Origin of the sequence: Pseudoalteromonas sp. NSLLW218, from assembly GCF_015864775.1 — a bacterium.
In the GTDB taxonomy this organism is placed as follows: domain Bacteria; phylum Pseudomonadota; class Gammaproteobacteria; order Enterobacterales; family Alteromonadaceae; genus Pseudoalteromonas.
Window position 1 is genome coordinate 173,015 of record NZ_JADYWO010000004.1, and the last position, 57,671, is coordinate 230,685.

At 39.3% G+C, this 57,671-nt stretch carries 49 protein-coding genes (2 of these 49 running past the window's edge); 25 read left to right on the forward strand and 24 right to left on the reverse strand.

Translation table 11 applies throughout. The features are described 5' to 3' along the window. On the forward strand, window positions 1–875 hold the final stretch of the coding sequence (locus tag I6E80_RS07645) for a TonB-dependent hemoglobin/transferrin/lactoferrin family receptor (RefSeq protein ID WP_197185241.1). Its footprint begins 1,207 nt before the window's first position; the window shows 875 of its 2,082 coding nt (coding positions 1,208–2,082); the start codon falls outside the window, past its left edge; its stop codon occupies window positions 873–875. Window positions 876–1,054: 179 nt separating this feature from the next. On the opposite strand, the gene I6E80_RS07650 is transcribed toward I6E80_RS07645, so the two are convergent. Next, window positions 1,055–1,735 carry a hypothetical protein gene (locus I6E80_RS07650; RefSeq protein ID WP_197185242.1) on the reverse strand — a complete coding sequence of 227 codons (681 nt, stop codon included), beginning with the start codon at window positions 1,733–1,735 and terminating at the stop codon, window positions 1,055–1,057. Window positions 1,736–1,841: 106 nt separating this feature from the next. Between I6E80_RS07650 and I6E80_RS07655 the strand changes: the two genes are divergently transcribed. Further along, window positions 1,842–2,717, forward strand: coding sequence for a LysR family transcriptional regulator (locus I6E80_RS07655; protein ID WP_197185243.1), 876 nt, complete (start codon window positions 1,842–1,844; stop codon window positions 2,715–2,717). 41 nt (window positions 2,718–2,758) lie between these two features. Here the strand turns inward: I6E80_RS07655 and I6E80_RS07660 are convergent, their stop codons facing one another. Continuing rightward, window positions 2,759–4,282: a sensor domain-containing diguanylate cyclase gene (locus tag I6E80_RS07660; RefSeq protein WP_024600368.1), complete on the reverse strand. Its 1,524-nt coding sequence runs from the start codon at window positions 4,280–4,282 to the stop codon at window positions 2,759–2,761. A gap of 505 nt (window positions 4,283–4,787) precedes the next feature. Next, window positions 4,788–8,642, reverse strand: coding sequence for a S8 family serine peptidase (locus tag I6E80_RS07665; protein WP_197185244.1), 3,855 nt, complete (start codon window positions 8,640–8,642; stop codon window positions 4,788–4,790). A 919-nt stretch (window positions 8,643–9,561) separates the two neighbouring features. Here I6E80_RS07665 and I6E80_RS07670 point away from each other — a divergent pair. The 3 genes from I6E80_RS07670 to I6E80_RS07680 all read left to right on the forward strand — a co-directional run bounded on the left by I6E80_RS07670 (window position 9,562) and on the right by I6E80_RS07680 (window position 14,280). Beyond that, window positions 9,562–11,373, forward strand: coding sequence for a glycoside hydrolase family 3 protein (locus tag I6E80_RS07670; RefSeq protein WP_197185245.1), 1,812 nt, complete (start codon window positions 9,562–9,564; stop codon window positions 11,371–11,373). 1 nt (window position 11,374) lies between these two features. Further along, on the forward strand, window positions 11,375–12,100 hold the full coding sequence (locus tag I6E80_RS07675) for a 5-oxoprolinase subunit PxpA (protein ID WP_197185246.1): 726 nt from the start codon (window positions 11,375–11,377) through the stop codon (window positions 12,098–12,100). Between the two features lie 161 nt (window positions 12,101–12,261). Beyond that, entirely contained in the window at window positions 12,262–14,280 is a 2,019-nt protein-coding gene (locus I6E80_RS07680) for a S9 family peptidase (RefSeq protein WP_197185247.1), read from the forward strand. A gap of 526 nt (window positions 14,281–14,806) precedes the next feature. On the opposite strand, the gene I6E80_RS07685 is transcribed toward I6E80_RS07680, so the two are convergent. Next, on the reverse strand, window positions 14,807–16,408 hold the full coding sequence (locus tag I6E80_RS07685; RefSeq protein ID WP_197185248.1) for an isocitrate lyase: 1,602 nt from the start codon (window positions 16,406–16,408) through the stop codon (window positions 14,807–14,809). Window positions 16,409–16,647: 239 nt separating this feature from the next. On the opposite strand from I6E80_RS07685, the gene I6E80_RS07690 reads away from it, so the two are divergent. Further along, a complete protein-coding gene (locus I6E80_RS07690; RefSeq protein ID WP_197185249.1) occupies window positions 16,648–18,837 on the forward strand; it encodes a malate synthase G in 2,190 nt (729 codons plus the stop codon). Between the two features lie 209 nt (window positions 18,838–19,046). On the opposite strand, the gene I6E80_RS07695 is transcribed toward I6E80_RS07690, so the two are convergent. The 4 genes from I6E80_RS07695 to I6E80_RS07710 form a co-directional block, all read right to left on the reverse strand. Continuing rightward, complete coding sequence (locus I6E80_RS07695; protein ID WP_010552883.1) at window positions 19,047–19,772, reverse strand: YebC/PmpR family DNA-binding transcriptional regulator; 726 nt, start codon at window positions 19,770–19,772, stop codon at window positions 19,047–19,049. 133 nt (window positions 19,773–19,905) lie between these two features. Then, the gene (locus I6E80_RS07700; RefSeq protein ID WP_024600376.1) at window positions 19,906–20,523 is read right to left on the reverse strand and encodes an HAD family hydrolase; all 618 of its coding nucleotides are present in this window, start codon (window positions 20,521–20,523) and stop codon (window positions 19,906–19,908) included. A gap of 318 nt (window positions 20,524–20,841) precedes the next feature. Further along, window positions 20,842–21,336, reverse strand: a complete 495-nt coding sequence (locus tag I6E80_RS07705) for a DUF6702 family protein (RefSeq protein WP_076924897.1) — start codon at window positions 21,334–21,336, stop codon at window positions 20,842–20,844. Further along, entirely contained in the window at window positions 21,336–23,783 is a 2,448-nt protein-coding gene (locus tag I6E80_RS07710; protein ID WP_197185250.1) for a M1 family metallopeptidase, read from the reverse strand. Before I6E80_RS07710 ends, I6E80_RS07705 begins: the two co-directional genes overlap by 1 nt. A gap of 578 nt (window positions 23,784–24,361) precedes the next feature. Between I6E80_RS07710 and I6E80_RS07715 the strand changes: the two genes are divergently transcribed. The 4 genes from I6E80_RS07715 (at window position 24,362) to I6E80_RS07730 (ending at window position 30,256) form a co-directional block, all read left to right on the forward strand. Further along, complete coding sequence (locus tag I6E80_RS07715; RefSeq protein ID WP_024600378.1) at window positions 24,362–24,598, forward strand: hypothetical protein; 237 nt, start codon at window positions 24,362–24,364, stop codon at window positions 24,596–24,598. A gap of 78 nt (window positions 24,599–24,676) precedes the next feature. Next, a complete protein-coding gene (locus tag I6E80_RS07720; protein ID WP_197185251.1) occupies window positions 24,677–25,924 on the forward strand; it encodes an exonuclease SbcCD subunit D C-terminal domain-containing protein in 1,248 nt (415 codons plus the stop codon). Continuing rightward, the gene (locus I6E80_RS07725) at window positions 25,921–29,571 is read left to right on the forward strand and encodes an AAA family ATPase (RefSeq protein WP_197185252.1); all 3,651 of its coding nucleotides are present in this window, start codon (window positions 25,921–25,923) and stop codon (window positions 29,569–29,571) included. Before I6E80_RS07720 ends, I6E80_RS07725 begins: the two co-directional genes overlap by 4 nt. 28 nt (window positions 29,572–29,599) lie before the next feature. Further along, entirely contained in the window at window positions 29,600–30,256 is a 657-nt protein-coding gene (locus I6E80_RS07730) for a class I SAM-dependent methyltransferase (RefSeq protein WP_197185253.1), read from the forward strand. Between the two features lie 172 nt (window positions 30,257–30,428). On the opposite strand, the gene I6E80_RS07735 is transcribed toward I6E80_RS07730, so the two are convergent. The 4 genes from I6E80_RS07735 to I6E80_RS07750 form a co-directional block, all read right to left on the reverse strand. Then, window positions 30,429–31,259, reverse strand: a complete 831-nt coding sequence (locus I6E80_RS07735) for a TIR domain-containing protein (RefSeq protein WP_197185254.1) — start codon at window positions 31,257–31,259, stop codon at window positions 30,429–30,431. A 122-nt stretch (window positions 31,260–31,381) separates the two neighbouring features. Next, complete coding sequence (locus I6E80_RS07740) at window positions 31,382–31,774, reverse strand: ACT domain-containing protein (protein WP_197185255.1); 393 nt, start codon at window positions 31,772–31,774, stop codon at window positions 31,382–31,384. Between the two features lie 19 nt (window positions 31,775–31,793). Beyond that, on the reverse strand, window positions 31,794–32,357 hold the full coding sequence (locus tag I6E80_RS07745; protein WP_197185256.1) for a hypothetical protein: 564 nt from the start codon (window positions 32,355–32,357) through the stop codon (window positions 31,794–31,796). Between the two features lies 1 nt (window position 32,358). Further along, window positions 32,359–32,814 carry a YaiI/YqxD family protein gene (locus I6E80_RS07750; protein WP_197185257.1) on the reverse strand — a complete coding sequence of 152 codons (456 nt, stop codon included), beginning with the start codon at window positions 32,812–32,814 and terminating at the stop codon, window positions 32,359–32,361. Window positions 32,815–32,911: 97 nt separating this feature from the next. Here I6E80_RS07750 and I6E80_RS07755 point away from each other — a divergent pair, with 97 nt between their 5' ends. Beyond that, the gene (locus tag I6E80_RS07755) at window positions 32,912–33,433 is read left to right on the forward strand and encodes a lipocalin family protein (RefSeq protein WP_197185258.1); all 522 of its coding nucleotides are present in this window, start codon (window positions 32,912–32,914) and stop codon (window positions 33,431–33,433) included. Between the two features lie 208 nt (window positions 33,434–33,641). Here the strand turns inward: I6E80_RS07755 and I6E80_RS07760 are convergent, their stop codons facing one another. From I6E80_RS07760 to I6E80_RS07770, 3 genes are read right to left on the reverse strand one after another with little or no spacing between them, the layout of a single operon-like run. Beyond that, entirely contained in the window at window positions 33,642–33,977 is a 336-nt protein-coding gene (locus I6E80_RS07760; protein ID WP_197185259.1) for a DUF3325 domain-containing protein, read from the reverse strand. Further along, window positions 33,974–35,575, reverse strand: a complete 1,602-nt coding sequence (locus I6E80_RS07765; protein ID WP_197185260.1) for a PepSY domain-containing protein — start codon at window positions 35,573–35,575, stop codon at window positions 33,974–33,976. Before I6E80_RS07765 ends, I6E80_RS07760 begins: the two co-directional genes overlap by 4 nt. Beyond that, complete coding sequence (locus I6E80_RS07770) at window positions 35,572–35,913, reverse strand: hypothetical protein (protein ID WP_076924907.1); 342 nt, start codon at window positions 35,911–35,913, stop codon at window positions 35,572–35,574. Before I6E80_RS07770 ends, I6E80_RS07765 begins: the two co-directional genes overlap by 4 nt. A gap of 224 nt (window positions 35,914–36,137) precedes the next feature. Here I6E80_RS07770 and I6E80_RS07775 point away from each other — a divergent pair, with 224 nt between their 5' ends. The 3 genes from I6E80_RS07775 (at window position 36,138) to I6E80_RS07785 (ending at window position 38,195) form a co-directional block, all read left to right on the forward strand. Continuing rightward, window positions 36,138–36,494 (forward strand): VOC family protein, encoded by a 357-nt coding sequence (locus I6E80_RS07775; RefSeq protein ID WP_197185261.1) that lies wholly within the window; start codon window positions 36,138–36,140, stop codon window positions 36,492–36,494. A gap of 150 nt (window positions 36,495–36,644) precedes the next feature. Further along, the gene (locus I6E80_RS07780; protein ID WP_197185262.1) at window positions 36,645–37,226 is read left to right on the forward strand and encodes a uracil-DNA glycosylase family protein; all 582 of its coding nucleotides are present in this window, start codon (window positions 36,645–36,647) and stop codon (window positions 37,224–37,226) included. Window positions 37,227–37,316: 90 nt separating this feature from the next. Further along, window positions 37,317–38,195 (forward strand): bile acid:sodium symporter family protein, encoded by an 879-nt coding sequence (locus I6E80_RS07785; protein WP_197185263.1) that lies wholly within the window; start codon window positions 37,317–37,319, stop codon window positions 38,193–38,195. A gap of 318 nt (window positions 38,196–38,513) precedes the next feature. Here I6E80_RS07785 and I6E80_RS07790 read toward each other — a convergent pair whose 3' ends face one another. Beyond that, window positions 38,514–40,196, reverse strand: a complete 1,683-nt coding sequence (locus I6E80_RS07790) for a cell surface protein (RefSeq protein WP_197185264.1) — start codon at window positions 40,194–40,196, stop codon at window positions 38,514–38,516. 83 nt (window positions 40,197–40,279) lie between these two features. Continuing rightward, entirely contained in the window at window positions 40,280–41,746 is a 1,467-nt protein-coding gene (gene dgt, locus I6E80_RS07795; protein WP_197185265.1) for a dGTPase, read from the reverse strand. Between the two features lie 162 nt (window positions 41,747–41,908). Between dgt and I6E80_RS07800 the strand changes: the two genes are divergently transcribed. Continuing rightward, window positions 41,909–43,129, forward strand: coding sequence for an alkaline phosphatase family protein (locus tag I6E80_RS07800; RefSeq protein ID WP_024599443.1), 1,221 nt, complete (start codon window positions 41,909–41,911; stop codon window positions 43,127–43,129). A 92-nt stretch (window positions 43,130–43,221) separates the two neighbouring features. Here I6E80_RS07800 and I6E80_RS07805 read toward each other — a convergent pair whose 3' ends face one another. Next, entirely contained in the window at window positions 43,222–43,965 is a 744-nt protein-coding gene (locus I6E80_RS07805; protein WP_076924912.1) for a zinc-dependent metalloprotease family protein, read from the reverse strand. A 120-nt stretch (window positions 43,966–44,085) separates the two neighbouring features. Continuing rightward, the gene (locus tag I6E80_RS07810; protein ID WP_024599441.1) at window positions 44,086–44,790 is read right to left on the reverse strand and encodes a hypothetical protein; all 705 of its coding nucleotides are present in this window, start codon (window positions 44,788–44,790) and stop codon (window positions 44,086–44,088) included. Window positions 44,791–45,169: 379 nt separating this feature from the next. Here I6E80_RS07810 and I6E80_RS07815 point away from each other — a divergent pair, with 379 nt between their 5' ends. After that, the gene (locus tag I6E80_RS07815; RefSeq protein ID WP_197185266.1) at window positions 45,170–46,327 is read left to right on the forward strand and encodes a benzoate/H(+) symporter BenE family transporter; all 1,158 of its coding nucleotides are present in this window, start codon (window positions 45,170–45,172) and stop codon (window positions 46,325–46,327) included. A gap of 137 nt (window positions 46,328–46,464) precedes the next feature. Here I6E80_RS07815 and I6E80_RS07820 read toward each other — a convergent pair whose 3' ends face one another. The 5 genes from I6E80_RS07820 to I6E80_RS07840 form a co-directional block, all read right to left on the reverse strand. Next, window positions 46,465–47,514 carry a DUF2955 domain-containing protein gene (locus I6E80_RS07820; protein WP_197185267.1) on the reverse strand — a complete coding sequence of 350 codons (1,050 nt, stop codon included), beginning with the start codon at window positions 47,512–47,514 and terminating at the stop codon, window positions 46,465–46,467. Window positions 47,515–47,524: 10 nt separating this feature from the next. After that, window positions 47,525–48,589: an HlyD family secretion protein gene (locus I6E80_RS07825; protein ID WP_024591513.1), complete on the reverse strand. Its 1,065-nt coding sequence runs from the start codon at window positions 48,587–48,589 to the stop codon at window positions 47,525–47,527. 8 nt (window positions 48,590–48,597) lie between these two features. Next, window positions 48,598–49,065, reverse strand: coding sequence for a MarR family transcriptional regulator (locus I6E80_RS07830; protein WP_024599440.1), 468 nt, complete (start codon window positions 49,063–49,065; stop codon window positions 48,598–48,600). A gap of 133 nt (window positions 49,066–49,198) precedes the next feature. Further along, entirely contained in the window at window positions 49,199–50,083 is an 885-nt protein-coding gene (locus I6E80_RS07835; protein WP_197185268.1) for a spermidine synthase, read from the reverse strand. After that, on the reverse strand, window positions 50,076–50,699 hold the full coding sequence (locus I6E80_RS07840; RefSeq protein WP_197185269.1) for a fused MFS/spermidine synthase: 624 nt from the start codon (window positions 50,697–50,699) through the stop codon (window positions 50,076–50,078). The genes I6E80_RS07835 and I6E80_RS07840 overlap by 8 nt, the downstream gene beginning before the upstream one ends. Before the next feature lie 267 nt (window positions 50,700–50,966). On the opposite strand from I6E80_RS07840, the gene I6E80_RS07845 reads away from it, so the two are divergent. The 9 genes in view from I6E80_RS07845 to I6E80_RS07885 are tightly spaced (at most 26 nt apart) and all read left to right on the forward strand, a layout consistent with a single transcriptional unit that may run on beyond the window. Continuing rightward, window positions 50,967–51,620 (forward strand): thermostable hemolysin, encoded by a 654-nt coding sequence (locus I6E80_RS07845; RefSeq protein ID WP_197185270.1) that lies wholly within the window; start codon window positions 50,967–50,969, stop codon window positions 51,618–51,620. Further along, on the forward strand, window positions 51,617–53,086 hold the full coding sequence (locus I6E80_RS07850) for an AMP-binding protein (protein ID WP_197185271.1): 1,470 nt from the start codon (window positions 51,617–51,619) through the stop codon (window positions 53,084–53,086). Before I6E80_RS07845 ends, I6E80_RS07850 begins: the two co-directional genes overlap by 4 nt. Then, complete coding sequence (locus I6E80_RS07855; protein WP_197185272.1) at window positions 53,079–53,768, forward strand: TenA family transcriptional regulator; 690 nt, start codon at window positions 53,079–53,081, stop codon at window positions 53,766–53,768. Before I6E80_RS07850 ends, I6E80_RS07855 begins: the two co-directional genes overlap by 8 nt. Next, window positions 53,765–54,535, forward strand: coding sequence for an SDR family oxidoreductase (locus I6E80_RS07860; RefSeq protein ID WP_197185273.1), 771 nt, complete (start codon window positions 53,765–53,767; stop codon window positions 54,533–54,535). The genes I6E80_RS07855 and I6E80_RS07860 overlap by 4 nt, the downstream gene beginning before the upstream one ends. 21 nt (window positions 54,536–54,556) lie before the next feature. Further along, window positions 54,557–55,213: a hypothetical protein gene (locus I6E80_RS07865; RefSeq protein WP_197185274.1), complete on the forward strand. Its 657-nt coding sequence runs from the start codon at window positions 54,557–54,559 to the stop codon at window positions 55,211–55,213. Beyond that, complete coding sequence (locus I6E80_RS07870) at window positions 55,213–55,872, forward strand: response regulator transcription factor (RefSeq protein WP_024599432.1); 660 nt, start codon at window positions 55,213–55,215, stop codon at window positions 55,870–55,872. Before I6E80_RS07865 ends, I6E80_RS07870 begins: the two co-directional genes overlap by 1 nt. A 26-nt stretch (window positions 55,873–55,898) precedes the next feature. Then, the gene (locus I6E80_RS07875; RefSeq protein WP_197185275.1) at window positions 55,899–57,212 is read left to right on the forward strand and encodes an ATP-binding protein; all 1,314 of its coding nucleotides are present in this window, start codon (window positions 55,899–55,901) and stop codon (window positions 57,210–57,212) included. Beyond that, window positions 57,205–57,558, forward strand: coding sequence for a cupredoxin domain-containing protein (locus tag I6E80_RS07880; protein WP_024599430.1), 354 nt, complete (start codon window positions 57,205–57,207; stop codon window positions 57,556–57,558). The genes I6E80_RS07875 and I6E80_RS07880 overlap by 8 nt, the downstream gene beginning before the upstream one ends. Then, window positions 57,545–57,671, forward strand: partial view of an iron transporter gene (locus I6E80_RS07885; protein ID WP_197185276.1) — the 5' portion only. Its footprint extends 614 nt past the window's final position; the window shows 127 of its 741 coding nt (coding positions 1–127); it begins with the start codon at window positions 57,545–57,547; its stop codon lies beyond the right edge, outside the window. Before I6E80_RS07880 ends, I6E80_RS07885 begins: the two co-directional genes overlap by 14 nt.

Consider the following 57,671-nt stretch of genomic DNA (forward strand, 5'->3'; position numbering starts at 1 on the left):
TTGCAGGCGTGCGATATGATTACTACATCCTAGAAGCTAAAAGTGATGAGCTTTACGCTGATGCGCAGCTTGATGATATTACCGAATCTGCTTTCTCGCCTAAGCTAGGTGTTATATACCAAGTGGATGATAACTTATCGTTGTACGGGCAATACGTACGAGGCTTTAAAATACCACCACACGACCAAGCCTATCAAAGCCACGGCGTTGAGCCGTTTTATCAAATATTACCAAACGCCGATTTAGACCCAGAAAGCAGTGACTCGTTTGAGCTTGGACTAAGATACGCCAGCAGCGATATTAGCGTAAACTTAAGTGCTTTTTATGCAGCATTCGATGATTTTATTGAAACCGCCGTAGTGGGTGTTGAGCCAACGTACATTCCTGGCGTAAACAAAACTTTGTATCAATATCAAAATATTAGCGAAACACAAATAAGCGGTGTAGAAGCCGGAATTGCCATGTATGTCGCTGAAAATATACTACTTGAGGCAAACGTAGCCTACGTTGATGGTGAAAACAAAGAAACTGATCAGCCACTTACCAGCATTAGCCCGTTAAATGGCTCAATATTGTTAAGTACAGAGCTGGGTAATATTAACTGGACCGCTGCGTTGCGTTTAGCTAAATCGCAATCGGATGTAGTACTTGATGCAAACGATGATAAAACTACGCAAGGGCATGGTTACGGCGTTGTTGATTTATACGCAAACTACGAATGGCAAGCGTGGCAGCTAAATGTAGGTGTACTTAACTTGCTCGATAAAGAATATGTACCTTTTGAGTTGATTGCAGGTCAATCGCAAAGTGCTGATTTTAGCCAATACACCCAACCTGGGCGTAACTTTTCAGCAAGGGTAAGCTATCAGTTTTAATTAGGGCTAAACAAATGGCAGTAAACGCTGCATGGGTATGCAGCGTTTACCTGCCACATATTTACTCAAGTCAAATTACTTAATGGTGAGTATATTCAGGTACACCTCTACATACTCAATGCCCATTAACACTTTATATAAACAGCACTTTTAAGGCTTAAATCGCCGTTATTTATAAATTAATTAATCGCAAAATCTTGGGTTTCTAAATAGCTGGGGGCGTTTTTAAAGCATGCCGTTAGCTTACTTGCAAGCGTTGTATTTATTGCGCTGTCGCACTCTAATTCCCCGTTATACTTCCCCCTAGTAAGCGGCACTAAGCTTAACGAGTCATAGCTTGGTTTACTTTGTATTTTATGAATTACCACCCCCTGCCCTGCTGATACCTTTATTAAATCAAACTCTGCTTTTACGGGTTGTGTTATAGCGAGTTTTTTTACATATAACGGGTTTTTAAAAGTTAGCTTTGTCGAAAAAATGGCCGTACCTCCGCGTTCAAAATGACCATTAAACACAGTGGTATTTAAAGTGGGTGTCTTCTTATTTATTAATAAGTTTAGGTCAAAATTACTTGGTAAAATAGAGATCTGGCTTTGCTCGTTTGCTGCTTTTCTTAAAGCATCTTTGATTATTTTTAAGTGGGTATCACTTGTAGTTACTTCATACACTATTTGGTAGTCGTGGGGAGTAGTGTATAAAGGCATGTGACTGGCAAGCACTTTATCGTTTGCTAATATAAGCGCCATGCCATGAAACCCTACATAGCTGTGGCTCTTATGCGTATTTTGTGAATTGTGTAGGGGAGTGTTTGCTAAAACTGTTGTTGAAAACAAAATAAAAAATAACAGTATGTGTTTCATGTTTATGCTCCAAATTAATATAGCGCTACTATAAGCTGATTTTTATGTATAAATAATCGATAATAAGTTGTTAGTTGTTTCCTTTTAATCAATACGGTTTGGCGCTATGCATTTAGATGACATTGAAAAAGTAATTCACGTGGCGGGTTCGCAAAACCTGCACACAACCGCTAAGCATTTTAATGTTACCGCTGGTGCGCTTTCTAAAACCCTAAAAAAAGTTGAGGCAAGCTTAGCCACTAAACTATTCAATCGTGTGGGTAAAACCTTAGTACTTAATGATAAAGGCAAAGAGTTTGTTAAGCACAGTAGCGATTTAGTTCATAACTACCAACAGCTCACTAGCCGCTTTAAAAGCGATAATCATAAATTTAATGCAGTAATTGCAGGCCCTGCTATTTTACTTAAAAGTGGTTTAAAGAGGCTGCTTACACCACTTAGCCACCTGCCCTGCTCGGTACGAATAAATAATGTGTTTGAGGGCGAAGCCATAAGCCAAGTGGCGTCGGGAGCTGCGCATATTGCGCTGGTTACTCGCGAGGCATTAAATAACAGCCAGCATACTAACTTAGTGGCAGTTGACGTATTTAATACAGGGTTTAGTGTAGCAGCGGTACGCACTCATAATTTAGTACAAAAAAAGTTATTAGCTCTTAGTAAAAGCGAGTTTGCGCAATCAGCTTTTGCTTGTCCGCTGTTTTCACCCCTGTGCGGTTTAGAGCAAGGTATTGGTTCTGATGGTTGGCAAGATGAAATGGCTGAACGTAATATTGTCTTCAGGTGTAGCGACTACAGTGCTCTCATTGAGGTAGTACAAAGTGGTTTAGCACTTGCGTATTTACCAGACTTTGTGATTGATGATTTAGCACTTACAAAAATAACTGTAAAGGGGGTTAACAGTCACTATAGCGAAGGCATAGTAGTGATTTACAAACCATCAGCAGCAGATGGCTGGCTTAATAAACTGATGCACTCTCTGTAAAGTATTTATCAATTTGAGTTCAATGCAAAGTTAAGCTGCGCTTAGCTAATATCAGCCACTACACATTGGTTACGACCATGCTCTTTAGCATGGTAAAGCGCTTTATCGGCACATTTATATACTTGGGCAATATCAGTACTATGCACGGGCCAGGTCGCAATGCCTATAGAAATAGTGATGTTACCTATAGTGTCCATCTCCGTCGATTCTACTGTTTTACGTAAGCGCTCAGCAATTTTAAAGGCGCTTTGGCTATTTTCATTAGGTAGTACAAGGACAAACTCTTCACCGCCGATTCTCGATACTATATCGTCTCTTCTTGATAGTTTTTTAATTATATTTGTTAGCGAAACTAAAGTTTCGTCACCTTTGTCATGTCCAAAAGTATCGTTAACGCGTTTAAAAAAATCGATATCAATTTCTAATATAGCGAATGGGGTTTGCTTTAGTGTTAGTTGGTTAAGTAGGCCGTTTAAGCTTCTTCTGTTATGCGTATCTGTTAAAGGGTCTGTTTGTGAGTCATGGCGCAGCACACCTATTTGGGCTTGTAATAATGCAACTTCTCTTAACATAGCTAACTTCAGTTTCTGACTTTCAAAATACCACGACTTCACATTTTTAAGTTTTTCTAAGCTTGAAGGATCATCGAGTGTATTTGCGTTATCGGCTAAGCGTTTTAGTGGCCTCGCTATGAAATGTGCAAATAAGCCAATAAAAATAAACGTGACTAATGCCATCGGTATTGTTTGCTTAACCACTTCAATGGTTAATGTATCAAGGGAGGAGAGTGTTGATTTTAAAGGTCTCTGTGCCACTATTCCCCAATTAGATAAAGTAACAGGTGCATAGCCTGCGAGCATTGGCTTGCTTAAGCTATTAATAACTGTTGAAGTGCCCATTTCGCCACTTACAACAGCGTCAATCACAGAGTTGTTAGCAATAACGTTGCCGATTCTGGCAGGTTCTGGGTGATATAAAATGCGCTTATTTGAGCTAACAACATAAAGATATGAGCCACCTTTGTAGTAATGTTGTTCTAAAAGCTCATTTAAAATGTTTTTCTCTTTTAAATAAAGAGAGCCACCAATATAACCTAAATACTTACCTTCAAAATCAAACAAAGGGTGCGATATAAAAACAATTAAATTATTAGCTGCTGACAAATAAGGCTCACTAATTAATGGACGTTTTTCTTTTAGGGCTTCTATTGCACCAGGGGATTGTATTTGTTGACCTATTATACTTTCTAAACGAGGTGATGTAGCTGCAATAACGCCGTGTACATTTATCACAACAGAGTTAAAACTATCAGTTTGCTGATTTAAGCGAATGGCTTCATCGTTTAATAATTTGGAGTTATTTGGTGATTGCTCAATAATTTTAGCCGAGTATTCAAGCTGTTGAAGCGCAGATTTTAAAAAGTTATCGGTTGTGGAGGCTAGTTTTTGAGCATAGGCTAAATTACTTTTTAGTGTATATGATGTTAACTGCTCTTTTTGAACCTGATAGGTAGAATAAAAACTCCCTACCAATGTGCTCAATGCTGCAGATAATGCGAGTAGCAATATAAGCAATCTTAAGTTTAAAGCGGGTAGTAATTTATATAGCAAAGCAGCATCCCAAAGCACTAAAATTCAGCGCGTATTATACGAAGTTAAGTATTATACCCGTTTAAGTGTTTTTAATTAAGTTGGTTTGTTTAATTTAATAAACGTGTTGCTTTCTCTTACTTATTGCATGCTTTAGTGTATTTGTTACTAATAACAATGCGGCTGAGTTGAGTACTTCATAGTGCACGATTTCTTAATTGAAAAGTCAATTATTGAGGATAAATTGAAGTAGGTACCTAGTATAATGCAGAGACTACACCGCTTCAGCATCATCTTTTATAAGTAAAACTATTAAGCCCATTAAGCGGGTGAACCAGAGTTATGCTCTGGAAAACTGAGTGTGCTTTAATCTGAATGCCCGGTAAGGCTAGGAAATAAAAAGACCCCCAATAGTGGGTATGTCCAACTATTGGGGGTCACTTCAGCTTAATAGCTTTTTATTAATAGTAAGCTTTTAATCCTACGAATTATTCTTTCTGCGTCGTACAAACAATAATGGTGTAAACAATGCCATTAACCAACCAAATGAACCACTATCACCTTTGTTTTTTGTGATATTTGCGGTTGCTACTGTAATGTCTGAGTTTCCGTTTCCATCACTAACTTCTAATTGGAAAGAAATTACTTCATCAGTAGACACTTTTGGTGCTTCAAAGCTGATTGATGAACCAGTAGCCGTTAAGCTAACAATGCTTCCTGATAACTGTTTCCAAGAGTAAGTTAATTCATCATTATTAGCATCGCTAGAGCTAGAAGCATCCATAGTTACAGTCGTACCTTCTCGTGCACTTGATACATCTGGTACAGAAGCTATAGGAGCAACTTGAATAACACCAAAGCTATAAGTCGATTCAACTGTACTACCGTCAATCGCATTAGTTAATACTAGCTCTTTATCAGTTCCTGATTGTCTAGGAATTAAATCAAAGCCTACTGACATTGTTTTCGTTGAATCTCCCGCTACGCGAGTAATAGTCCACTCAGCTATGTTGTCAGTAATAACACCATCGTTATCAGCGTTAGCTATTTCTTGCCCTTCTGTAACCATTGCTTTTAATGTATAGACCTTATCTGCATTGGTAAAGTTTGGCTCAATATCAAAGCTAACTGCATATGCATCACCAGGCACCAATTCTTGGCTCGAAGCTGCAATTTCAGGTGACACAGTTTCAGTTACTTCATCGTCTGTGAATGATACTGTTAAAGGAATTTGTACCTCTGTAGAGTCAGTACCTGATTTTAATGATAGTAATGAGCTACTATTCACATTTTCTGACCATGCAACTGTTAGGTCAAATGAACCATTACTTTCGTCAACGGTTGCACTTACAATCTCACTTTTAGATTCGTCATTTGTTAAGATTGATACTGCACTAATCACAACTTCATCTGTTGCACCTGGTGCTGAGGCAGTAAAACTGTCTGCCACAATGTAATAAGTATCAGCAGGTAAGTTAAGGAAAGTAACTGACTCATTTGAGTTTGGACCCGCACTGCGACCAATAGTATTAAACTCACCATCTAAAACGCGTAAATCTACATCCGGAGCTGTTACTGATGAAGTACTAAACACAACATTTGGTACAACCTCATCAAACGTTACTACTATAAAGTTAAAATCTTCATCTTCAACTTCTACTGTTTGTGGTTCAACCAAGTTAGAGCTTTTATCAAACACACCAACACTAATATCAGTTAAGCTCTTCGACGTTAAATCTGTGAAGGTATAAGTACCACTTGAACGAGATGCAATTACTGACAACGATTCAGGTAGGTTACTTTCAGAGACTTGAACTGAAATAGGTAAATGCGCATCAGGTAAGCCAGCTGACGTTAGTAAAAGACTACCAAAGTTCCATTTATCTGCTTCAGATGTACTCACATCCGCTGTAACTGTGATCGTTTGTGTTTCGCCCGCTTTAATATCAAAACTTGTAGGTGAAACAGTTAGCGACATGCTGTCAGATGTTGATATTGAAGCCGCAGTCCAGTTTGCATCTTTTGTTGCAGTAAATGTACGAGTCCAAGTACATGTATCAATACATTGTGTATTTGTCATTGATGGAATATTTAGCGATAAAGGGACACCACCCGTTGCAGGGTTTGCCTTCATGTAGTTACCAAACGTTTCGTCCATGATCAGACCTGTATTAGTCGCTAAATTAACGCGAATACTACCTGAGCCCATATCAAATACATCTGCTGGTGTTATGCCATCTTCTTTACGTACATCAGTCGTTGCCGTCATCATTAGTGCTGAACGAATATTATCTGGTGTCCATGTAGGATGTGCAGACTTTAATACCGCACCGGCACCAGATGTATGAGGTGCTGACATTGATGTACCTTGCAAAAAGGCGAAATCAGCTGGAGAGGTTGCTGTTACGTCATTACCAAAATCTTGGTCATTATAAGCTGCGTAAATTGATACACCTGGTGCAGTTACAGAAGGTGTCATAATATCTGCAGTAGTGCTGTTAGGACCGCGAGATGAGAAGTCAGCCATGTCGTCAGCTTGACCAACAACTAAAGTAATTGCAGGGTCAATAGAAATTGTAGTATCTGAAGTTGAAGCTAATTCAGCTAGTAAATCTTTACCAGAATTCTCAGAGATAGCAACAGATGGAATAGTTGTCGCTTCTAATCCTGACATAGTAAGGCGTACATCGCCATCCGTGTTGTTATAAACAATAACAGCAGTTGCACCCGCATCAGCAGCATTTGTTACTTTATTTGAGAATGAACATGCACCACGACTAATTACAGCAACCGCATCTTTAAACGAATCAGCAGCAAATGCATTACAGCCTTCAAAATTGCTTGCATCAACTGACATTGCCGTAATAGGTAAAGCAGTTACAACTTCAGAAAATACAGGGCCTGTGCCATTTGAAAATGCAAAAGCTTCGTCGTTAAATGTAACAAAGCTATCTAATGTTCTACCATGCGTAGAAGCACCTACAACAGTATACCAAGGCGCATTTTTTGACGTTGTGTATGCTTCTGGGCCATCGTTACCAGCAGATACGGCAGAGAATATACCGGCTTCTTGTGCGGCTAAAAAACCAAGCTCAGTAGAACTCGCCCAAGGGTTACCACCACCACTAATTGAATAGTTTAAAACATCTACTCCATCAGCAACTGCATCATCCAAAGCTGCAACAATAGCTGCACTAGGACAACCTGTGTACTTATCACCTGTATTACCGGGGCTACAAATTTGATAAGCAACAATATTTGCATGGGGTGCTACACCTGAAATTTGCTCAAACGAAAACGCTTCGTTTACGATACCATCACTTTCAAGCTTTCCAGAATCTCCAGTCACTAAAGGAACATTTTTTAAAATATTACCACCTGCAGTACTTGCAGTGTGGGAACCATGGCCGCCATAATCTTCACCATTTTTAGCTGGCGGTGTAGTGCCAAAAACTTCTACATCGTCATAGTTATCAGTAACACTTGCATACGAGCGAACGCCAATTAGTTTATCGTTACATAGCTCAACAAAATCAGCTGCACAATCACCTACGTAATTACCTGCACCCCAAGGGTTAGTGTGATCGTATCCATCGCCACCAATGTCTGCAAACGAATCATGGTCTGTGTTTACACCACTATCGATTACACCAATGATAACGCCTTCACCCATATTAGTGGCTGAATTACCTTCGCCTTGCCATACTTGAGTTGCACCAATATGAATAGGACCCGTATCTGTATCCATTGTTTCCATACGTTCGCGTTCAATATAATCAACGCCATCTAAAGCAGCTAACTTTACAGCTTGCTCTTGAGTTAAGCGCATAGCAACACCGTTGAATGCATTTTTATATTTATATACAACGTTTGCTTGTTTACCCAATGAAAGGCGAGCAGTTGAAAGGAAATTTTGTTGTTTATCTTCAAGGTAGTTAGCATACTGAATAGCATCAGTTGATTTAGTATCTAAACGTAGCTGATTACGTACTTCTTGTGAGCTCATTTTACTATTAGCAAGTGATGAAAAAAGCTCTTTCTTCGCTATTTTAGGATTTGTTGCAGCAAAACCAACCACACTACCATCGTAAGTAGCTAACGGAAGATCTGCAAGGCGTACAATATAAGTATATTCGCCAGGTGCTAAATTAGGCTCAACAACAATTTTCTTTGCTGCTTTAGTAATACGGGTAGGTGAAGTTGATGGTAGCTTCGTTTTCTCTACTGCAGATTTTGTAAGTGCTATTTTTTGTTGAACACTACTTCCACCGGCTACAGAGCTTAAAGATACAGTTAATAAAGCTGCTGAAACAGCTAATGCTACTTGGGTCTTCACTGAATACTCCTTGCGCTTTTTTTAGCGCATGTAATTATTATTTTTGATGATTGATTTAAAAATTAAAGTGAATTTAAATTAAAATAAATAAAGTCGCCTAGAAAGATAACATCTGTCATTAAAATGTAAATGTAGTGTGTATTTGGTTTCTCGATAGTTTGTGACTAATGTAGCTACCGCAGAGAAAATGGTAGTGAGTAAATAGACTGTAAAAATATTTTAAAAAAGTAAATATATCTTTTTTCTACTTTTTTGTTTATTGATTTATAAGAATTTTTACTTAATGTTGAATATATTTTAAATCACTAACCGCACTAAATTAGTTACTATCATTATGTGTTTAGCAAGTTAATTGGGCTTTACATTCGTTTACATATTTCTTTATGTTTGATTCAACACGATTTATGTAACAAACTTCATAAACTCGATTGAAACTCTATTTATAAAAACTGTATATATTAATGATGAGGCGTTTAGGCTGTATGTTTACGAACCTTTAGAGTTTAACTATAAAAGAATTAGGGCGTGATTAAATCGCGAAGCGAGATCTATGATCTAGCTAGCTCGGTAGATGCCTCCTATACCTGTGCTCTATACTTAATGTGAGCAATAGAAATTAATTACTATAAAACAAGTCATTCCAAAAACTCGTACTGTGCGCCTATAAAAATTACTAAAATAATGTACCCGTAATTTATAATAGTTCAGGTTTGATTGACTTAAGATCATATATGTATAAATAAGATAATAAATACACACCTTAAGCATCTATTAAGCTTGTAAAAACACTTAGAGTACTGCTTTGCAGTTGCTTTAAAAAGTAGTTAAGCTGCGTACACTTATCTACTTTTTAGCTTTGGAGTATGTTTTGCTAAATAAGTGTATTGTATCGTCTATTGTTTTTATATCTGGGTGCTTAATGCCATTACAATCCTCGTTTGCTAAACCCGTGCTTTCTCTTGAACAACAACTTGGCCAAAAGCTAATACTCGACTTTCGTTATTTTTGTCAGCATGGTGCGAGCACTAAATGCCGAATACCAATGACCGAGTTACCTAATGAGCTTAGTACCGCTATTGCTAAATACGATATTGGTGGAGTTATTTTATTTTCTGAAAATACCCAATCGATAGAACAAACCATTACGCTTAATAGCCAATTGCAAACAGCGGCGAGTAAGTCCAGTAGTAAGCTGCCGCTATTTATATCAATAGATCAAGAAGGCGGACGTGTAGCGCGTTTACCACGCGATGTTGCTACATCATTTACCGGTAATATGTCGATTGGCGCAACCTACAAAAAGCACGGTACGAGCTTTGCGACAAAAACAGCAACTGTTATCGCTAAAGAGCTAAATTCACTGGGTATCAATGTAAACTACGCGCCCACGGTTGATGTAAATATGAATCCCGACAACCCCGTTATCAACGTACGCTCATTTGGTGAAAACCCAGCATTAGTGAGTAAATTAGGTGCTGCACAGGTAGCAGGATTTGAGAACAACGGCGTTATTACCTCGTTAAAGCACTTTCCTGGGCATGGCGATACAAATGTAGATAGCCACACCGGGCTGCCTCAAGTAAACCATTCAAAAGAGATTATTTACGAGCAGGATCTATCACCGTTTAAACACATTATCGCCAAGCAGAACCCAGGCATGATAATGACGGCGCACATTCAGTACCCAGCGCTCGATAGCACAACGTTTGTAAGTATTGATGGCAAAACCATGATAAAGCCGGCCACAATGTCGCGCGCAATCATTACTGATATTTTACGTGGTGAGCTTAATTACCAAGGTGTTGTAGTAACAGATGCGCTTGATATGGCTGGCATTAGTAACTTTTTTACACCAACTCAAGCGGTAATTAATACGTTTGCGGCTGGGGCTGACATTGCCCTAATGCCCGTTGAAATTAGAACACCCGATGACTTAAATAAGCTCGATGACCTTATTAAAGAGCTTGTTGCAGCGGTTAAATCAAAACAACTTGATGAGCAAGAAATAGCACAATCTGCACAGCGTATAATTACGCTTAAAAATAAATTTAGATTAAGCACTAATTTTGACCCTATTACCGCGCTCATAAATGCTAAGCAAATAATTGGCAGTGCAACACATCGTGAAATAGAAGCGCAGCTTGCTGTAGAGGCAATAACGCAGGTTAAAAATAATAACAGTACTTTGCCGCTTAATTTAAAAGCAGGAAGTAATGTTCATATTATCATGCCCGATACGCGTAAATGTATGGCAATGCAGCAAGCGATTGAAGCTATCAGCCAGCAAAAATTCACTTATAGCTGTAGTAGCTTACAAGGGTTCGACCCTGCACTCGCAAAAGCACAAATACACGCTGCTGATGTAGTTATAGCCGGCAATGCAACACCTAATCAAAGTGCGGTAGAAATTGGCGGTATGGATGATTTAAAAGACGACCCTAATTTTGCACTTAATAATGCAGAGCAACCAAAAGCATTTGAGTCATTATTAAATATGGCAAAAGAGAAAAACAAAAGCACTGTTTTTATAAGCCTAAGAGCCCCTTACGACATTGCTAAATTTGGCAATTATGCAAATGCTGTACTTGCATCCTACGCATATAATATTGATATAGATAAAAACGATATTGTATCTGGTCCTGCTTTTACCGCACTTGCAAAAGTGTTACTAGGCGAGGCAACTGCTAACGGCGTATTACCTGTCACAATAAAACCGCAAAAGGCGCACTAATATGAAGCTCAATTGTGATTTAGGCGAAAGCTTTGGCGCATGGAAAATGGGGCTAGACGATGACGTTATGCCACATATTGATATGGCTAATATTGCGTGTGGGTTCCATGCAGGTGATGCCGACGTAATGGCAAACACTCTTATACTTGCCAAGCAAAATAACGTACAAATTGGTGCTCACCCAAGCTACCCAGATAAGCAAGGTTTTGGTAGGCGCTCAATGGTACTTAGTGAAAAAGAGCTTACTAATTGCCTGCATTATCAAATAGCCGCTATTGAAGGCATGGCAAAAGTGCAAGGTTTAACACTTAGCTATATAAAACCGCATGGCGCACTTTATAACGACATGATGGCTAATGAGCAAATATTACAAACCGTTATAAATGCAATTGCCAGCTATCCAACAGATTTAAAACTAATGGTTTTAGCGACTAAAAATGCCAATAAGCACATTCGAATAGCTAAAAGCTCAGGAGTTGATCTAATACTCGAAGCATTTGCCGACAGGCAGTACACCGACGGTGGGCATTTAGTGTCACGAACACTTGAGGGCAGTGTTCACAACAAAGCTGCATTACTAGAGCAGGTAACTCAGCTTTTATCCGATGGCAGCGTGACAACACGAACTGGAAAAAAACTAACGCTCAACGCCCATAGCTTATGTGTACATGGCGACAACGCTGATGGCATAGCACTTATAAAAGATATAAAAGCCCTGTGTAACTAAGCTAAGTAAACTTTTACACAACCTCAAATAGAAGCTGTAAACCCCCTTTACAGCTTTAACTCATAGAGTTAAATAAGAGCTTCATCGCATCCTACTGTTAATTTAATAATCCCTAACATATAACTACTTAGAAAATTAAAAAAGTAACAACAGGGATAAAAATGAAAAAGTTTTTAACACTTAGCCTCGTTTTAGGCTGTAGCAATTTAGCCTACGCTGAAAAAAATACACTACAACTGCAAGATGTATTTAATTTAGAATATGCCAATCAAATAGATATAACCGAAGACGGTAAAACGGTTTATTTTGTGCGTAATCGCATGGATATAAAAACAGATCGTAAAGTGGGGAATATTTGGTCTGTTGATTACAAAACCAAACAAATGCAGCCATTAACCTCTGGCGTGCACATGGATTACTCGCCAGTACTCTCTCCTGATGGCCAACGCCTTGCGTTTATATCGACCCGCGATGGCAGCAGCCAAATGTATATTAAATGGCTTAAAACAGGTGCTATGGCAAAAATAAGTAACTTAACAAGTAGTCCTCGTGCGATTACATGGAGCCCTGATTCCAACCAATTAATATTTAGCATGTTTGTTCCAAGCGCTAATTCAGCACCAGTGAGCTTACCAGGTAAACCAAAAGGTGCAACGTGGGCAGAGCCTGCTAAATTTATTGATGATGTTTACTACCGTTCAGATGGTGGCGGTTACACACAAAAGGGCTTTAGCCAATTATTTTCCATAGATGCTAACGGTGGTAATGCCAAACAACTCACTCATGATGAGTTTGATAACGCGGGCGATGTAAGTTTTAGCAACGATGGTAAGTCGCTTTATTTTTCTGCAAACAGGCACACAAACAACCAACTAAAACCCACAAACAGTGAAATTTATAAACTCGATTTAGCTTCGCAAAATATAACAGAAATTACCGATAGAAATGGTCCTGACGAGCAGCCTAAAATCTCTCCCGATGGTCGTTACTTAGCGTACACAGGTTACGATGATAAACGCACTAATTACGAAAATACTCAGCTTTATATTCGTGATTTAAAATCTGGGGATACAGTTAGCTTAACGCCGAATTTTGACCGCAGCGTAGGGCAAATAAAATGGAGTTCAAATTCAAAAGGTGTGTACTTTAGTTTCGCTGATAAAGGTCAAACTGCCCTTGCGTATCAACCACGCAGTGGCAAGCGTAAAATAATAACAACCCAAATTGGCAGCGTTGCATTTGGTCGCCCTTATTCTGGTGGCGACTTTGATGTAAGCGAAGATGGCGAAGTAGCCTTTACCCTTGCCGATACTCAGCGCCCTGCTGATATAGCAACAATTAAACGCGGTAAAGCGCAGCGTTTAACTACCCTTAATGCTGATGCTCTAGGTGATAAAGCTTTGGCTAAAGTGGAAGAAGTTTGGATTAAATCAAGCTACGATGAACTCCCTGTTCAAGGATGGATTGCCTATCCGCCAGGTTTTGACAGCAGCAAAAAGTATCCGTTAATACTAGAAATACACGGCGGCCCTGTCGCTAATTATGGGCCGCATTTTAGCGCCGAAATTCAACTGTTTGCAGCAAAGGGAAATATCGTTCTATACATGAATCCACGTGGCAGCGATTCATACGGAAAAGAGTTTGCACAAACCATTCATCATAATTACCCAAGTAACGACTTTGACGACTTAATGACGGGCGTTGATGCACTAATAGCGAAGGGGTTTATTGATGAGTCTAAATTGTTCGTAACCGGTGGCTCTGGCGGCGGCGTACTAACAGCATGGATTGTAGGTCACACCGATCGCTTTGCTGCCGCTGTAGTTGCTAAACCGGTTATTAATTGGATCAGCTTTGTACTAACTGCAGATTTTTATCCGTTTTTTGCTGATTACTGGTTTCCGGGTAAACCGTGGGATCATATTGAACATTATATGAAACGCTCGCCTATTAGCTATGTTGGAAACGTTAAAACCCCTACTATGTTGCTCACTGGGGAATCTGACTACCGTACACCAATTTCAGAAACTGAGCAGTTTTATCAGGCATTAAAGTTACAAGGTGTTGATACCGCAATGGTGCGAATTCCTAATGCATCGCATGGCATTACAGCTCGCCCATCAAACTTAATGACTAAAGTAGCTTATATTCAATGGTGGTTTGATAAACACTCTAAATAAACTCTGGGTAATAAATTTATAGCTCAAATAAAAGCCACTGTAGTTAAGTGGCTTTTGTATTTACCGCCGTAGTATTCAAACTGTAAACCCCCTTTACACTTCTATGACAGTTAAATATCGGACTTAGCTAAAACTTCAGTTAGTAAAATTTCGGTTTATAGCATTTTTTGTAACTTGAGTTGGTAAAAAATCGGTTTGAGTCACTGTTTATAACCTCTCAGTTAGTAAAATTTTGTTTTATAGCAACGAGAAGTTAGTAAAAAATCGGTTTATAAATTATCTTCGTTTGCCTATTAAAGTAAAAATCAGTCACTTATCCGCTTTTTTTAGTTGCCGTAAACGCTAATTACAGCAAAATCACCTAAAAAAGGTTGTTTTATGAAACGTTAGTTAAACTCTGATCTGTAGATTCACTCAGGTAGTTAAATAGTGATCCAATATGATTTAGTTAGTTAAAGTCTGATCTAAAAATTAAAGCAATAAAAAAGGGCCTATTGGCCCTTGAGTAACACTATCTAGTTAGGAATTAAAACTGGTTCATGGTGTTATCTTCACCACCGGCTTTTAGCGCGTTATCACCAGAGAAGTATTCTTTGTGCGTATCGCCCATGTTAGACCCTGCTAGGTCTTGGTGCTTAACAGAAGCTTGCTCACGACGAATTTCTTGGCGTTGTACATCACGTACATAAGCCAGCATACCCATATCGCCAAAGTAACCTTCTGATAAAATATCAGTGCTTAGCGCTGCTGTATGGTACGTAGGCAGAGTAATTAAGTGATGAAAAATACCAGCTTCACGTGCGCCATCGCGCTGGAAGTTTTGCACTAGTAAATCGGCTGCTTGCGCAAGTTCTGTTGCATCCATTTCTGGCGCCATAAGGCCTTTATTATCACCAATACTTGGGTAAGCACTAAGGTCACGACCTGCTTCTTCCCACTCTTGATACACTTGCTCACGAAACTTAAGCGTCCAGTTAAATGAAGGCGAGTTGTTGTATACCAATTTTGCATTTGGCACGTGTTCTTTCACACGATTTACCAGTTCTGCAATTTGCTTAACATGAGGTTTTTCTGTTTCAATCCACAGTAAATCTGCGCCCGACTGCAAGCTCGTAATACAATCTAGTACTACACGGTCTTTTTCAGTGCCTTCACGGAATTGGAATAAACCGTTATCTAGGCGAGTTGGTTTACATAACTGGCCATTAATTTTCATCGCCGTGTCGCCTTCATTTAAGTCATCAACACCATTAATTGGTGTGGTTTCTAAAAATGCATTGTATTGGCTTGCTAAGTCACCTGGTTTTTGCGACACAGGTACTTTTTGAGTAAGGCTGGCACCTAATGAATCTGTACGTGCCACAATAATGCCGTTATCGATACCGAGTTCTAAAAAGGCGTAACGTACAGCGTTAATTTTTGCTAAAAAGTCTTCGTGTGGAACGGTCACTTTACCCGCTTGGTGGCCACATTGTTTAGCATCAGATACTTGGTTTTCTATTTGAATGGCACACGCACCGGCTTCAATCATTTTTTTAGCTAGTAAGTAAGTTGCTTCTTCGTTACCAAAACCTGCGTCAATATCAGCAATAATTGGCACAACATGGGTTTCAAAGTTGTCTATTTTATCAATAACAGCTTGAACGTCACCGCCATTCGCTTTTGCTGCATCTAAGTCGTTAAACAAGTGGTCTAGTTCACGTGCATCAGCTTGCTTTAAAAATGTGTAAATTTCTTCAATTAGCGCAGGTACCGATGTTTTTTCGTGCATGCTTTGATCCGGTAGCGGACCAAATGCAGAGCGAAGTGCTGCAACCATCCAGCCACTTAAGTATACATAGCTGCGTTTAGTTGTTTTTTGATGGCGCTTAATAGCCATCATCATTTGTTGCGCAGTAAAACCATGCCAACACCCTAAAGATTGTGTGTACTGGCTTGTGTCGGCGTCATATGCAGCCATATCTTCACGCATTACGTCTGCTGTGTATTGCGCAATTTCAATTCCTGTACGAAAACGGTTTTGTAAACGCATACGGCTTGCGTATTCAGGGTTAATAGCACCCCACGCGCTGCCTTGTGATTGGCAAAGAGTAGAGAGTGTGTCTGTTTCGCGTTGATATGTTGTCATAATAAAATCCTTCGAACGAGTGTAAATTATTTTAATGTTGTGAGAGTGGCTAGGAGTGTGTGCTCCGTTTCGCTTGATTCAACATTAGGCTCCTTTTCTAGATTTAGTTAATTTATAGTTGTTATTGCGGCTATATATTTTATGAATGGCTAAAAAGCACTCAACATTGCCTTTTTGAGTTATTGTTGCCTTAACGCACAAGCACATAACAACATCGCGACCGTTTAAGGAAGGCAAATATGTCCCACACTCTCACACATTCAGGACTCAGCGTAGATACACAACTCGCTGATTTTGTTAAAAATAAATTACTACCAGGCACTCACTTAAGTGAGCATCAATTTTGGCAAAGCTTTGCACATATCGTTCAAACACTTACCCCTACAAATAAGGCACTGCTTGAAAAGCGAGAATTGCTTCAACAGCAAATAGATGACTACCATCTTGCTAATAAAACGTGGGATAGCGTTAAGTACCATGCCTTTTTACAAGATATTGGGTACTTGGTTAAAGAGCCTGCCCACTTTGAAATTGAAACCCTAAATGTAGAACCCGAAGTAGCCCTTACAGCAGGCCCTCAGTTAGTTGTGCCTGTAAGTAACGCACGCTTTGCACTTAATGCCGCTAACGCGCGTTGGGGTTCGTTATACGACGCTTTATACGGTACTGATGTGTTAAGCGAAGACGATGGAGCCGAAAAAGGCAATACCTACAATCCTGTTCGTGGTTTTAAGGTAATGGCCTACGCTCGCCAGTTTTTAGATAAAGCATTGCCGCTGACTAACGGCTCGCATATAGAAAGCACTAATTATTCAGTAGTAGATGGCGCACTTTTAATTACGTTGCGTGATAGCTCTCAAACCACATTAGCTAACCCATCTCAGCTTATTGGCTATCAAGGTGAAGCACAAAATCCAACTGTAGTGTTACTAAAAAACAATGACTTACACATAGAGTTACATATCGATCACCACCACATGATTGGCCAAGCTGATAAAGCTGGCTTAAAAGATGTAGTGCTTGAGGCCGCTCTTACCACTATTATGGATTGTGAAGATTCAGTGGCTGCGGTAGATGCAGAAGATAAAGTACAAGTTTATAAAAATTGGCTTGGGTTGATGCAAGGTAACTTAGTTGAATCGTTTAAAAAAGGCGATAAAACAGTAGAGCGTACTCTGCAAAGTGATAAAACATACACCGCACTTGATGGTGGCACAGTTACTTTAAAAGGCCGTAGCATGATGTTTGTTAGAAACGTTGGCCATTTAATGACGAATCCTGCTATTACCGATGTGTACAAGCAACCGGTATATGAAGGCATTATGGATGCAATGTTTACAGCCACCGCTGCTCTGCACGACCTAAATAAAAAAACAGGTTTTAAAAATACCAGCGCGCAAAGTATTAATATAGTAAAACCAAAAATGCATGGCCCTGAAGAGGTGGCGTTTACTAATACTTTGTTTAGTTTAGTAGAGGAAGCGTTAAGCTTACCTAAAAACACGCTTAAAATGGGTATTATGGATGAAGAACGCCGTACTTCTGTAAACCTAAAAGCCTGTATTTATGCAGCTAAAGAGCGTGTTGTATTCATAAATACTGGATTTTTAGACAGAACAGGCGATGAAATCCATACCTCTATGCAAGCGGGTATTGTGCTTCCAAAAGCAAAAATTAAGCAGCAACCATGGATACAAGCTTATGAAGATCGCAACGTCGATATTGGCCTTGCTTGTGGCTTAAGTCATAAAGCACAAATAGGTAAAGGCATGTGGCCAATGCCAGATAAAATGGCATTAATGATGGAGCAAAAACAAGCGCATCCTAAATCAGGCGCTAATACAGCATGGGTGCCCTCCCCTACAGCCGCTACCCTACATGCAATGCATTATCACGATATAAACGTATTTACTGAGCAGCAAAATATAGCTAAACGTACTATTGCTAGCCTTAATGACTTGCTTACACCGCCGCTAATGGCAGACCCTAAAACGCTTTCAAAAGAAGATATTCAAAGCGAACTTGAAAACAACGCACAAGGCATTTTAGGTTACGTTGTACGTTGGATTGATCAAGGCGTTGGCTGTTCAAAAGTACCCGACATTAACCATATTGGGCTAATGGAAGACAGAGCCACACTCCGTATTTCAAGCCAGCATATGGCTAATTGGTTACTAAATGGCGTGTGTTCACAGGCGCAAATAAAATCAACAATGGCAAAAATGGCTAAAGTAGTTGATGGTCAAAACGAGCACGACACTGCGTATACACCCATGGCAACAAATGAAGAAACATTGGTTAACAGCATTGCCTATCAAGCTGCACTTGCATTAGTTTTAGAGGGCGTAACGCAACCGAGTGGTTACACTGAACCACTACTACATAGCTACCGTATAAAATATAAAGCACAAAAAACGAATACGCTTTAACCGCTTAACTAACGTTCAAATTAAGTACTAAACCAGCTTTAAGCTGGTTTTTTATCGCCTAAAATTAGAATAACAGCACTTTTAAGGCATTTTAAAAATATATATTAAAATAAGCATAATATGCATGAATACTTAACATTTATTCAAACGTAAAAAAGCGTGTTTTGCTTACACAAAACACGCTTTTTAAAGCTATTAGCGAATTAAATCTAATTTTTTACAATGGCATTGTGATAAATATTTTGTACATCGTCACAATCTTCAAGCATATTTATAAACTTATCAAAGTTAGCAATAACTTCTTCGTCTTCAATTTCAATATTAACTTGAGGAATAAACGTAATTTCGTCTACTTCAAAGTTAATGCCTTCAAATGCGTCTTCAAGGGCTGTTTTAGCTTTAAAGTATTCTGTTGGTGGTGCAAATACCGATATTTTACCGTCCTCGGCTTCAACATCGCTTACATCAACATCAGCCATCATTAATGCTTCTAATACAACTTCGTCGTCATCACCGGCAAAGCCAAGTACTGCATAATGATCAAACATATGCGCTACACAGCCAGGAGTACCAATTTTTGAGTCTGTTTTAGTAAACGGTAAGCGTACATCTTTAATAGTGCGGTTCGGATTGTCAGTTAAACAGTCAACAATAACCATGCAGTTACCAGGGCCATAGCCTTCGTAACGGGCAACTGAATAGTCTTCCCCTGCGCCACCTGCTGCTTTTTCAATTGCTTTATCGATAACGTGTGCGGGTACTTGGTCTTTTTTAGCTTTTTCGATTAGACGGCGTAGTGTTTGATTTACTTCGGGATCGGGATCGCCACTTTTTGCTGCAACGTAAATCTCTTTACCATATTTTGAGTTTACTTTTGTTTTTGCATTGGCTGTTTTGATCATAGAACTTTGACGAACTACAAATGCTCTGCCCATTTTGTGCCCCTAATGAATACGTTACGTTTTGCGGTATTTTACCAATTCAAAACGTATTGGGCTAGGAACAAACGTTATTTTGTAATTTAAATAACGTAGCACTTATTCTTAAATAAATTTAATAGCATGCTATTTAACATAATTCTATTTTTTTAGAGTAACTGTCTACTAAAGTCACTAATTCTATAAAATCATGTAAAACGTAATCTGCCTGATCGGCATAGGCTGGCGTTGACTCTGGAGCATATAAACACGCGCGCATATTTGCATTGTGCGCTGCTTGAATATCGTAAAGGTAATCGCCTACATAAAGTAAATTTCTGGCGTTAATGTTCCAAAGTGTAGCAATGGCATTTAAAGCGCTAGGATCTGGTTTTGCTGGTGCATCGCTTCGCGTTAAAACCGTGCTGATAGGGAGTGGATTATTTTGTAATTTAATTGCCGCTGCTTTATCAAAATTACGAGTAACAATTGCCATCGGAATATTTTTAGACTTTAAAGCATGAATAGCTTCACTCACACCGGGTAAAATACTGGCGTGCTGTGCGTCTATTAATTCGTGTTGGTGAACTATATTCATTGCCTCTTCACGCATATACGGTGAGGGCAACTGAGCAATGTAATCGAGTAAGTCTTGCTCGCAAGGGCAACCTATTTGGGCCTTTATTAATGCAAAATCTAATTCTGATGAAACTAACGTTCCATCTAAATCAAAAATTACTCCAAAAATAGCCTCAACCTGAGTAGTCATATCATTCCCTGAATTTAGTTATTACTAAATGAAATTTAAACATAAAATTCTCTACTGCTTATGCCCTAGGCTGGTAAATACAAAGGGATAAATGAAACTAACTATATTTAAATATTAATACGCACCATTATCAATCTATTGATAACAAAGTAATTTAAGTGCTTGATATATCATGCGCAAAAAAAGGTAAATATACAAATTGAACTAACAAATTTTACGTAAATTTACAAATAACAGATCAAACATGAACGCAGTTTAAACGTATGAAGAAAACGCGCACATTAACTGCAGTGCGCGTCGGTTGGGAAGTTTTAAATATTAATTTTGCTCAAAGCGGGCTTCGAGCCAAGTATCATCTTGAGCAAAGTTTAAAGTTTTAATCTTACCTTTGCCCTCAACGTTTACCATATTTACCTGAGATGGCCATAAATCACGAAGCGCGCCATTGCTCATTTTAATTCCTTCAATGTCTTCAGGAATTGGTGCTTCTTGGTAAACCCAAAAAAACTTACCATCAACTTGTGCTCCCACAAAGCTAAGTGGTAAAGGTTCACCACTTAACGTTTGTAGAGCAACATGCGATTCAACATACTTAGCAAAACGTTGTTGGTCGGCTTTATTACTAATAATATCAATTTTGCCTTTAAACAATGTTCCTACGGCGTGTTCGGTATCATGTAAATAAAAGCGATGCATTAATTCAACATTATGCGTTCGTTTATTAAAAAGCACGGTTGTAACTGACGACTTTAGTTGATGCGCCATACTTGGCGCAGCAACTAAAAGGCAAACAATAATAAGCAAAAAGCGCATTATTGCTGCTCCTCACCGTCATCCTTTTCGTCTTTTTTCTCATCAGTTTTAAGCTCAGTTTTAATATCTTGCATGATATCGCGACTTACTTTAGCTTTACTCTTTTCCTTTTTAAACACTTCAATACGTGAAGGAATAATACGACGAGGGTAGTTATTGTTTTCAACATCTACGTCAGCTGTTTCCCAGCCTGGATCGACAGTAACTGATACAAGCGGTTTGTTTTTATCGGTAACAATCAGCTTTTGTACGTTTTTATAATTACGACGCCAAATTTCAGCAGGAATATAGCGCTCTTCTTTAGTGCCATCTTCATAAGTTAACTCTAATAAAATAGGCATTACCAAACCACCAAGGTTTGAAAATTCCATAACGTAATAGTTTTTATCTTCTTCTAAAGCACGCTCAAGCGTTTTACGCTCCCACGGCTCTAAGCCTTTTAAAAACTTGTTGTACGAGTTACGTTCTTTATTGGTAACTGTAAAACGGTCGTTTTCGTCATAAAAGTCGGTAACATCAGTATTTTGCTCAACCCATGTTTTTTTACCTTCAGCACGGTTACGCTCAACAAATAATGAAGTAGGTTTGTCTGCTTCAATATCACGTAAACGGCTGTAATCAATATCAGGGTTTTTAGTGTCTAAACGTAGTTGATATACTTTATCTAAAGAGATATCTACATGGTCTGTGGTGTAAAACCAGCCTCGCCAAAACCAATCTAAATCAACACCAGAGGCTTCTTCCATTGTACGGAAAAAATCAGCTGGAGTAGGGCGCTTGTATTTCCAGCGCTGAGCATACTCTTTAAAAGCAAAGTCGAATAAGTCACGACCTAAAATAACTTCACGTAAAATATTAAGTGCCGCTGCTGGTTTAGTATAAGCATTAGGACCTAAACGTAATACGCTGTCTGACTGAGTCATAACAGGTACTTGGTTTTGTGACTTCATGTAGCTCACTATATCGCGAGGCTCAACACCCCAAGGAATAGTAGGATCCCATTCACGACCAGCAACGCCATCTAAAAAGCTGTTTAAGCCTTCATCCATCCACGTCCATTGGCGCTCATCTGAGTTAACAATCATTGGAAAGTAAATATGACCCACTTCATGAATAACTACGCCAAGTAAAAAGCGCTTTTCAGCTTGAGAATAAGTACGTGTACCATCATCTTGTAACTTAGTACGCGGGCCGTTAAAGGTAATCATTGGGTATTCCATACCGCCAACAGGGCCATTTACCGATTGCGCAGTTGGGTATGGGTAGTCAAAAGAATACTTAGAGTACACTTCCATTGTGTGTACTACAGCTTCAGTTGAGTACTTCTCCCATAAGTCCCCACCTTCTTTAGGGAAGAACGACATTGCCATAACTAAAGGCTGAACGTCACCACCTTGCTGATAACCTTTTGCATCCCACATAAACTTACGAGACGACGCCCAAGCAAAGTCACGTACGTTTTGCGCTTTAAAGTGCCACGTTTTAGTTTTGTCGGTGCCTTCTTTTTCGTTTTCTAGCGCTTCTTCTGCGTTAACAATAAACACAGGACGCTTAGATGTTTCGGCTTGCTTTAAACGTTTGCGCTGCGTACTTGTAAGTACTTTGCTCGCGTTATCAAGTTTACCTGTTGCTGATACAATGTGATCTGCCGGAACAGTAATCTCTACATCGTAATCACCAAACTCAAGCGTAAATTCACCAGAACCTAAAAATGGTTTGTTTGTCCATGCTTCATAATCAGTATAAGCCGCTAAACGAGGAAACCACTGAGCAATTAAGAATATGTCGTTGCCATCTTCTTCAAAGTGCTCGTAACCAGAACGCGCACCTACAGCATCTTCTTCAACAATGTTGAAGGCAAAGTTCATGCTAAATTCTACTTCTTTACCTGGTTTTAATGGCTCGTTTAAATCAATGCGCATTAAAGTATCAACTACAGTTACGCGTAGCTCTTTACCATCGTCATCTTTTACGCCACTGATTGTATAACCCAGTTCGTTGTCGCTCATAAATTGCTGACGGCGTAAGTCACCTAAACTTAATTTAGCAGGCTTTTGAGCTGGTAGGCTTTCTAAAGTGCTTTTAAACGTTTTAGTTGTTTCGGCAATAGAATCACTTTTAAAAATATTTTGATCTAACTGTAACCATAAATATTTAAGTGTATGCGGAGAGTTATTTTTATATTCAATGCTTTGGCTACCGGTAATACGGTGCTTTTTTTCATCTAGCTTTACATCAATATCGTAGTTTACACGTTGCTGCCAGTATTTTTCACCTGGTTCGCCAGCGGCACTACGATAAACGTTGGGTGTAGGAAGCGCTTCGTCTAATTGACGAAATTTATCAACAAAAGTACCTTTTGTTTGCTCAACCGAAGACGCCATAACCGCACTAGATATTGCCAAAGGCAATACAAAAGCACTTAGCGTAAGACCTATTTTTTTCATTGTTAGTCCTAATATAATTTTGTGAGCATACTTTGACAAATATACCAGCAAGCTTCAATAAATTAGCGACCAAATACCGTATTTTTAGGGTGATGTTCACTTAGTTTTTTAGATTAAAAAATATAAATATTTTTTAACAAAATACGAATGGCTAAAACTGTAAAGGGGGTTTACAAAATTGAGTTTTAATAATGGTTTTGTTCGGGTAAATACAAAGTCCCAGAACTTAAAAAATATCATTAACTTTATATATATTGCTAAAAAAGTATTGCTTTGGTATTACCAGGTAAACCATTAATCTTACCTATAAGTATTACTAATTCATAACAAGTAAAATGGCCTAAAAGCCCTTTATACTGAACAAAAACACAGTGAAAACGAGTAAATAATTGGCTCAAATATTGCCGAACTTCATTAATATTCGCTATTTGTACGATAAGTGACAAATAGTGCAATTTTAGGTTGATCTTTAGTCCTGTTTATATTTAAAATCGCCAACCTTTTTATTTGAGGCAAATAAATTCGTCACATTTATCCTCAAATTAATATCGATTACTAGCAAGAAATGCGGTGGGCTTATGGATTTTTACATCCTTAAAAAACAACAAGAACTAATTGCTGTTCCAGCAAGTGAGAATAACTGTAAACAGTATCTCGATTCGGGTTATTTTTATATCGATAAAGTAGCAGCGTGCAACGAAACTAATGCATTAAAGGCGCTACACGCAAAACAAACTAAAACGTTAAAAATTCCATTGTTAATGGCACTTTTAGCATTACCGGTTGTTTTTTCAGCTTGGTACAGTTTAACCTAACGTAATGCACGGCTTAGGCTTGCATCTTTAACAGCCTTGGGTATATTGGCGCTCTTACGGTTTTATTAAGAGCGCGACATGAAAGTCCTCCACACCTCAGATTGGCACCTTGGCCAACAATTTTACGAACACGATCGCCGTGTTGAACATCAAGCTTTTTTTACATGGTTATTAGCCACTCTTGTTGATCAACAAATAGACTTACTTTTAGTTGCTGGCGACATTTATCATACAGCGACGCCAAGCGCTAGCGCCGAAAATCAGCTTTATCAATTTATTAAAGACGCCAAAAAAGCATGCCCACTATTACACGTAGTGATCATTGCGGGTAACCACGACTCTGCAAATCGTATTTTGGCAGCTCAGCCATTACTTGCACAGTTTGATACTCACGTAGTAGGGCGCTTTGATGTCGCAACACCCGACGAAACTGTTATTACCATAAATACCAATGGCAAACGCGCTGTAATCGTCGCTATGCCATTTATACGCGCAAGCGATGTAAGTTTACTTAGCCAAACCGAAAGTGGCCCTAGTTATGCTCAAGGCGTTTCAAAAGCTTACGAACTTGCACTAAAGCAAGCTACTAATATAAACGAGCAAAACTCACCATTAATAGTTATGGGGCATTTACACGCAAAGGGCGGGGACATTTCAAGTGATTCTGAGCGTAACTTAGTAATAGGTGGTGAAGAGTCTATTTCAGCTAATGTATTCGGTAAACAAGCCAACTACGTCGCCCTTGGGCATTTACACAAAGCGCAACAAGTCGCTAAAAGTGATGTTATTCGATACAGCGGCACACCTATCCCTATGTCGTTTTCAGAACGTAACTACACGCACCAAGTAAATATTGTTGAGTTTATTATTGATGAAAAACAACATATTAGTACAACTGTAAACCCCCTTTACATTCCGCGCTCTGCCGATGTAATTATTTTACCAAAAGGGGAATGTGTACCATTAAGCGAACTATGCGAGCAAATTAAAGCGCTCGATACATCACAAAATACAATAGCGCCTTATTTACGTGTAAAGCTTAAATCAAGTGATACCGATACCACCTTCAGAGAACAAATAGAACAAGCACTTGAAGGCAAGCATATTAAATTTTGTGGTATTGAACGTGTACGTGAACAATCGACTCAAAATGACGATAACACCGTATTTGAAGATTTAAGCGAAGTTGAAATGCTCAACCCGCTTAACTTATTAGAACAAGCATTCGCAAACGATAAAGACATGGCAGGGCAAAGTGTACCCGATGAGCTAAAAGCACTTTTAAGTGATGTGATAAACGAGCTTACGGAGCAAGAACAACTATGAAAATAACCGCAGTTCGTATTCATAATTTGGCTTCAATAGTTGACGCTGAAATAGACTTTACTAAAGCCCCATTAAAAGATGCAGGATTGTTTGCCATCACGGGCGATACTGGCGCTGGTAAAAGTACCTTTTTAGATGCCATTTGTTTAGCCCTTTATACAAAAACAGCGAGGCTACGCGGCGATAAAGGTAACTTAATTGAGTTTAACGGCGACAGCATTAAGCTAAATGATGCGCGAAACTTACTACGCAGAGGCACATGGGAAGGCTACGCCGAGGTCGATTTTTTAGGGCAAGATAAACAGCTTTATCGCGCGCGCTATACAATTTCACGCACTCATAAAAAAGTAACAGGCAAACTTAAAGTAGCAGAGCACACATTAGTTACTCTGCCAGAAGAAACTTTAATAGCTGACAAAAGCCACACAATAAAAGAAGTCGAGAGTAAAATAGGGCTTAACTTTGAGCAGTTCTCCCGTGCCGTACTTTTAGCGCAACATGAGTTTGCTGCGTTTTTAAAAGCCACTGGCGATGAGCGAGCGCAACTTTTAGAGTGCTTAACAGGTACCGATAAATTTAGCCGTATTGGCGTGCGTATTTTTGAGCGCCATAAAGAGCAAGTAGCAAAGCTTGAAGCGCTTAAAGCAGGCCTTGAAAGCTATACCTTATTAACGAGCGAAGAACTTGAGCTACAACAAACCAAGTTAACGGATTTAAAAGCGCAAACCGAACACACTAAAAAACAGCTAACCAAAACCGAAAAAGCACTTAACTGGTACCAGCAAGCTACAGTGCTTGAGCAAAACTTACTGCAAGCGCAGCAAACCCAGCAACATGCAAGCTCAGCGCTTGAAAGTATCGTTGAGCAAAGCGAGCAGGCAAAACAAGCTAAACAAGCGCTTGAAATTAAAGATAACCGCAGCCGTTTTAATTTGTTAACCGATCAAAATACGGCTTTGGATCAGCAAATAACATCGCTTAAAAGTGTTGATCATTTAGCGGTCATTAACGAGCGTAATACCGCGCTTACTAAGCATACCGAGCTGCTAAATAACGCCAATGAGCAAAAACAAAATGCAGTGCCCGTTATAGCTAAAGCGCGAGAGCTCGACAGCAACATTGCTTTACAAACCCAAACAGTAAAGGGCACTGAGTCACAAATAACCAAAGAGCAATCGCAGCTTGATGAGCTCAAACAACAGTTTAAACAAAGCAATAGCGAGCTTGAATTTGCTAATACCGACTTAACTAAAAGCCAGCAATGGCTTAATGAGCATGCACAGCTGCATGTTTTAGCAAAAGACTGGAGCTACTATCAGCAAAGCTTTAATACCTACTTAAATGCACAGCAGCAATTAACTGCAAACGCTGCGCAAAGCCAAGCACTTAATAGCGAGCTTGCAAATCAGAGCGATCTTTTAAATACGCAAAATAATAAAGTGCAGCAGAGCGAGGTGGCACTTAGTGGTGAGCAATCAACTTTACAGGCATTAAATACCCAGCTTAATGAATTTAATGCAGAGCACTGCGACGCGCAGTTAAAAAGTATTGATTACTTAAAAGAGCAGCGCGAGCGTTACGGGCAATTTAACGCAGAACTAAAGCAAAGCACTCAACGCCAACAAGTACTTAATCAGCAATTAAATGAAAGTCAGGAAGCCCATGCTTTACTCAATCAGCATTTAATAACCAGCGAGCAATCGCTTAAAGGCAGCGAGTACGCACTTAACCAAGCACGTTTAAGAGCCAGCGAAAACGTAGAGCATTTACGCACTGAACTTCGCCCGAATGAGCCTTGTTTAGTGTGCGGCGCTACTGAGCACCCGTATGCGGTAAATCAAAATCAGCAATTAAATAACTTAATTACTGATTTTGAAAATGCTTTTAATATAGCCAAAAAGCAATTTGATCATGCACAAAGCGAGCTGCATAAGCACCAAACTCAACATGCTGTATTAACTGCTGAACACGGACAACTTGAGCAAATAATACAAGCGGCTAAAGCTAAACAGCTCGACATTAAAAATACCATGCAAGGTGCACGCACTGAGCTTAACGACTTAACGCCTGATCAGCTTGGAGTAACTTATAAGCAGTTAACGGAGCAAAAAGCGCAATACTTTGAGCAACAAAAACGTCAACGTACACTGCAAACTAAAGTAAATGAGCTACAAGCAGCACTTAAAGCCGAGCAGCAAGTACAGCAGCAACTTAGTAACAAACACCTTGAGCTTACACATCAGCAAAACCAGTTAACGAGTAAGCATAGCGAGCTAAGTGCGCAAATTAACGAGCTCGGTACAACGCTCAATAGCCAATTTGAAAACAGTGATTTTTGGCAGCAACTACAAGCCAATACGCTTGAACTTACGCAGCTGCACGAGCAGGTTACGCAGTATCAGCAAACTCAAACTCAACTTGAGCAAAGCCAAAAACATCAAGACTCAGCTAATGAGCAAATAAAGCAGCTCACCCCGCTTATAAGTAACAACGAGCAATCGTTAAAAGCACTTAATGAAGAGCTTATAAAAGCTAAAGAGCTATTAAACGCTACGCAAAGTGAGCGCTTAGCTTTATTTAATAATGAGCAAATAAGTGCAGACGACTACCAAGCAAAACTCACAAGTGCACAAGAGCAAATGCAATCGCAGGTTCAAGCGAGTCAAAAAGCATATGACAACGCGATAAAACAACGAGATGAGCACGCTATAACGCTTAAAAATGTTGAGCAACGCTTACTTGAAAACAGCCAAGAACTAGCAACGCTTGAGGAACGTTATAACCAGTGGTTTACTGACTTTAAAGCGCAATACAGTAATGCAACGCATGAACAGGTCAAAATTTTACTAACACTTAGTAGCGAGACTATTAAAGCGCATTTAAACGAGCACGAGCAGTTAACTAAAGCGCTGACAGATGCAAATGCCGCATTAAAACAGCAGCAACTTACGCTTGAAAAACACAACAGTAGCGATAAACCAACGCAAAGTGCAGAGGTTTTAAGTACACAATTAAGCAGCTTAAACGAGCAACAAACGCAGCTGCAAAATTCATTACTGGCAACCAATACCGCCATTGAGCAACACAACCAAAACGCTAAAGCGCTTGAAGGCAAACAAGCTGAGTTAACTACGCTTAAAACGCAGGTTGAACAATGGCACTTGCTTAATAAAGTATTGGGTGATGCAACGGGTAAAACCATGCGTAACTTAGCGCAAACACAAACGTTAAAAATATTACTGCACTATGCCAACAGCCATTTAAAAACACTCAACAAACGCTACGAATTAACCGCCATAGCGCAAACACTCGACATTGCAATTATCGATCGCGACATGGCCGACGAGCAACGCTCTGTTAATACACTCTCGGGCGGTGAGTCATTTTTAGTATCGCTAGCGCTTGCACTGGGTTTAGCATCGCTTTCGTCAAACAAAGTACAAATCAATTCTTTGTTTATTGACGAAGGGTTTGGTACGTTAGACAGCGAAACCTTAAGCATTGCAATGGACGCTCTTGATTCATTGCAAGCACAAGGCAGAAAAGTAGGCGTTATATCGCACGTAACACAAATGAGCGAGCGTGTAGCCACTCAAGTGCATGTAGCCAAAAAGCCAGGTGGATATTCCACAGTTGAAGTTTTATAAGCAACATTACTGAAAACAAGGAGATACAATGCCAACGTTTACAGGCGAGCAAGCAACACAATACGATAGCCGTATAACCCGTTTAGTTCCTGGTTATGAATTATTACATCAGCTCACAAACGCGCAGCTACAAGCAACGCTAAGCGACAATGCGCATGTTTTAGTAGTAGGGGCAGGCACCGGCAAAGAAGTACTTGCACTGGCAGCACTAAACCCTACATGGCAATTTACCGCGCAAGATACATCAGCCGATATGCTTGCTATAGCAAAGCAGCAATTTGACGAGCAAGGTATAACAAGTCGCGTAAATATTCATAATGGCCCAGTTGATAAGTTATCGGTTAAAGCCGATGCCGTTTTATGTTTATTAGTAATGCATTTTGTAGAAGATAACGGCGATAAAAAAGAGCTATTAAAAGCAATTAAAGGAAGCCTCAAAAAAGACGCAAACCTTTATATTGCAGATTTGATGCGCCCCGAAACTTCATTTGAGCGCGAAGCCCAGCTTACAACGTGCGCGCAATTGGGTTTAACCGAAACAGGTAAAACACAAACAGGGCACGACTTAGAAAATGAGTTTTACCCGCTTGATAGAATGCGCTTTAGCGAATTGCTAAATGAGTGCAAATTTGGCATCCCGAAGCTGTATTTTAAAGCGCTAGGTTTTAGTGGGTATGTAGTTTGATTTTTACGAGCTAAACAAGCACCCGCTATTTAGCACCAATAAAAACACCGAGTGAACAAACTCGGTGTTTTTATATAAACCTCTCCACACCCCGAAGTTTCTCTAAGCGTAGGTCGGTTAAGCGAAGCGCCACCCGACGGGGAAGTTAAATGGTTGCTCACATAATGTAAACTTAAAATTGTATATCAGGTTTATAGCCTTGAGGTTGTGTAGCTTGTTGTGGTTGAAGTAAGTCTTCATTCTGCAGCAATATATCAATCCCCATCTCGGTTATCGAATAAGTATAAAAATCGGATTCACTTTGTTGATCTGTTTCAATAGCTTTACTCAAATATCCCATTCTTTCTAACTTGATCAACGATATTTGCAACATAGAGTCATCTGTAGAACTAAAGTTATTAGAAATTCTATAAAATGGGAGACCATCAGGGTCAGACGTATAACTTTGCAGACAAGCAGCTAAAAATTTATAATCTTGTGCCTTAAGGTTATAAATTGATGGATTCGCAATATTTCTTTTTATCCCAGAGCTATTTTGATTATTGATCACTCCTAGCCTTTCTGCTTCAGCTTTAATTAATGTACAAGCACGGTTAGTCGCTGAAACCAAATCATAATCAGAACGTCCAGAATCATAATCAGCAGGAGTTACTCCTAATAAATCGGTTGGTAGATGCATTTCAATATCGCGAGGCTTCAGGATAAATGATCTAGATTTACCTATAGCTCCAACGAATAACCCCATTTCAAAAATTACATTATCTCTTACGACATGTTCTTGTCTATTTCGGATCGTAGCGATATCTTCTGGAGCAAATATAAATAGTGCAAAATCTACAAATGACGACTTTTCAACAAGATCATCGATCACTGTTGATGAGAGTTTAAAAGTACCATTTTTCCATAGCGTTACTTCAAATTCATGGTCTAAATTAACATTTACAGCTTCAGCTACGGGTAAGCTTTCAACTGAAGAAGCTATAAATAGTCTTGGTTTTCTCAACTTATTGTCTCCTTACTTAATTGAGTTTTCTTTTAGCAATAAGAATAAAGTTATATATTTTTAGTATTTGCTTATTACATTAATACTAAAATGTTTAGCTTGCTACCATACTAGCAAAAATCCTAACCAATCTCTCCAAGCGCTTTCATCGCGGCTTGTGCTTTATCTGTTTGTACAAAAATATGGTCGTGATAAAACGCAGCTACCACATTAGCGCTAATGCCATGCTCAGTCAGCTTTGCAGATACCGCAGCCGTTAATCCAACGGCCTCTAAGCTTGAATGTACGTTAAGGGTAATTAAATTATATTTACCCTCGTAAGTAATACCTGCTTTATCGGCGGTTTCAGCTTTTAAAATAAGGGTTAGCCCTTCTTCTTCAGCATAAGTAGCAAGTGGCTCTAAGTGAACATAATCGGCAAGTGAACCTGCCAAACAACAAAAAATATACTCGCCTTGCTTAAGCGCTGGCTGCATTGATTTTAATAATTGGTTTAACTCTAAAATTCCGGCCATGGTCGTTCCCTACAATGTGTTATTTAGTGCCTTTTAGCTGCGCGACTAGCTCGCTTAATCTCGCTATTTTTATATTACTTAGCTGCCTGTAATCAAAATATGGGCACACAATAATGTTGTTGGTAGTATCTATTGCAAACTCGTCGTCAAGCCAATCTAACTGTGCATGTAACTTACCTTGTTGTAATAAGTTTTTAGCGTGCGTACGACCTGCAATTATGTGTAACTGGTTTTTATTGCTAGTAGCTTTATCTGCACAGGTAATAGTAATGTTAGGCGCGCTAAATAGCAGGGCGGTTTTACTATTTTTTTGTAGTAAATCCTCATCGCGATATTGTTGCCAAGTAGGGGCTTGTTTAGCAAATGAGTAATGCTCACTTGGCAGGGAAAATAGCACTTTTGCGTACACGTTAAACACTTTGCGCCAACCATTACCACAGTGCTGGTTTATGGTATTTATTTGCTCATTTATAACCGGTTCTAGGCATTCAAGTGTTTCAAAAAACGGCATTGGCGGCGCTTTTGCTACATATACCGCCACGCTAAATTGCGTATCACCTAAGCCAACTAATTGGGTATTCAAACTAGTTAGCCTTGTTTTGAGCTAAAATACGGTCAAGATTATTTGCAAAGTTTTGGCGGTCGGTTTGACTAAGTGGAGGCGGGCCACCACTCATTTCTACGCCACTTGAGCGCATGGTATCCATAAAGTCGCGCACGTTAAGTATTGAACGGATATTCTCGGTGGTATAAAGCTCGCCACGCGGGTTGAGTGCTTGCCCGCCGTTATCAATTACTTCACTTGCTAGCGGAATATCGCCCGTAATAACTAAATCGCCTTTTTCAATACGTTTTACTATTTCGTCGTCGGCTACATCAAACCCTGACGATACTTGAACGCGGCTTATATATTTTGACGACGGAATACGCATTGCGTGATTGGCCACTAAAATAGTCTCGATTTTCATACGCTCTGCCGCTCTAAAAAGTATTTCTTTTATAACAACAGGACACGCGTCTGCATCTACCCAAATTTTCATGCTATGGTCATTTTTATTGCTTTAGAATTAATATGATCCTATAGCAAATTTTATTCTTATGAAATAGCATAAATTACATAATCGAAAAGGAGCTTACATGAAGGCTATTAAATACGGTTTACTTATTACAGGGTTATTTTTTCTTAGTGCTTGCACCAGCCCTCCTGAGGAAATAACACCCGTTAAAAACTTTGATATACAAAAATATAAAGGCAAATGGTTTGAAATAGCGCGTCTTAATCACTCATTCGAAGAAGGTATGGAGCAAGTTACCGCTACGTATTCAATTAACGACGATGGCACGGTAAAGGTCCTTAACAAAGGGTATTTAACGGATGATAAAAAATGGGATGACGCCGAAGGCTTGGCCAAGTTTGTTGAGGGCACCGACACAGGGCATTTTAAAGTCTCGTTTTTTGGTCCATTTTATGGTGCTTACGTGATTTTTGAACTTGACCAACCCGATTACCAATATGCATTTATAACCAGTTACAACAAAGATTACTTGTGGTTTTTGTCGCGTACACCAACGGTTAGTAAAGAGCTTAAAGATCACTTTTTAACTAAAGCTAAAGAGTTGGGCTTTGCTACCGATCAGATTATTTGGGTTGAGCAATAAACAATGTAAAGCCCCTTTACAGTAGTAATAAAAGAGTCACCTAACTGTAAAGTAACTTACATATATTATGGCTATATTGTGGCACTTGCCGTGAGACAGCAAGTATTGGAAACACTGAATATCCCCTATTGTTGGCAAGCTATATAGCTTGCCATTTTTTTTGCCTAATCTATGAGAAAGTAACGGATCACGTTTTTACTAACTAAGGCTAGTTTAACGTTAAAAACAGCCCACTTAGTACAACTAACATGCCATTTAAAACATTAAACCATTTTACGTAGCCTACCAAAAAATTATAAAAAACCATTATAATTAAGACACTTAGGCTCGTAAATCCACAAAATAGTAATGCTCCATATCCACCTTGAGTAACTATACAAAGTACTAAGCTTAGTAAAATACTGATCCAAGCAGCTAGCAACAGCTTTTTACGTTGGGATTCTGTAGGACGTTTGTTAAATACGTCTTTAAAGTGATTAAACTTAGCTAGCGCAAAACAGTTAAAACTGAGCAAACATAGGGTAAAACCTAGTAAATCAATCATGATTTTTGTCTTTTAAGATTATTAGATTGGCTAGGGGTGATTATTTTTGAGTTGTTTTTAGCAGTACGTAATTTTTCGGTTTGTATAAAAAACAATATACTAAACAGTAAAAATAGTGCATCAAAAGTAAATAATGCCCACTGTTTGTGCATCAAATAGCTAACTATATTGTCGTTAGTTGTAAGTGCATTAATAACCGGTACGCTAAAACATGCAGCAGCATTTATAGCTGCCATAACTCGCCATTGCAGCCTATCTCGTTTTAAAAGGGCAATAACAGCCACTGCTAACCATGTTAAAAAGAACGCGAGTATTTCTTTATCGGCGCGCTCTGCGACCGTTGGGCTAAGTAGTCTGTTAGCGATAAAAAATGCACACGTTGCCAGTGGAAGCCCCATAATAGTGGCTAGGTTTAACCCTTCAACTAGTTTTAAACCAAACGAAGGTTTAACGTTGTTTTTAGTTCGTTCGCGAATTCGTTTAGCCCACATAATACAGCCAGAGCCAATCATTACACAGCCTGCAATACCGCCTAATACATATAACCAGCGTAACAACCACGTGGCTAAACGCCCTGTATGCATTGAATTAAGCGATTCGTAAAGCGCTTTGCTGCTAGTTAGCTCGTCATCAGTTTGAGCGACCATTTGCCCTGTAGCACCACTAAATATTAAGCGTGGTGCTTGGTCACGTAGTGTTTTACCTGCGCTTACCAATACGGTAATTGTTGAAGCTGCCATATTTGGTTGGTTAACTTGTACGCGAGTAATATCTGCATGAGGCCACTTAGTATAAACCTGATCTAAAATACTTTGAATCGGCACTATTGGTGATTCGCCTTTGGCTTTATCGGTCATGGTGTTGCGAGGGGTTACATCGTTAAAAAAGCCACGCATGCCGTTATCGTAAGACGTTTGCGCAGGGTAGGGAAACAACATAAATATGAGTGTAATCATGCCAGTGTAGGTAATCATTAAATGAAAAGGCAGGGCAAGCACAGAGCTTAAGTTATGGGCATCTAACCACGTACGGCTACCTTTGTTACGCCTAAAGCTAAACATATCTTTAAAAATACGCTTATGAATAACCACGCCCGATATAATGGCAATCAGCATAAAAAAGCTAGCAAAGCATACAATCCAGCGTGCTGTTATTGCATCCATGTAATGTAAATCATAGTGCAACCGATAAAAAAAGTTACCACCTTTAGTATCTACAAAGGGCTCAAGCTCTTGCATGGTATTAGGGTTTAACTGTGTGTTTTTAAACTGGCTGCGGCGCTGGCCTGGCTCTTTTGGCTTTGCATAACCATAAATTAAATAAGGAATACGCGGCTCAGGTAATGTAATACGCCAGCTTGATGAGTTAGCTCCATGGTTAGCTAAGTAATCAAATCCGGTAATTATTTGCTGTTTTTGCGCTTCTATACGCTGTGTTTGGGCCTGCACATTATGAATGGCTGGTTGATTCCACAACGTTATTTCGTCTCTAAAAAAGCTAAGAGTTCCTGCAAAAAATATTAAATATAATAACCAGCAAACGAGTAACCCTACCCAAGTGTGTAACCAAGTCATCGATCTGAAAAAACTGTCTTTCATACCCAACCCTTCAGTAAACCAAGCAACGCAATGAACACACCCGTACTTAGTAAAATACTGATCCACACTGTTTTTAATGATTTAACGCTAAAGGCATAAATAAATACTACGGCATAAATTAAAATGCTAATTGAAACACTAAACAATACAGCGTCTTGCTTAGCTATTGGCAATACAAAACTTAATAACGCAGTACTTGCAGAGGTAAAGGCATAGCCACCAATTATGGCAATAAAAAAACGTAAAAATACCAAAGCTCGATAACAGCTTACGCTTTTTACTATAAGCGCAATTACGTTAACCTTATCGTATGGCGCACTGTGCAAAGGTGCTTGCATAGTTAATTAATCCCTTTATTTAAAGCGGAGGATAAAACAAAGGCGCTATTATATATGTTACAAATACAAAAGATAGTTATTCTCATTTGTGATATTTAACTTTTAAGTAAGTTATGCTTACTTACTTAGTAAAATACTGATCTGTTATTGTTTAATGATATTGCACAGGCTGTATGTAAAGCTTAAGGTTAATAAACTGACTAAAAATAAAGAGTGAAATAACGATGAGCGATCACGAAAAACTAAATTACGTTGAGTTTCCTGCATGCGATTTACACGCAACTAAAGCTTTTTTTAGTTGTGTATTTAATTGGCAGTTTACTGACTACGGCCCAGAATACACGGCATTTAGTGGCCAAGGGCTTGATGGAGGTTTTTTTAATGCACCGCTTAAATCGCTTACTCAAAACGGTGCTGCGCTATTGGTTTTTTATAGTAACGACATTCACGCCACGTATAAAAAAGTACAACTCCATGGTGGCACAATATTAAAACCTATTTTTGAATTTCCGGGTGGTTGCCGGTTTCATTTTGCAGAGCCTAGCGGCAATGAATTTGCCGTATGGGCAGAAAAACAATAGGTTTTATAAGGCCTGTAGCGTGAATGAGTTTAAAGATCACGATTTTACTAACTAATCGCCGTTTCAGATAAAATAAACCGATTTTTTACCAACTCATTTACCCTAAATGGCCATTTAGGATAAATATTAAGCATTTAAGGCCAAATAAACATGAGTAATCGCCAATTAATAGACCACGTTAGTAAATGCGTGATCTGTGAACCTCATTTACCTTTAGGGGCTCGACCTGTAATACAATTTAACCCAAATGCACGTATTTTAATTGCAGGCCAAGCACCTGGGGTAAAAGTTCACGAAACAGGCGTGCCGTTTAACGATGCAAGTGGGAATCGCCTGCGAGAATGGCTTGGACTAACACGTGATGAATTTTACGATGCTAATAATATAGCCATTTTACCTATGGGCTTTTGCTATCCGGGTAGGGGTAAGTCGGGTGATTTACCACCTAGAAAAGAATGCGCCCCAGCATGGCGCGAGCAATTATTAACTGCACTACCAAATATTGAGCTGACAATAGTATTAGGTAAATACGCGCAGGCGTATCATTTACCAGAGACTAAAAAAATGCCGCTTACGGAGTTAGTAAAATCGTGGCGTGAGTATTGGCCAAACTATTTAGTGCTTCCTCACCCCAGCCCGCGCAATAATATATGGCTTAAAAAGAACCCATGGTTTGAACAAGATGTACTTCCAGAACTGGATAAACGCATTGCTACTATTTTAAATAAGTAACGCTTCTAGCATTAGGATTTATTGTAAAGGGGCGTTACAGTTAAAAACTAATACTGCAATTAATAACAATAATAAACGAGGCTGTCTAACTTGAATGCATCTATATTAACCGAAGTAATACTTCCGCTCGCTCTTGCACTTATTATGTTTGGTATGGGTCTTGGGCTCACAACAACCGATTTTACTCGTCTATTTAAAAGCCCGCTTGCCATTGTTATGGGTTTAATGGGCCAACTTGTAGCAATGCCTTTATTAGCATTAGGGCTGTGTTATTTACTTAACCTACCAACGCCTATAGCTATTGGTTTAATGATATTAACTGCCTGCCCAGGCGGTACTATGTCAAATGTAGTAAGCCAGCTTGCTAAAGCTAATTTAGCGCTTTCGGTAAGTTTAACCGCCGCCTCTACCGCAATTAGTATAATAACCACACCGTTTATTATTGGCTTTGCTATGAGTCAGTTTGCCCCAGCAGACGATGCTAGCTTTTCTATTTTAACAACATCGCTTGGATTATTTTTTATTACCTTAGTGCCAGTTGCTATAGGCGTTTGGTTACGTCACTTTAAAAGTGATTTTGCCATTAAAACAGAGCCATTTTTTAGACGCTTCTCGTTGTTTTTTATGCTTATGATGATTGCCGCACTAGTAATAAAAGAGCGCGATTTATTAGTTAGCTCATTTAACGATGTATTTTGGGCGTGCATAGCGCTTAATATTGGTTCAATGGTTGTTGGTTGGCTAATTGCTAAGTGTTCAAAATTAAATCTAACTGATTCGCTGACGCTTTCAATTGAGGTTGGAATTCAAAATGCATCGTTAGCTATTTTAATTGCTATTAGCTTTTTGAATAAACCAGAATATGCAGTTACCGGTGGCGTGTATGGCCTTGCTATGTTTATAGGGCCACTGCTATTAATTGGCGGGTTAAAGCTTAAAAATAAACGTCCCGCTAGGGCTGTTAACTAGGACTTTTAATTAGGGCATGTTGACCAAGTTACTTTAACTCAAGGCTACGGATAACGTAGCCGTAAACTCCAGCCTAAAAATACCACCAGTTAAATATATGCTCTGCACCCATCGCGCCACCAAGTTGTGGGCTTCTAAAAAACTCTTAAGCTTGAGTATTGCTCCAGGCGCTGAGCTTGCTCGCGCAAGGAGCGAAGCTTCTAATTACTAAGGCGCATTTAGGATGGGATAAGAGTTTAAGTAATACGGTGAAAAAGTAGTTAATTAATTGGTTACTAAAACAGCGCCTCAGCACATGAGGCGCTACTTTAAAATTTACTATTTGGTTTGCATGTTTTTAGCGCGTTCTTCTGCATCTATTAATGCTTGCGATTTAGGGGCGCGTTTTTTCTCTTCTATTTTTGGCTTTTCAGTTGAGTCAGGATCCCAGCTTGAGTCTAACGATAAGTTAGCAAATGGATTGTTACTGTCTGCTTTTTTAGGCTCACTTACTGGCTCATCAACTTGTGATGTTGTTTGGGCTTGCTCAGGTATTACGTCTTCTTTTTTAGGCATAGGCTTTTCACCAGGTAATGGTGCATCTGGGTTAAATGTACGCACTTCTGGTTCTTTAAAGTCTTGCTCAGTTGTATACATAGTCGATTGAGCGTCAGATATTTGCTCTGGCGCGTGTAAATCTATAACCGGCTCACTCGCTGTTACTGGCTCAGGAGTATTAATAACCGGCTCTATAGTGTTATGTTCGGCTTCTATTGGCGCAGGCTCCGTTACTTGCGCTGTATATTGCTTACGTAGTTTTTTTACAGGCTTTGCATCTGGGTCAAAGTCGCGTACCTCTGGCTCATTAAAGCTGCTGGCATTTTTAATACGCTCTAAGGTTGTTTTTGCTGCTGCTTCAAACTCGGCGGTATTAGGCTCAGATTTTTGTTTTACTTCGTTAAACGTAGCCGTACTTGTTTGCTCTAAAGTATCTGCTTGCTCCATTTGTGCCAGCTCAGTTTCGCTTACTTGCGATGGAGTAACTACGTTGTTCTGCCCATCTGAAATCGGCGTTGTTGTATTTTTTACATCAGCATTTTGTGCTGTGTTAGTAGGCTCTACAGGCTCTTCATTTGTCGCTACGCTGCTCTCAACCGCTTTATTATTTTGAGTAATTTCGTTGATGACGACAGGCTCAATCTTTGGCTCTTTTGTTGTTTGTACAGGCTTTGTTGTTTTAGTTTCAGGCTTAGCTGGTGTAGCAATTTTTTCTGATTTAACTTCAGATGGAGCCGCTATAGTCGGTTCTGCCATCGCTTTACTTTGTTTTGCACGGCACAGGCGCACGACTACCATAGCGCCAATAAGTATTACTATAACAAGTATTAAAGTGGGTAAAAGTAACGAGCTTGGGCTCTGCGCTACAGGTTGCGGCGTAATTACTGGCGCTGGTTTAGTTAACACAGGAGCTGGTTTTACAGACTTAGGCTTCTCAGGCGTAGCCTTTATAGGCGCAGCTATAACGCTTTGCTCTGGTGTCGCCGGTTTTATTTGTTCTATTGCTGCTTCGTTTTTTTGCTCTGTAACTACTTGCTCGGGTGCTGTTTTTGTTGGCTCTGCATCAATTACTATTTCGTTACTATTGGTATTTAGCTGATCGTTAATCTGTTGTTTTTGATCATCAGTTAAATTAAGCGTTTGCTCGTTGATGCTCTCTTTAACAGCTTCTTCAGTAGGTTTAATTACAGGGGCAGGTTCAACAATTTTAGGTTGTGGCTGAGTAATAATAGCTGGCTCAGGCTTTATTATTTGTGGCTTTGGTTGTGCTTGAATTTCTTTTGGCTTATTACAGTTGTTTTTGTAATCACGCGCTGCTTTACGATATTTTTGACTCGCTTTATTATTACTATTTTGCTGCATTTCTTGTTTAATTAAAATGCACATAGCTTCGTTGTATGCAGCACTTTGCGCACTATAAAATAAGGCAAAGCAAAGGGTAAATCTAATTAGTTTTGATATCATAAAGTTATGCGCGCTTAAATATTAATAGTTTGATTTTAAGCGCAAAATTGAAAATTATCTAGAGCAAGTTAACTTAAGTACAACTAATCAATGACCATCAAACTGCGATATTCATCGTAAGCAAATTGGTCGGTCATACCGCTTATATAATCTTGGATTAATCTACAGCGATAATAAAACTCGTATGCCGCAAAATGATCAGGCTCTTCTTGCATCGCATCAATTGCGTGTTGGTAACTATTTAAGTGCTTTTTAGAGAGCTTTTTAACAAGTCGCGACTCTATTAATAAACGTGAATCGCCATTAAGTGCGCGTTTAAAGTTATCGCTATTTAATAATAGTAATGGTTTGTAACAGTCAAGTAAGCCGTTAATTATACGATAACCTTGCAGCTCTAGTTTTTCGACTTCTTTGTTTGAAAATACATGTTCAAGCGCTACTTGCTTTAGTGTTTTAGTTACTGCATGCAAGTGGCTTCTATCTTCTAAAAGCGCTTGGTTAAAGTCGCCATGATAAATAGGTTCTATGTTTTCAATAAAGCGTTTTGCGGCGTGGTTTACTAGCGGATGTAGCAATGCAACTCGCAGGTATATAAAAAATTCACTATTAAAATTATACGGTTGTGCTTGTGCACGCTCTAGTGCGTAGTCTACGGCTTTGTCTACAAAATTTTGATGTTGAGCGTCGTCGATTAACAGATTTATTAATACTTTTTTGTAACTACTTTTAAGTTTTTCGCACAGTAGCTCGGTACTTATTATGTCTTTTTCTACGGCGTCTTCTATGTCGGCTAGGCAATAAGAAATATCGTCCGCGGCTTCCATTATATAACTTGCGGGATGGCGGCAGTAAGGCTCAATAGTGAGCTCTTTTTGTAGTGCCTCAACAAAGTTTTTTTCGCTGTAGTAGTAACCTACTTTTTTCATTAAGTAGTTTTTATTTTGCGGAATGTCTTTTACATCAAGCCCAGCAGGGCGAGTGTATTTTAAAATACCGGCGCTTTGGCTATAAGTTAAATTAAGCGTTTGCAACGAATGAATTATACGTATGCCTTGAGCGTTGCCTTCAAAGTTACAAATATCAAGTGCAAGGTGTTTAAAAACAACACCTATACCGGTGTTTGGCTCTTTACAGCGCTCGGGTGTTACGCTTGCTAGGTTATTATTAAACCAGTGGTTAATAGCCGCTTCGCCAAAATGCCCAAATGGTGGGTTGCCAATGTCGTGCATTAGGCAGGCCATTTCTACTAAGCTTTCTAGAGGGCGTTCTAGGTCGGTTAAGCCGTAATCTTTTTGTTGCTCGTAGCTTAAATTAGCAAAAATACGTTGCACTATAAAACGACCAACTTGTTGAACTTCAAGCGAGTGAGTTAAGCGCGAACGAACAGCTGCGTTGCGCTCAAGCGGAAACACTTGTGTTTTTTGCTGTAAACGACGAATAGCGGCGCTATTTATTATTCGTCCACGGTCGCTTTCTAGCGCCATTTGTAAGTTTGCTGTGGTGCGGTACATTCGTGCTGGCGTTATTTTTTTACTAAAATCTATGGTCATCTTTAAACTTGTCCTTTTTACAATTGATGACTGGCATAGTTTTTAGCACTTAGTCATTTGTCTTTAATATACAGGGTTTAATCTATCAGTTTGTATCATAAAGTAACAACTTGCTTTAAAATAATTTTTTGAGTAATTGTTGTGCATTTATAGGTGTTTATAATGAAACAGTGGATTTTAAAGGCAGTATCAATTTGCCTAATGTTAGGAATGAACAGCGCGTTTGCTGCAAAAGAGCAAACTGTGGTGCTTGTATCAATCGATGGCCTGCGCTGGGATTATATTGAAAAACACGGCGCACCCAATTTAAAAGCAATGGCCGAGCGCGGTGTTCGCGCACAAAAACTAATACCTGTTTATCCGACTAAAACGTTTCCTAATCATATTTCTATTATTACGGGCTTACTGCCAGTAAACCATGGCATTGTTGATAATAGCTTTTGTGATAAAGCGCGTAAAAACGACTGTTACAGCATGGGCAAAGCATTGGGCGATAGCACATGGGTAAAGGGTATTCCGCTTTGGAATTTAGCAAAAATGCAGGGACTTAAATCGGCTACATATTTTTGGCCTGAGTCAGATGCACTATTTAACGGCATGACACCAGATTACTTTTATCACTATTCTAAATACAGCGATTACCAGAGCCGTGTTGATCAAATTATTCAGTGGTTAAGTTTACCAAAAGCACAGCGCCCACGTTTTATTGCGAGTTACTTTTCGCTAGTTGATAGCATGGGCCATGAATTTGGGCCAGACGCACCACAAACGCGTGATGCAGTTAAACAGCTTGATGAATTAATGGGGCAATTACAAACTCGCTTAAGTAAATTAGAGCAAGAGGTAAACTTAGTTATTGTCTCGGATCACGGTATGACGAGTATAGATCCAGATAAAAGCATTGATGTAACCACACTACCTAAAGATGAAAACTTTTTAGTTAAAAATACGGGCCCACGTTTACTTATATATACTCAGCCTGATGCTAAAAACGCTGATATTGAAGGTTACAAAGCACGTTTACGAGATGCGTCAAACGGTCGCTATATAGTATTAACAGACGAGCAATTAGCAGCGTACCATTATAATAAAGGCACTCGCGTCGGCGATATTGTGGTGCAAACTACAGCGCCAGCGGTATTTACCAATGGTAAAAAACCAACCTATTTAGGGACTCACGGTTATGCATATACAGAAGATATGGCAGCATCATTTATTGCTGTAGGCCCTGCATTTAAACAAGGTGTAAGCCTTAAAGAAGTAAATAACCTTGATATTTACCCAGTACTTGCAAAAGTGATGGGACTTAAATTGTTAAACAAAGTAGATGGCAATGGAAAAACGTTAATGCCAGCAATTAAGCAAAAAGTGGTTGTGCATTAGCTTAATCTAAAAGAGCGCGTAAGCGCTCTGCAGGGAAGAACATGTTAAAACTTTAAAGTGGGCTATTTTAGCCCACTTTTTTATTGGGCAGCTTATTTAAAGTTAGCAATACTTGTTTTTGTAGCAGTAACCGTGCGAATTGCATGCGCTTGGTTTGTAATACCAAATGCAATACCGTTTACGCTCCAGCCAGGGTTAGAGAAGTAATCGTACTGAGTTGCGCTACCGTAAACGTGCGGGTAAGCCATAATACTTGCAAACTCATTTTGTACGCCATGACCCATGCCGTCTACATATACACCGCCTGACGTGTCACCTTGTTTGCGTGAATGTGCTAAACCTTGGTTATGACCAAGTTCGTGTACGAATGTAGTTGCACCACAGTCAATTGCAGTGATTGAGTACATACGGCTGCTCATAGAGCTGTATAGGTTGCCATTAGTACCTTGACCAACCCATGCTAAACCACATGAAATAAGCCCATTGCCAGCACTTTGGCCAGTACCTAATACGGCAATCATGTCGGCTTTCCAATCGCTGCGTAAACCATCTACGTAGCTGCTATTTGTAACCGAATCTAACCAATCCTCAGACGGCGTTACTGCGTAGTCACCTAAGTTTTGTTTGCCAGCTAAGCGTAGTGTTATATCAACGCCATTTTGGCTATATACTTGATTACTAAAAGCAATTAGTTGATTTATTTTAGTGTCAATATTGCTAGTTGCAGCAGCTGATTGGTCGGTATATAAAATACCGATATCGATGGTTTCTGCTTGTGCAGCACTTGCTGCACATAATGCCGCAGCCAGTGCGGTTGTTGTGATTACTTTTTTCATTATTGTATTTCCTTACTCTTGTTGTGGTTGGAACTTGTTTTTAACTTGGTTGAGCTCATAAAAAGCAGACACACTAAAGCTGCCTTAGAGTGCGGCTTTAATTGTTTTTATATTTTTTGGTTAGCCATCAATTTTTGGTGCAAATATATCGATGCTTTTATCTGATTTGGGTTTTGGTGCGGTTACTTCATGCTCTATGTGGCTTTTATATAAATCGCGTTTTGCTGCAATCCATCCGTACTTACCTTTACTTTCGAATACATAATTGCCAGAGGGCGCAGTAAATTGGCCATATACGGCATCTTTACCTACCGTTAAAACGGTATTATGCATGCGGCCATCAACACCCACTATTTTGCCAAATATGCTCTTGTCGCCATTTTCAGACTCAACCACATTAGTCACCTCTGCGGTGAATGTTTCGGCTGTTTGCGGAATAGCTAAATCAAAGTTTTCGCCAGTTTCTAACGCCTGCAAAGAATTTAAATCAAACTCAATGTAGGCTTCGTTATGCAAGTCGGTAGGTAAAACTTTTGCGTTTATGAGCACTTGCTTGGCTTTGTCGGATAGGCGGTTTACGGCATCAAATTCTTCAAACGGTAAACTGTTGTCTGGGGCAACAATGGGTTTAACGGTAATTGGATCTTTACTCATATCAATAGGTGCAGGGGGATGTGTATTGCGTGTTTTTTGTAAATCAATAGGAACAAAGTCTATAGCAACGGGCGCGATAGGTTCGCCCGTTTCATCTGCATTAAAAAATAGCCCATAAACTGCAAATGCCGATAATGGTATAGCAATTAGTAAGACGACAGATCTCTTCATTTGTTTCTCTTTTAGTGTTTTTGGTTAACTGTTTGTTACTTTTTATATTATTAAATGGATTAGATCAAGATAATAAATGTAACCGAAAAGAATTAATTCTGAATTCCATAATCCCTTATAAAGTATAAGGATATTTATTTTTGGTGTGTTTTTCACTCTTTTTGGTATTGGTTTTTTGTAGGGTTTATACGGGCTTTGGCGCGTTTGTGGGTACTTGTTTGTTTAGTTAAATACAATGGTTAAAAGTGGCTTTTTGACGTTAATTACAATGAAAAATAAAAAGTGAATTTTTTTCACCCTTTGTAAACTAATCGCTAATTGCAATGTAATTATCGGGCACGTATGTTGAGTGCTGCATAAATGGCATTACGAGGGATTTATGAAAGTGTCTGATCAGTTACTTAACCGAACTACAGCAGGGCTTGTGGCTGTAATTATCGGTTTTTCGAGTTCTATTGCATTGATTTATCAGGTAGTGATAACCCTTGGTGGCACGCCCGACTTAGTAGCTAGTTGGATTTTAATGCTTGGCTTAGTAATGGGTATAACGTCAATTGGTTTATCGTATTATTATAAAGTGCCTGTTTTAATTGCGTGGTCTACCACGGGAGCTGCATTACTTATTTCAAGCGCCCAAGGGTATAACTTAAACGAGGCTATTGGCGCATTTATGCTCAGTGCATTGCTCGTATTTTTGTCGGGGGTTACGGGCTGGTTTGAAAAAATAATGAACCGTATTCCAAGTGAGCTTGCATGCGCCATGTTGGCCGGCGTACTTGTTACTTTTGGTATTGATGTTTTTAATTTTATGAACGACATGCCTTTAGTAATTGGCTTAATGGTCGTTATGTACTTTATTGGTAAACGCTTTTTTGCCCGTTTTGCTATGTTAAGTGTGCTTATTATAGGCGTATTACTTGCTTGGCAAATGGGCCATATTGATACCAGTGCACTGCACTGGAAAATGAGCGAATTTGCCTATATTGAACCCGCTTTTCACTTACAAGCATGCATTAGCATAGGTCTACCACTTTATATAGTTACCATGACCTCGCAAAATTTACCGGGTATTGCTGTTTTAAAAGCGCACAAATATAAAGCGCCTATATCTGCGTCTCTTAATGTAACTGGGTTTGTAAATATGCTTACGGCCCCATTTGGAGCCTACTCTATTAATTTAGCCGCTATTACCGCAGCTATTTGCATGAGTGATGAAGCGGATAAAAATCATGATAAACGTTATTGGGCGAGTATAGCGGCTGGCGTATTTTATATTTTAATGGCGCTGTGCGCGGCTACTTTAGTTGGCTTGGTAGCAAGTTTACCCCAGGCGCTGATTTTAGCTTTGGCGGGCATTGCGCTATTTGGCACCATTGCTAATAGTTTGCAGCAAGCTCTTAGTAGTACTGAATATACTGAGGCCGCAATAGTCACTTTTTTAGTAACTGCATCTAACTTAACATTGCTCTCAGTGGGGTCTGCTTTTTGGGGGATTATAGCGGGTGTGTTAACGCTTATGATCACCAGGAAAGACTAAAAGCTTTATTGTGTACAAAGAGCCGTTGGTGAGTATTTAAAACAAAATTATAGTTTATTTATATCATTAAAATAGTTTAACTAAGCTTATAAAAAAGGCTGCAATTGCAGCCTTTAGCTTTACAAAACAAGATTTACCTAATCAAAAGTATGATGGCGAGTTACACTAAACCGATTAAGTATATGATGCATAACATATACGGCGCACAGACTTAATATTATAGCCACAGATACTGAACTAAACCGATACAGCGCACTATAAATTAAGTCTTGTCCTGGCCCGAGTGAGTTCCCAAATAAAATACCAAATGTAGTCAGCACACCAAAACCAATACCCGGTATGCCTCCGCCTAAAATATGAAAACGCGCAAAAATAAACGAAAGTATCCATAAAATAGCTATCGGAAAAAGTAAAAAGTCAGAGTGACTATACAAAAACACCTGCGATAGTAGCGCTGCATTGCACCCTATAAGTGTTCCTATTGCCCGTTGCCAACCAGCCATACCGGCGGCTTTCCAGCACAATGAAAATAAAATGAGTACAGAAGCTGCTTGCGCAGATATTGAGTCTTGTAAATCAAGAACCTGAAAAACCACAAAAGAGAGCGTAGCCACGCTTGAGCATAACAATACCTCATGGCGAATACTCTCTTTTGCTTTAGCTGGCATTACTCGTGTGGGCCTTGCTGTTAGATCAGGAAATAGGCCATGCATTAATGCAGCGATAACGACGGTTAAAAGAATAGCCAACCCATTAGTTAAAATTAGCGGATAAATACTACTTCCCTGACCAATATAGCTGGAAAAATGTAGCTGAATAGAAAGGCTAACAACGCCTAAAGCGCCAAATAAAAAGGCACTACCGCTACTCATTTGGTGAAATAAAAAGCAGAAAACACCAAACACTAACAATGCCATAACGACTGGCAAGTGAGAAAACAACCCCTGCATTATCAGCACGATAAGCGCGCTAAATGCAGCAGATGCTATAAATTGATTTATAAGCCCACGGCTTAAAGTAGGCACCATGCCAAGTAACAACATAGGATAAACGGTAAAAAATATACCATTAGGCCAGCTCATTAATTTACTAATAGTAAACCCAAGGGTACATCCACCTGCAATGCGTAGTGCTTGGCGAAGGCCATTAGAGTCTAATTGTGGCCCTTGGCTAACAATTTGAGTCATAAAGTTTCCATTAATAGATGTAGTGTAACCAGCTAATAAACCTAATTTGTGCAGATCCAAACCATTGCCCAATTGTCGATTCGGGCAATAATTGTACTGTTGCACGTGACCCGCTTGGCATGTTTGCTATTAAGTCTTGATGATTTACGAGCTTTAAATGAATGCGTTGACGCTGTGCATCGCGTACCCAACGATTGCTGGTTTCTGTTGTACTTAGTAAACCATTTGCACTAAGTTGGCCGTTGCTAACACCTGCTTCAAATGTTTCAAGTATTGCGTCGTAAACTTCACCTGGGCGGCTATCAAATACTACGCGCGCTTGAGTGCCTTGCTTCATATTTGAGAGTGACTTTTCTCTAAAGTCGGCAACTAAATCGGCTTTTTTAGCGACAATAGCTAATAACGGGCTACCTGCAACTGCGTACGCGCCGTCTAATAGTTGTAAGTTAGCAACTACGCCGTCACTTAATGCGCGCACTTGCGTGTAGGATAAATTTAGTTCAGCCTGCGCTAACTGATTAGCAGCGTGGCGCATGGCTAAGTTTTTATTACCTGAGTCACCTCTAGCTAAAACCGCTTCAGCTAACTGTGCTTCAAGGGCTGCAACATTTGCTTTACTGGCTTCAAAATTAGCACGAATGCTTTCAAGTTCTTGCTCAGATATAGATTTTTGAGTATAGAGTTTTTCGCCTCTGCTTTTTAATAGTTTTTGCTCATGCTGTTTAGCATTTGCAGCACTTATTTGTGCCTCAAGGGCTTTAACATTGGTATCAAGACGCTTGTTTTGTAATTTGGCATCATCAAGCGCGAGTTGAGCTTGCTCTTTGGCTAAATTATATGGGCCTTCATCGATACTAAATAATATATCGCCCGCTTTAACTGATTGGTTATTATTAACTTGCACACTAGTGACTCGGCCACTAATTTGCGGTGATATTTGCACAACAGGGTGGTATACACGTGCCTGTGGTGTCACAGGCAAAACCATATCGGCCACTAAATAGTAAATAAATACTAATATAAACCCTATGAGAGAGAACCTTACATAGCGTGCAAACTTTTGATCCGGTGTCATTTTTAGCCTTACTTATTAACTTGAATACATTTAAGGGCGTTTTGCTCTATTTTGATCAAACCAAATGCAATAGCATCGAGCTGCTCGACAGATAAACCGCTGTATAACTGATTTTTTATATCGGAAATGGTCTCTTGCAATGAATGTAAAATGGCATCACTTTGCTCAGTAAAATAGAGTCTTTTACTGCGCTTATCATGTTTGTCTACACGGCGAACGATTAACGATTGCTCCTCTAATTGCTTAAGCGTACGAGTCAGTGAAGGCATTTCTATTCCTAAGCTATTAGCAAGTTCAAGTTGTGTTAGTCCCTCACCACGCATATTTATATGCATTAGTGCAGTCCAGCGCGACTGAGTAAGCCCTAAAGGCTCAACAGCAATGGTTACCGCTTCGCGACATAAGCGATGAACTCGGCCCATATTACCGATAACTGTTAAATCGAGCGTTTCGTGAAAAGGTTTGTGTGTAGGCATAGCCATCCCAACATAGTTAGCAAGCTAACTATTTTATCATTACTTAGCTTGCTAAGTAAATATATGTAGGAGAGGGAAGTGGCAAAATATTTGCTAAACCCCACCTTTAAAAATGGTGAGGTTTAGGGAGGTTTTAAAAGTTAAGTAAATTAGCGGGGGAGTATTGATCGGTAAGTACTTTTGTATCGGCAGGCCAATCTTGGCCGTCTTTTGTAAAGTGCATAAATTGGCTAATCGCTTTTATGTCTATACCGTATTTGACTAATTTAGGGGCGAGAGCATTTACACGCGTGTTAATTTGCGCTTCGCTCGGTATTGATTTAAGTCCCGCTAAAATAATACGGTTACTACGATTTTCGCGGCTTACATTTATAAAGTCGCCAAATACAGCGTGGTAAGTTGCCGACTCATGCTCATAAAGTTTACTACTTGAAAACGTATTTGCGGCAATAACACCGCCATCGGCTAATACGCTTTGTACTTCTTCAAAAAACTCTTTAGTAAGTAAGTGCTCCGGAATGTAGTCGCCGTTAAATGCATCTAAAATAATCCAATCGTACTTTTGTTTTTTAATTGCGGCGCGCTTTATAAAAATGCGGCCATCTTGCACGCTTGATGTCACTAAGTCGTTTTCTATAAAGTTAAAGTAATCGCGTGCAACTTTAGTTACTGCAGGATCTATTTCAACATTATGAATTTTTGCAGTGGGGTATAGCTCATGAATAACGTTAGAAAGCGTACCGCCACCTAACCCTATAATAAGTACATTTTTAGGGTTGTCGGCTACTAATAAACTAGCAAAAGTCAATTTTGTGTAATTAAAAACAAGTTTGTCGGGATTGCTTTTATACATGCAACTTTGGCTTGTTTGGCTACTTTTAGTATTAAATTTAAGGCAACGTAAGTCGCTCGTTTCTTCAACAATAATATTGCGATAAAGCGAGCGTTCTTCATGAATAACGTTACTAAACGCAAAACCTGAAAATACAATTAACGGCAGTAGCAAATATTTAAGCATGAGCAAGCCCCTTATTATTAGCCAAGGTATTAATAACAATCGCGACTAAACCCAGTGACCCAAGTGTTAAAGCAAAGGCGCTAATAATTGTATTTACATCAAACGCGAGCACGAAGTAAAACGAGGTAATGATAGTACCCAGAGCGCTGCCAAGCGTACTTACAAAGTATAAACGACCTGCCACTTGACCGCTTTTATCGCTATCTGTTACCAGTAAGCGGACAGAGTAAGGCGAGATCATTCCTAAAATAACGGTAGGTATAAAAAATAAAGCAGTTGACGCTAAGAGTGAGCCGTAGCGGCTATCTTCAATTTGGGTAAATATAAATTCCATTATAGGCTGCGAAAATAATGTAATAGGGACGACCATAATGCTGGCAATTAAAAATATTAAACCATACTTGGTAAGAGATGCATTTTTAGTGCTGAGTTTACCGCCAAGTAAATAACCAAAAGATAAACTAAGCATAAACACAGTAATTATACTGCCCCAAATATGCACGCTACTGCCAAAAAAGGGGGCAAGAATTCTCCCACCTAAAAGCTCAATGCCCATTATGCAAAAGCCGCTGCAAAAGGCTAAAAAGTAAATTAACGCGTTTGTTTTTATGCTCATGTAATTATCATTATGTAACTTAAGTAGAACACTATACTAACGTGATGCATACAAAGCTGCTAGAGCCTGTTGACCTAAGTTTAATTAAAAAAAGAAGTTTTGTTATAACGATTTGTTAGTTAGGGCGTGTTGATCTATTTAACACGCCCTCGCGATTTAACACTTAAGACGCTTTTTTATTTAAATTAATTTTTTCTTAAGTTTTCTTTAAGTTTCACTCGTTAAATTTAGACCCTGAAATATAAACAGGTTTAAATGAGCGAGCTTATGCAATTAGCCCACACTTCTACATCATTAGGTTTAACACAAAATAACAGTCAGTTTATTAGTGCTCGTATTGATGATGTGCATCGAAAAAATCTCGAAAATACAGTAAAAGAAGGTTTTTTAGTTGCGTATAACGCTAAGCTTACTTCGTTTATGCCACTACTTTGCCAATACGTTACCGAGCAAGCAAAATGCACCTTAGGGCTAAGGCAAGCAACTTCGCCATTGTTTATTGAGCAATATTTAGCATCACCCGTTGAAGATTTTTTAGATGAGAGTATTTCTCGTAATAAAATTTTTGAACTTGGTAATCTTTGCTCTACAAATCGAAGAGCAACACTTGCACATTTTATTATTGTTAACGAAGCTCTGCAAAGTGTGGGCGCAAAACATTTAGTGTTTTGTGCAACCAGTAAAGTGCGTGCTTTATTGCGCTTACTGGGTGTTACGTGTACTGAAATTGCACTTGCTAGCAGTTTTGTAGTTGAGAATCCATTAAAGTGGGGCAGCTATTACGCCAACCAACCAACAGTATGCATTGTGAGCCTAGTGCAAGCTCACCAACAAGTACTAAATACCCCAATGCTTTATAGTTTGATGCAGCAAAACCACTCAAATATCAATTCTTTGGTAAATGCATTGGTGAATGTATGAATTACTATAATACACATTCAGTATCGCCATTAATTATTGCGCATAATAAAGAGCAAACACTTGAAATTAACAGTGATGAGTTTAACCAGCAAATACAAAAAGTAGTAAAAATTCTACAAAGCTTTAACGGCAAATGTGTCGCTTATAAGCTCGATAATACGCCAGCTTGGCTTGTTATTGATGCCGCTACTGCGGTTTCTAATAAAGTGGCTGTGCCAATTGCTCACTTTTTTAGTGAACAACAAACTCAATCTGTACTAGCGCAATGCGGCGCTAATTTATTTATGAGCGACACACTAAACCCTTTACTCGGGGAGCCGACGGCATCAATTACTTTATTTGAGTTTTACACATTATATATTTACGAAATCGTTGTAGCTAAACCCGTCAGTTATTTTTCAGAAACTCAAAAAGTAACGTTTACGTCTGGTTCAACTGGGCAACCAAAAGGCGTGTGTTTATCTGCAAAAAGCCAAATGCAGGTAGCTCAATCTCTGTGCGATAAAATTAATATTAAAAAGCCTGTTCATTTGTGTTTATTGCCGCTTGCTGTATTGCTTGAAAATATAGCCGGCGTGTATGCCCCTTTAAAAAGTAGCGGTACAGTGCATTTAATACCGCTAAATGAATTAGGCTTTGTTGGAACTGCATTAAAACAGCCCGCACAGCTTATAGCTGCTATTGATAAAGTTAAGCCAAATACGCTTATTTTAGTGCCTGAACTATTAGCATGCTTAGTTGCTTTTGCTGAACAAGGGTGGCAACTGCCTAGTTCGTTACAGTTTATTGCAGTAGGTGGTGCGCGTGTCAGCGAAATGCTAATAGTTAAAGCGCGTGGCTTAAACTTACCGGTGTACCAAGGTTATGGGCTTTCTGAGGCGGCATCTGTAGTTAGTTTAAATACGCCCACAAACGATAACCCCCAAAGTGCAGGTTCTGTGTTACCTCATATTCAAACCAAAATTGAAAATGGCCAGCTTTTTATAAAAGGCGATTTGTTTTTAGGTTACTTAAACCATCAACCACACGACAAAAACCAGTGGTATGCAACCGATGATCTGGTCGAGCAGCATCAAAATACCTTATTTATTAAAGGCCGCCTAAAAAACCTAATTATTACCAGCATGGGTCGCAACATCAGTGCCGAGTGGCCTGAATCACTATTACTCAGTCAAAGCGGTATTTTACAAGCGGTTGTGTTTGGTGAAGGTCGACCTTTTTTAACCGCCATTATTTATGCCGATTCAAAGCTAAGTAACCCAGTGTTAGCTCAATACATTAACGCAATTAATAAACAACTACCCGATTATGCACGAATTCAAAAGTGGCATCGTTTAACTGCCCCATTAAGTGTGCAACAAGGATTATTAACTACAAATAATCGCCCAAAACGAGATGCCATAAGTAAGCAGTACCATGCTGTGTTTGAGCAATTTTACCGACTTGGAGAAGTAATTAATGAGTGATTTTTTTAACACCCTTAAAGAGCAAACTAAACAAGAGCAAAACTACCTGCTTGCAGCGCCTATTATTCAGCGTGTTTTTAAAGGTGAAGCATCACTTGAAGAATACGCTTCGTTTTTAGCGCAAGCGTATCACCATGTTAAGCACACTGTGTCATTAATGATGTCGGTTGGTGCACGATTAACCGACGAACAAGAATGGTTGCGCGAAGCCGTCGCAGAATACATTGAAGAAGAGATTGGCCATCAAGAGTGGGTACTTAATGATATTGCAGCCTGTGGTTTTGACAAAGAAACAGTAAGGTGTAGTCAGCCGCAATTTGCTACCGAAATGATGGTGTCGTATGCGTACGACTCCATTGCACGTAAAAACCCATTGATCTTTTTTGGCATGGTACATGTGCTTGAAGGCACTTCTATAGCGCTTGCTGATGGCGCGGCTTCAAACATCGCAAGTGCTGTTGGCTTATCTAAAAAAGCATTTAGTTATTTAACCTCTCATGGCGCACTTGATATAGAGCATGTAAAGTTTTTTGAAAACCTAATGAACCAAATAACAAATGAGGCGGATCAACAAGCCATACTCCATGGTGCAAAGTGCTTTTATCGTTTATACGGCGATATATTTCGTGGGCTCGATGACGAACCGTTTTTTAAAGCAAGCGCACAAGGCAAATTGTCATGAGTAGCGCTTTATGTGTGCTAACTGGCGCAACCGGCGGAATAGGGCAAGCGATTGCTAAAGCCCTATATGCAAAAGGGTGGAAGTTACTACTTGTAGGGCGAAATACCCAAGACCTTGAAAAACTGAGCCGTGAATGCCCAGACAGTGAAATATTTACAGGCGACTTAACCGACGATACAACACGCATTAACTTAGCAATAAAAGCCAAGCAACTCGGTGGCGTTAGGTTACTTATTAACAATGCCGGTATAAATACAATGCAAAGCCTTGAGCACACAAGTAATGAGCAAATAGATAATATGCTTACTACTAATTTGTCGGTGCCTATTAAATTATGCCAGCTATTTTTAGGGCAGTTAGCGTATACGAAAGGCACTATTGTTAACGTGGGATCATCGTTTGGCAGTATTGGCTACCCGTTTCAAACGCTTTATTGCGCCAGTAAATTTGGTTTACGTGGTTTTACAGAAGCGCTCTCGCGTGAGCTTAACGGCTCAGGCGTTAAAGTGACCTATTTAGCACCAAGAGCGACAGATACATCTATTAATAGCAGTAAAGCGCGGGCAATAAATAAAGAACTCGGTAATAAAATGGACTCGCCAGAATTAGTTGCTCAAGAGTTATTAGCACTTATAAATTCGAATCAAACAAGGCGTTTTATTGGTTTTCCTGAGAAATTATTTGCACGTATTAATGGCGCATTCCCAAGCGTTGTTGATAACGCTATTGCAAAACAACTTCCTAAAATTAAACGCTTTTTAAGTTAACAAACACACGAGGACAAGATTATGTATAAATTTACCCTAGCATTATCTCTAATACTAACAACTGTATTTACAACCGCAGTACACGCAGATGAAACACAAGACTTAACCTCTATTCAACAAAAGTGGGCAACTGCTAACTATGAACTTGAAGACGATGCGCAAATAGATGCGTTTACGCAACTAAGTGAGCAAAGCGCGTTATTTGTTAAAAACTATCCAGGCTCGGCACAAACACACATTTGGAATGGCATTGTGTTAGCCAGCTTTGCAGGCGCAAAAGGTGGCTTGGGCGCACTTGGTTTAGCAAAAGAAGCTAAAGCGTCACTTGAAAATGCACTCTCAATTGATGGTACAGCATTAAATGGCTCAGCTTACGCAAGTCTTGCAACGCTTTATAGCAAAGTACCTGGTTGGCCAATTGGTTTTGGTGATGACGACAAAGCTGAAAAATTATTTAAACAAGCCCTCGCTTTTAATCTCGAAGGCATTGATACTAATTACTTATACGGTGAATATTTGTATGACGAAGGCGATTATAAACAAGCTAAAGCACGACTACTTGTAGCACAAGCAGCGGGCATTCGTGATACTCGTGCAAAAGCAGATGAGTATCGCCAACAAGCAATAAGTCAGCTATTGGCAAAAGTAGATAAAAAAACTAAAAAGATAAACACATAATGCATTTATTACTCGTTGAGGACGATCATTTAGTGGCGCAAGGGCTTATTCGCTCTTTGCGTCAAGAGGGCTACAGCGTAGAGCATAGTGGCACAGTTAAGCACGCCTTAGAGTGCCTTTCTAGTGGTGAGATTGAGCTTGTTATTCTCGATTTAGGATTACCTGATGGCGATGGCTCGCAAGTTTTAAAGCATATTAAAGCACAAAAAAAAGTTATTCCGGTGGTTATTTTAACTGCTCGCGGCAGTATTGATGACAAAGTCCAAGGGCTAGATATGGGAGCAGACGATTACCTTGCAAAGCCGTTTGATCCTGCTGAGTTATTTGCTCGATTACGTGTAGCAAGCCGGCGCATTAACCAAACACAATCAAGCTTATTGCGCTGTGGTGATGTAGTAATGGATACCTCTGCTCATACAGTTGCACTAAGTGGGCAATCACTTACACTACCACGAAAAGAATACATGCTTTTAAAAGCGCTGATGGAAAATCAGGGAAGGGTGCAATCAAAACAACAACTCGAAAACAAACTTTACCAATGGGGTGAAGAAGTCGGCTCTAATGCCATAGAGGTGCATATTCATCATCTTCGTAAAAAGTTCCCTAGCGATTTTATTAAAACCTTACGTGGCATTGGCTACGTGGTTGGTAAGCGTTAGAGTGTGTTTATCTTTCGAGGTTGAAAATGTCTATTCGTAAACGTCTGACCTTAATTTTACTTTCAATGATGGTGCTTACTTGTTTTTTAGCATTAGTAAAAGGCTATCAAAAAAGCATGCTCCACGGCGAAAACTTGCTTGATAATGAACTTAAAATAGTGGCTGGCGTTTTAATTGAGCAACCATTAGCACTAAGCACAAATGCAGTACAAGTAAGCAATAATAGTGCTCAGTTGTTGTATCAAATTTGGCAAAATAATAGTTTACTTAGTGGCTCATCGAGTTTAAAGAATAACCAAATTAGTTTTAGCGAGGGCTTTCAAACTGCCAATGTAGCAGGGCAGCGTATGCGAGTGTTTGTGATGAGAAAAAATACCCGTAAAGTCATCGTTGCTGAGCCTATGGCAAAGCGGTTTGAATTAGCTGAAGCCGTTATTTTATCTGCAATGTTACCTATGCTATGGGCTGTCCCTCTGCTTGCTATTTTTATAAGTTTTTTCGTTAAATACGCATTAGCCCCTCTTACCCGACTATCTAAGCAGCTGGCTACTCGCCAAGCAAACGACTTTACGCCAATTAACTGGCAGGTAACCGATGAAGAAATTAAACCTGTTATTAATCGTTTAAACGATTTATTTAAACGAGTAGAAACCGCTTACTTACGAGAGCGTTTTTTTGCCTCAGATGCAGCTCACGAATTACGTACCCCGCTCAGTAGCTTAAAAATTAATGTACATAATTTGGCTAATAAACAAAGTAACTCGCAAAACCATCAAGAATTACAAGCCATGTCACAAGGCATTAATCGCTTAAGTAATATTGTTGAACAAATGCTAATTTTAGGGCGCACTCAGCCTGAGCAATGGCAAAAGCAGTTTAGTGAACAGTCATTGCTAGCGATTACTCAGCAAGTTGTATCGGACCAATACGACAAAATAGATGAAAAAAACCAAACTATTAGTCTTGAAGGTGACGATTTTGTAATTAATGGTGATGAGTTTACATTAACCACACTCATCGCTAATTTACTTAGCAATGCCATAAAATACACACCCAATAATGGTCAAATAATAATTAAACTAGCATCAAATAATAACAGCTTTAGTTGGCAAATTGATGATTCTGGTGCGGGCATGACTGAAGAGCAAAAAGAGCGAATATTCAATCGCTTTTATCGCGTGGGTGGCGATCAACATCCATCAGGCGAGCAAGGTGCGGGTTTAGGTATGGCGATTGTCCAACACATAATTGCTATTTATGGCGCAAGTATTCATTTAGCGAATAGCTCTTTAGGCGGACTAACCGTTAAGGTTACTTTTACAGGAGTAAAAAGTGACTAAACGTTTATTTAATCACTGCCTTTGTTGTTTGCTATTTTTGTCGTTTAACGCGGCGAGTAAAGAGTATCTTATTATTTTAAAAGATCATTTGTTTTACCCCTCGCAAATAATTATTCCCGCAAACAAAAAAGTAAAACTATTGATAGAAAACCAAGACAGCACACCAGAAGAGTTTGATAGCTTTGATCTAAACAGAGAAAAAGTACTCTACCCAAATCGTAAAAGCATTATTTATATAGGACCGCTAAGTAAAGGGCATTACGAGTTTTTTGGTGAGTTTTCGCCCAATACAGCAAGGGGCGTTGTAATAGTTAGCGATGAAGGGGCGCAGCATGCTAATAACTAGTTTAGTCATGAGCCTTAATCAATTACTACCAGTGGCTATTTTATTAGTGCTACTACAAGTAGTTAAAAAGCAGAGCTCTTTGCAAATAGGGTCTGCTTTATTAATTGGCGCGG

Coding starts and splice junctions, on each gene's coding strand:
- I6E80_RS07800 (WP_024599443.1), top strand. CDS start 41,909: ATGAAACAGTGGATTTTAAAGGCAGTATCAATTTGCCTAATGTTAGGA.
- I6E80_RS07845 (WP_197185270.1), top strand. CDS start 50,967: ATGCAATTAGCCCACACTTCTACATCATTAGGTTTAACACAAAATAAC.
- I6E80_RS07765 (WP_197185260.1), bottom strand. CDS start 35,575: ATGAAAGACAGTTTTTTCAGATCGATGACTTGGTTACACACTTGGGTA.
- I6E80_RS07670 (WP_197185245.1), top strand. CDS start 9,562: ATGCCATTACAATCCTCGTTTGCTAAACCCGTGCTTTCTCTTGAACAA.
- I6E80_RS07820 (WP_197185267.1), bottom strand. CDS start 47,514: ATGACTCAAATTGTTAGCCAAGGGCCACAATTAGACTCTAATGGCCTT.
- I6E80_RS07810 (WP_024599441.1), bottom strand. CDS start 44,790: ATGAAGAGATCTGTCGTCTTACTAATTGCTATACCATTATCGGCATTT.
- I6E80_RS07755 (WP_197185258.1), top strand. CDS start 32,912: ATGAAGGCTATTAAATACGGTTTACTTATTACAGGGTTATTTTTTCTT.
- I6E80_RS07680 (WP_197185247.1), top strand. CDS start 12,262: ATGAAAAAGTTTTTAACACTTAGCCTCGTTTTAGGCTGTAGCAATTTA.
- I6E80_RS07840 (WP_197185269.1), bottom strand. CDS start 50,699: ATGAGCATAAAAACAAACGCGTTAATTTACTTTTTAGCCTTTTGCAGC.
- I6E80_RS07860 (WP_197185273.1), top strand. CDS start 53,765: ATGAGTAGCGCTTTATGTGTGCTAACTGGCGCAACCGGCGGAATAGGG.
- I6E80_RS07655 (WP_197185243.1), top strand. CDS start 1,842: ATGCATTTAGATGACATTGAAAAAGTAATTCACGTGGCGGGTTCGCAA.
- I6E80_RS07760 (WP_197185259.1), bottom strand. CDS start 33,977: ATGATTGATTTACTAGGTTTTACCCTATGTTTGCTCAGTTTTAACTGT.
- I6E80_RS07705 (WP_076924897.1), bottom strand. CDS start 21,336: ATGCGCTTTTTGCTTATTATTGTTTGCCTTTTAGTTGCTGCGCCAAGT.
- I6E80_RS07650 (WP_197185242.1), bottom strand. CDS start 1,735: ATGAAACACATACTGTTATTTTTTATTTTGTTTTCAACAACAGTTTTA.
- I6E80_RS07855 (WP_197185272.1), top strand. CDS start 53,079: ATGAGTGATTTTTTTAACACCCTTAAAGAGCAAACTAAACAAGAGCAA.
- I6E80_RS07710 (WP_197185250.1), bottom strand. CDS start 23,783: ATGAAAAAAATAGGTCTTACGCTAAGTGCTTTTGTATTGCCTTTGGCA.
- dgt (WP_197185265.1), bottom strand. CDS start 41,746: ATGACCATAGATTTTAGTAAAAAAATAACGCCAGCACGAATGTACCGC.
- I6E80_RS07780 (WP_197185262.1), top strand. CDS start 36,645: ATGAGTAATCGCCAATTAATAGACCACGTTAGTAAATGCGTGATCTGT.
- I6E80_RS07835 (WP_197185268.1), bottom strand. CDS start 50,083: ATGCTTAAATATTTGCTACTGCCGTTAATTGTATTTTCAGGTTTTGCG.
- I6E80_RS07700 (WP_024600376.1), bottom strand. CDS start 20,523: ATGACTACTCAGGTTGAGGCTATTTTTGGAGTAATTTTTGATTTAGAT.
- I6E80_RS07725 (WP_197185252.1), top strand. CDS start 25,921: ATGAAAATAACCGCAGTTCGTATTCATAATTTGGCTTCAATAGTTGAC.
- I6E80_RS07730 (WP_197185253.1), top strand. CDS start 29,600: ATGCCAACGTTTACAGGCGAGCAAGCAACACAATACGATAGCCGTATA.
- I6E80_RS07805 (WP_076924912.1), bottom strand. CDS start 43,965: ATGAAAAAAGTAATCACAACAACCGCACTGGCTGCGGCATTATGTGCA.
- I6E80_RS07770 (WP_076924907.1), bottom strand. CDS start 35,913: ATGCAAGCACCTTTGCACAGTGCGCCATACGATAAGGTTAACGTAATT.
- I6E80_RS07850 (WP_197185271.1), top strand. CDS start 51,617: ATGAATTACTATAATACACATTCAGTATCGCCATTAATTATTGCGCAT.
- I6E80_RS07750 (WP_197185257.1), bottom strand. CDS start 32,814: ATGAAAATTTGGGTAGATGCAGACGCGTGTCCTGTTGTTATAAAAGAA.
- I6E80_RS07685 (WP_197185248.1), bottom strand. CDS start 16,408: ATGACAACATATCAACGCGAAACAGACACACTCTCTACTCTTTGCCAA.
- I6E80_RS07815 (WP_197185266.1), top strand. CDS start 45,170: ATGAAAGTGTCTGATCAGTTACTTAACCGAACTACAGCAGGGCTTGTG.
- I6E80_RS07825 (WP_024591513.1), bottom strand. CDS start 48,589: ATGACACCGGATCAAAAGTTTGCACGCTATGTAAGGTTCTCTCTCATA.
- I6E80_RS07775 (WP_197185261.1), top strand. CDS start 36,138: ATGAGCGATCACGAAAAACTAAATTACGTTGAGTTTCCTGCATGCGAT.
- I6E80_RS07740 (WP_197185255.1), bottom strand. CDS start 31,774: ATGGCCGGAATTTTAGAGTTAAACCAATTATTAAAATCAATGCAGCCA.
- I6E80_RS07875 (WP_197185275.1), top strand. CDS start 55,899: ATGTCTATTCGTAAACGTCTGACCTTAATTTTACTTTCAATGATGGTG.
- I6E80_RS07690 (WP_197185249.1), top strand. CDS start 16,648: ATGTCCCACACTCTCACACATTCAGGACTCAGCGTAGATACACAACTC.
- I6E80_RS07830 (WP_024599440.1), bottom strand. CDS start 49,065: ATGCCTACACACAAACCTTTTCACGAAACGCTCGATTTAACAGTTATC.
- I6E80_RS07865 (WP_197185274.1), top strand. CDS start 54,557: ATGTATAAATTTACCCTAGCATTATCTCTAATACTAACAACTGTATTT.
- I6E80_RS07695 (WP_010552883.1), bottom strand. CDS start 19,772: ATGGGCAGAGCATTTGTAGTTCGTCAAAGTTCTATGATCAAAACAGCC.
- I6E80_RS07715 (WP_024600378.1), top strand. CDS start 24,362: ATGGATTTTTACATCCTTAAAAAACAACAAGAACTAATTGCTGTTCCA.
- I6E80_RS07790 (WP_197185264.1), bottom strand. CDS start 40,196: ATGATATCAAAACTAATTAGATTTACCCTTTGCTTTGCCTTATTTTAT.
- I6E80_RS07870 (WP_024599432.1), top strand. CDS start 55,213: ATGCATTTATTACTCGTTGAGGACGATCATTTAGTGGCGCAAGGGCTT.
- I6E80_RS07675 (WP_197185246.1), top strand. CDS start 11,375: ATGAAGCTCAATTGTGATTTAGGCGAAAGCTTTGGCGCATGGAAAATG.
- I6E80_RS07720 (WP_197185251.1), top strand. CDS start 24,677: ATGAAAGTCCTCCACACCTCAGATTGGCACCTTGGCCAACAATTTTAC.